Annotated in this window: 57 protein-coding genes, 2 pseudogenes and 1 riboswitch (2 of these 60 running past the window's edge); of the genes and pseudogenes, 32 read left to right on the top strand and 27 right to left on the bottom strand. The window is 43.9% G+C overall.

The genetic code is table 11. The features are described from left to right. Both NIES593_RS09670 and NIES593_RS09675 read right to left on the bottom strand, forming a co-directional pair. Window positions 1-133: the start of a DUF3318 domain-containing protein gene (locus NIES593_RS09670; RefSeq protein WP_073599385.1), read on the bottom strand. The gene continues 485 nt to the left of window position 1, outside the view; only the first 133 of its 618 coding nucleotides appear in the window; it begins with the start codon at window positions 131-133; its stop codon lies off the left edge, out of view. A 313-nt stretch (window positions 134-446) separates the two neighbouring features. Beyond that, on the bottom strand, window positions 447-656 hold the full coding sequence (locus NIES593_RS09675; protein ID WP_073599386.1) for a ssl0294 family protein: 210 nt from the start codon (window positions 654-656) through the stop codon (window positions 447-449). 121 nt (window positions 657-777) lie between these two features. Between NIES593_RS09675 and NIES593_RS09680 the strand changes: the two genes are divergently transcribed. The 3 genes from NIES593_RS09680 to fusA all read left to right on the top strand — a co-directional run bounded on the left by NIES593_RS09680 (window position 778) and on the right by fusA (window position 4,125). Continuing rightward, complete coding sequence (locus NIES593_RS09680; RefSeq protein ID WP_073599387.1) at window positions 778-1,299, top strand: DUF1499 domain-containing protein; 522 nt, start codon at window positions 778-780, stop codon at window positions 1,297-1,299. A 356-nt stretch (window positions 1,300-1,655) separates the two neighbouring features. Next, window positions 1,656-1,886, top strand: a complete 231-nt coding sequence (locus tag NIES593_RS09685; RefSeq protein WP_073599388.1) for a PEP-CTERM sorting domain-containing protein — start codon at window positions 1,656-1,658, stop codon at window positions 1,884-1,886. A 190-nt stretch (window positions 1,887-2,076) separates the two neighbouring features. After that, complete coding sequence (fusA, locus tag NIES593_RS09690; RefSeq protein ID WP_073599389.1) at window positions 2,077-4,125, top strand: elongation factor G; 2,049 nt, start codon at window positions 2,077-2,079, stop codon at window positions 4,123-4,125. A 34-nt stretch (window positions 4,126-4,159) separates the two neighbouring features. Here the strand turns inward: fusA and NIES593_RS09695 are convergent, their stop codons facing one another. Further along, the gene (locus NIES593_RS09695; protein ID WP_073599390.1) at window positions 4,160-5,365 is read right to left on the bottom strand and encodes a glycosyltransferase; all 1,206 of its coding nucleotides are present in this window, start codon (window positions 5,363-5,365) and stop codon (window positions 4,160-4,162) included. Between the two features lie 63 nt (window positions 5,366-5,428). Further along, window positions 5,429-6,553, bottom strand: coding sequence for a chorismate synthase (gene aroC, locus NIES593_RS09700; protein ID WP_073599391.1), 1,125 nt, complete (start codon window positions 6,551-6,553; stop codon window positions 5,429-5,431). 363 nt (window positions 6,554-6,916) lie between these two features. On the opposite strand from aroC, the gene NIES593_RS09705 reads away from it, so the two are divergent. From NIES593_RS09705 to nblR, 3 genes are all read left to right on the top strand, one after another. Then, window positions 6,917-7,900 carry an SDR family oxidoreductase gene (locus NIES593_RS09705; protein ID WP_073599392.1) on the top strand — a complete coding sequence of 328 codons (984 nt, stop codon included), beginning with the start codon at window positions 6,917-6,919 and terminating at the stop codon, window positions 7,898-7,900. Between the two features lie 27 nt (window positions 7,901-7,927). Then, window positions 7,928-8,845 carry an NAD(+) kinase gene (locus tag NIES593_RS09710; RefSeq protein WP_073599393.1) on the top strand — a complete coding sequence of 306 codons (918 nt, stop codon included), beginning with the start codon at window positions 7,928-7,930 and terminating at the stop codon, window positions 8,843-8,845. Window positions 8,846-9,044: 199 nt separating this feature from the next. Next, entirely contained in the window at window positions 9,045-9,740 is a 696-nt protein-coding gene (nblR, locus tag NIES593_RS09715; RefSeq protein ID WP_073599394.1) for a response regulator transcription factor NblR, read from the top strand. Between the two features lie 103 nt (window positions 9,741-9,843). Here nblR and NIES593_RS09720 read toward each other — a convergent pair whose 3' ends face one another. Beyond that, complete coding sequence (locus tag NIES593_RS09720; RefSeq protein ID WP_217651863.1) at window positions 9,844-10,113, bottom strand: YciI family protein; 270 nt, start codon at window positions 10,111-10,113, stop codon at window positions 9,844-9,846. Between the two features lie 312 nt (window positions 10,114-10,425). On the opposite strand from NIES593_RS09720, the gene NIES593_RS09725 reads away from it, so the two are divergent. The 3 genes from NIES593_RS09725 (at window position 10,426) to NIES593_RS09735 (ending at window position 13,959) form a co-directional block, all read left to right on the top strand. Beyond that, window positions 10,426-12,420: a M48 family metalloprotease gene (locus NIES593_RS09725; protein ID WP_073599395.1), complete on the top strand. Its 1,995-nt coding sequence runs from the start codon at window positions 10,426-10,428 to the stop codon at window positions 12,418-12,420. Window positions 12,421-12,864: 444 nt separating this feature from the next. Continuing rightward, window positions 12,865-13,161 carry a YkvA family protein gene (locus NIES593_RS09730; RefSeq protein WP_073599396.1) on the top strand — a complete coding sequence of 99 codons (297 nt, stop codon included), beginning with the start codon at window positions 12,865-12,867 and terminating at the stop codon, window positions 13,159-13,161. A gap of 102 nt (window positions 13,162-13,263) precedes the next feature. Next, window positions 13,264-13,959 (top strand): response regulator transcription factor, encoded by a 696-nt coding sequence (locus NIES593_RS09735; RefSeq protein WP_073599397.1) that lies wholly within the window; start codon window positions 13,264-13,266, stop codon window positions 13,957-13,959. A 70-nt stretch (window positions 13,960-14,029) separates the two neighbouring features. Here the strand turns inward: NIES593_RS09735 and NIES593_RS09740 are convergent, their stop codons facing one another. Beyond that, on the bottom strand, window positions 14,030-16,669 hold the full coding sequence (locus tag NIES593_RS09740) for a chloride channel protein (RefSeq protein WP_073599398.1): 2,640 nt from the start codon (window positions 16,667-16,669) through the stop codon (window positions 14,030-14,032). A 119-nt stretch (window positions 16,670-16,788) separates the two neighbouring features. After that, the gene (locus NIES593_RS09745) at window positions 16,789-17,439 is read right to left on the bottom strand and encodes a roadblock/LC7 domain-containing protein (protein WP_073599399.1); all 651 of its coding nucleotides are present in this window, start codon (window positions 17,437-17,439) and stop codon (window positions 16,789-16,791) included. 204 nt (window positions 17,440-17,643) lie between these two features. Between NIES593_RS09745 and NIES593_RS09750 the strand changes: the two genes are divergently transcribed. The 3 genes from NIES593_RS09750 (at window position 17,644) to NIES593_RS24055 (ending at window position 19,178) form a co-directional block, all read left to right on the top strand. Beyond that, the gene (locus NIES593_RS09750) at window positions 17,644-18,552 is read left to right on the top strand and encodes an alpha/beta fold hydrolase (protein WP_073599400.1); all 909 of its coding nucleotides are present in this window, start codon (window positions 17,644-17,646) and stop codon (window positions 18,550-18,552) included. Window positions 18,553-18,710: 158 nt separating this feature from the next. Further along, window positions 18,711-18,908 carry a glutamine synthetase inactivation factor IF7A gene (gene gifA / locus NIES593_RS09755; RefSeq protein ID WP_073599401.1) on the top strand — a complete coding sequence of 66 codons (198 nt, stop codon included), beginning with the start codon at window positions 18,711-18,713 and terminating at the stop codon, window positions 18,906-18,908. Window positions 18,909-19,040: 132 nt separating this feature from the next. Further along, window positions 19,041-19,178: a hypothetical protein gene (locus tag NIES593_RS24055; RefSeq protein WP_175561090.1), complete on the top strand. Its 138-nt coding sequence runs from the start codon at window positions 19,041-19,043 to the stop codon at window positions 19,176-19,178. 61 nt (window positions 19,179-19,239) lie between these two features. Here the strand turns inward: NIES593_RS24055 and NIES593_RS09760 are convergent, their stop codons facing one another. The 8 genes from NIES593_RS09760 to NIES593_RS09795 form a co-directional block, all read right to left on the bottom strand. Next, a complete protein-coding gene (locus NIES593_RS09760) occupies window positions 19,240-20,325 on the bottom strand; it encodes an AI-2E family transporter (protein ID WP_073599402.1) in 1,086 nt (361 codons plus the stop codon). Window positions 20,326-20,548: 223 nt separating this feature from the next. Next, on the bottom strand, window positions 20,549-21,211 hold the full coding sequence (locus NIES593_RS09765; RefSeq protein ID WP_073599403.1) for a Na(+)/H(+) antiporter subunit B: 663 nt from the start codon (window positions 21,209-21,211) through the stop codon (window positions 20,549-20,551). Then, window positions 21,211-21,831, bottom strand: a complete 621-nt coding sequence (locus NIES593_RS09770; RefSeq protein ID WP_073599404.1) for a DUF4040 domain-containing protein — start codon at window positions 21,829-21,831, stop codon at window positions 21,211-21,213. The genes NIES593_RS09765 and NIES593_RS09770 overlap by 1 nt, the downstream gene beginning before the upstream one ends. Beyond that, window positions 21,824-22,102 carry a monovalent cation/H(+) antiporter subunit G gene (locus NIES593_RS09775; RefSeq protein ID WP_073599405.1) on the bottom strand — a complete coding sequence of 93 codons (279 nt, stop codon included), beginning with the start codon at window positions 22,100-22,102 and terminating at the stop codon, window positions 21,824-21,826. The genes NIES593_RS09770 and NIES593_RS09775 overlap by 8 nt, the downstream gene beginning before the upstream one ends. After that, window positions 22,099-22,350: a hypothetical protein gene (locus NIES593_RS09780; protein WP_073599406.1), complete on the bottom strand. Its 252-nt coding sequence runs from the start codon at window positions 22,348-22,350 to the stop codon at window positions 22,099-22,101. Before NIES593_RS09780 ends, NIES593_RS09775 begins: the two co-directional genes overlap by 4 nt. Next, the gene (locus NIES593_RS09785) at window positions 22,347-22,736 is read right to left on the bottom strand and encodes a Na+/H+ antiporter subunit E (protein WP_073599407.1); all 390 of its coding nucleotides are present in this window, start codon (window positions 22,734-22,736) and stop codon (window positions 22,347-22,349) included. The genes NIES593_RS09780 and NIES593_RS09785 overlap by 4 nt, the downstream gene beginning before the upstream one ends. Window positions 22,737-22,816: 80 nt before the next feature. Next, window positions 22,817-24,256 carry a cation:proton antiporter gene (locus NIES593_RS09790; protein WP_073599408.1) on the bottom strand — a complete coding sequence of 480 codons (1,440 nt, stop codon included), beginning with the start codon at window positions 24,254-24,256 and terminating at the stop codon, window positions 22,817-22,819. Beyond that, window positions 24,253-24,588: a cation:proton antiporter subunit C gene (locus NIES593_RS09795; RefSeq protein WP_073599409.1), complete on the bottom strand. Its 336-nt coding sequence runs from the start codon at window positions 24,586-24,588 to the stop codon at window positions 24,253-24,255. Before NIES593_RS09795 ends, NIES593_RS09790 begins: the two co-directional genes overlap by 4 nt. A 767-nt stretch (window positions 24,589-25,355) precedes the next feature. On the opposite strand from NIES593_RS09795, the gene NIES593_RS09800 reads away from it, so the two are divergent. The 6 genes from NIES593_RS09800 to NIES593_RS09825 all read left to right on the top strand — a co-directional run bounded on the left by NIES593_RS09800 (window position 25,356) and on the right by NIES593_RS09825 (window position 32,372). Continuing rightward, window positions 25,356-26,534 (top strand): LeuA family protein, encoded by a 1,179-nt coding sequence (locus NIES593_RS09800; protein WP_073599410.1) that lies wholly within the window; start codon window positions 25,356-25,358, stop codon window positions 26,532-26,534. 106 nt (window positions 26,535-26,640) lie between these two features. Further along, window positions 26,641-27,921 (top strand): lipopolysaccharide biosynthesis protein, encoded by a 1,281-nt coding sequence (locus NIES593_RS09805; RefSeq protein WP_083602403.1) that lies wholly within the window; start codon window positions 26,641-26,643, stop codon window positions 27,919-27,921. Beyond that, window positions 27,915-28,985 (top strand): polysaccharide biosynthesis/export family protein, encoded by a 1,071-nt coding sequence (locus NIES593_RS09810; RefSeq protein ID WP_073599411.1) that lies wholly within the window; start codon window positions 27,915-27,917, stop codon window positions 28,983-28,985. The genes NIES593_RS09805 and NIES593_RS09810 overlap by 7 nt, the downstream gene beginning before the upstream one ends. Continuing rightward, window positions 28,985-30,412: a GumC family protein gene (locus NIES593_RS09815; protein ID WP_073599412.1), complete on the top strand. Its 1,428-nt coding sequence runs from the start codon at window positions 28,985-28,987 to the stop codon at window positions 30,410-30,412. The genes NIES593_RS09810 and NIES593_RS09815 overlap by 1 nt, the downstream gene beginning before the upstream one ends. Further along, complete coding sequence (locus tag NIES593_RS09820) at window positions 30,409-31,686, top strand: capsular biosynthesis protein (RefSeq protein WP_073599413.1); 1,278 nt, start codon at window positions 30,409-30,411, stop codon at window positions 31,684-31,686. The genes NIES593_RS09815 and NIES593_RS09820 overlap by 4 nt, the downstream gene beginning before the upstream one ends. A 107-nt stretch (window positions 31,687-31,793) precedes the next feature. After that, window positions 31,794-32,372: a putative sulfate exporter family transporter gene (locus NIES593_RS09825; protein ID WP_425432534.1), complete on the top strand. Its 579-nt coding sequence runs from the start codon at window positions 31,794-31,796 to the stop codon at window positions 32,370-32,372. Here the strand turns inward: NIES593_RS09825 and NIES593_RS09830 are convergent. From NIES593_RS09830 to vapC, 6 genes and pseudogenes are all read right to left on the bottom strand, one after another. Beyond that, entirely contained in the window at window positions 32,356-33,330 is a 975-nt protein-coding gene (locus tag NIES593_RS09830; protein WP_073599469.1) for a glycosyltransferase, read from the bottom strand. The two genes, NIES593_RS09825 and NIES593_RS09830, sit on opposite strands and share 17 nt — an antisense overlap. Window positions 33,331-33,338: 8 nt before the next feature. Then, window positions 33,339-34,226 (bottom strand): sulfotransferase family protein, encoded by an 888-nt coding sequence (locus NIES593_RS09835; protein ID WP_073599414.1) that lies wholly within the window; start codon window positions 34,224-34,226, stop codon window positions 33,339-33,341. Between the two features lie 100 nt (window positions 34,227-34,326). Continuing rightward, the gene (locus tag NIES593_RS09840) at window positions 34,327-34,740 is read right to left on the bottom strand and encodes a hypothetical protein (RefSeq protein WP_073599415.1); all 414 of its coding nucleotides are present in this window, start codon (window positions 34,738-34,740) and stop codon (window positions 34,327-34,329) included. A 394-nt stretch (window positions 34,741-35,134) separates the two neighbouring features. Next, window positions 35,135-36,721, bottom strand: a complete 1,587-nt coding sequence (locus tag NIES593_RS09845) for a glycoside hydrolase family 5 protein (RefSeq protein WP_073599416.1) — start codon at window positions 36,719-36,721, stop codon at window positions 35,135-35,137. Window positions 36,722-37,325: 604 nt separating this feature from the next. Beyond that, complete coding sequence (locus tag NIES593_RS09850; protein WP_083602405.1) at window positions 37,326-38,345, bottom strand: sugar transferase; 1,020 nt, start codon at window positions 38,343-38,345, stop codon at window positions 37,326-37,328. Window positions 38,346-38,535: 190 nt separating this feature from the next. Then, window positions 38,536-38,901 (bottom strand): annotated as a pseudogene (gene vapC, locus NIES593_RS25485) (type II toxin-antitoxin system VapC family toxin). Window positions 38,902-39,132: 231 nt separating this feature from the next. On the opposite strand from vapC, the gene NIES593_RS25160 reads away from it, so the two are divergent. Next, a complete protein-coding gene (locus NIES593_RS25160; RefSeq protein WP_281250718.1) occupies window positions 39,133-39,255 on the top strand; it encodes a hypothetical protein in 123 nt (40 codons plus the stop codon). Between the two features lie 3 nt (window positions 39,256-39,258). Here NIES593_RS25160 and NIES593_RS09860 read toward each other — a convergent pair whose 3' ends face one another. Together NIES593_RS09860 and NIES593_RS09865 are read right to left on the bottom strand one after the other, a co-directional pair. Continuing rightward, complete coding sequence (locus NIES593_RS09860) at window positions 39,259-42,318, bottom strand: DUF4114 domain-containing protein (RefSeq protein ID WP_073599417.1); 3,060 nt, start codon at window positions 42,316-42,318, stop codon at window positions 39,259-39,261. A gap of 57 nt (window positions 42,319-42,375) precedes the next feature. Next, window positions 42,376-42,951 (bottom strand): glycosyltransferase, encoded by a 576-nt coding sequence (locus tag NIES593_RS09865; protein ID WP_073599418.1) that lies wholly within the window; start codon window positions 42,949-42,951, stop codon window positions 42,376-42,378. A 462-nt stretch (window positions 42,952-43,413) separates the two neighbouring features. Between NIES593_RS09865 and NIES593_RS09870 the strand changes: the two genes are divergently transcribed. The 4 genes and pseudogenes from NIES593_RS09870 to NIES593_RS09885 all read left to right on the top strand — a co-directional run bounded on the left by NIES593_RS09870 (window position 43,414) and on the right by NIES593_RS09885 (window position 44,852). After that, window positions 43,414-43,626, top strand: coding sequence for a chlorophyll a/b-binding protein (locus NIES593_RS09870; protein WP_073599419.1), 213 nt, complete (start codon window positions 43,414-43,416; stop codon window positions 43,624-43,626). A 39-nt stretch (window positions 43,627-43,665) separates the two neighbouring features. Next, window positions 43,666-43,908 (top strand): hypothetical protein, encoded by a 243-nt coding sequence (locus NIES593_RS09875; RefSeq protein WP_015143032.1) that lies wholly within the window; start codon window positions 43,666-43,668, stop codon window positions 43,906-43,908. A gap of 162 nt (window positions 43,909-44,070) precedes the next feature. Then, a pseudogene (locus NIES593_RS25490) lies at window positions 44,071-44,199 on the top strand (aminotransferase class III-fold pyridoxal phosphate-dependent enzyme); the annotation flags it as partial. 71 nt (window positions 44,200-44,270) lie between these two features. Beyond that, window positions 44,271-44,852, top strand: coding sequence for a Uma2 family endonuclease (locus NIES593_RS09885; RefSeq protein ID WP_073599420.1), 582 nt, complete (start codon window positions 44,271-44,273; stop codon window positions 44,850-44,852). Window positions 44,853-45,490: 638 nt separating this feature from the next. Here NIES593_RS09885 and NIES593_RS09895 read toward each other — a convergent pair. Genes NIES593_RS09895 through NIES593_RS09910 form a run of 4 tightly spaced genes read right to left on the bottom strand, consistent with a single transcriptional unit; the run spans window position 45,491 to window position 48,258 of the window. After that, window positions 45,491-46,324: an energy-coupling factor ABC transporter ATP-binding protein gene (locus NIES593_RS09895; RefSeq protein WP_073599422.1), complete on the bottom strand. Its 834-nt coding sequence runs from the start codon at window positions 46,322-46,324 to the stop codon at window positions 45,491-45,493. 60 nt (window positions 46,325-46,384) lie between these two features. Then, a complete protein-coding gene (cbiQ, locus tag NIES593_RS09900; protein ID WP_073599423.1) occupies window positions 46,385-47,173 on the bottom strand; it encodes a cobalt ECF transporter T component CbiQ in 789 nt (262 codons plus the stop codon). 47 nt (window positions 47,174-47,220) lie between these two features. Continuing rightward, window positions 47,221-47,508 carry an energy-coupling factor ABC transporter substrate-binding protein gene (locus tag NIES593_RS09905; protein WP_073599424.1) on the bottom strand — a complete coding sequence of 96 codons (288 nt, stop codon included), beginning with the start codon at window positions 47,506-47,508 and terminating at the stop codon, window positions 47,221-47,223. A 6-nt stretch (window positions 47,509-47,514) separates the two neighbouring features. Then, complete coding sequence (locus NIES593_RS09910; protein ID WP_073599425.1) at window positions 47,515-48,258, bottom strand: energy-coupling factor ABC transporter permease; 744 nt, start codon at window positions 48,256-48,258, stop codon at window positions 47,515-47,517. A 94-nt stretch (window positions 48,259-48,352) separates the two neighbouring features. After that, window positions 48,353-48,561, bottom strand: a riboswitch (cobalamin riboswitch). A 298-nt stretch (window positions 48,562-48,859) separates the two neighbouring features. On the opposite strand from NIES593_RS09910, the gene NIES593_RS09920 reads away from it, so the two are divergent. From NIES593_RS09920 to NIES593_RS09960, 9 genes are all read left to right on the top strand, one after another. Next, window positions 48,860-49,084 carry a hypothetical protein gene (locus tag NIES593_RS09920; protein ID WP_073599426.1) on the top strand — a complete coding sequence of 75 codons (225 nt, stop codon included), beginning with the start codon at window positions 48,860-48,862 and terminating at the stop codon, window positions 49,082-49,084. Between the two features lie 2 nt (window positions 49,085-49,086). Next, entirely contained in the window at window positions 49,087-49,365 is a 279-nt protein-coding gene (locus NIES593_RS09925) for a type II toxin-antitoxin system RelE/ParE family toxin (RefSeq protein WP_217651865.1), read from the top strand. Between the two features lie 629 nt (window positions 49,366-49,994). Next, window positions 49,995-51,239 carry an ornithine--oxo-acid transaminase gene (gene rocD / locus NIES593_RS09930; RefSeq protein ID WP_073599428.1) on the top strand — a complete coding sequence of 415 codons (1,245 nt, stop codon included), beginning with the start codon at window positions 49,995-49,997 and terminating at the stop codon, window positions 51,237-51,239. Window positions 51,240-52,320: 1,081 nt separating this feature from the next. Continuing rightward, on the top strand, window positions 52,321-52,647 hold the full coding sequence (locus tag NIES593_RS09935; protein WP_073599429.1) for a peptidase: 327 nt from the start codon (window positions 52,321-52,323) through the stop codon (window positions 52,645-52,647). Window positions 52,648-52,854: 207 nt separating this feature from the next. Next, window positions 52,855-53,355 (top strand): DUF2231 domain-containing protein, encoded by a 501-nt coding sequence (locus NIES593_RS09940; protein ID WP_073599430.1) that lies wholly within the window; start codon window positions 52,855-52,857, stop codon window positions 53,353-53,355. Continuing rightward, window positions 53,355-53,930: a DUF2231 domain-containing protein gene (locus NIES593_RS09945; RefSeq protein WP_073599431.1), complete on the top strand. Its 576-nt coding sequence runs from the start codon at window positions 53,355-53,357 to the stop codon at window positions 53,928-53,930. The genes NIES593_RS09940 and NIES593_RS09945 overlap by 1 nt, the downstream gene beginning before the upstream one ends. A 9-nt stretch (window positions 53,931-53,939) precedes the next feature. Continuing rightward, complete coding sequence (locus tag NIES593_RS09950) at window positions 53,940-54,833, top strand: cytochrome c oxidase subunit II (protein WP_073599432.1); 894 nt, start codon at window positions 53,940-53,942, stop codon at window positions 54,831-54,833. Window positions 54,834-54,836: 3 nt separating this feature from the next. Continuing rightward, window positions 54,837-56,498: a cytochrome c oxidase subunit I gene (gene ctaD / locus NIES593_RS09955; protein WP_073599433.1), complete on the top strand. Its 1,662-nt coding sequence runs from the start codon at window positions 54,837-54,839 to the stop codon at window positions 56,496-56,498. Between the two features lie 131 nt (window positions 56,499-56,629). After that, window positions 56,630-56,916 carry the 5' portion of a cytochrome c oxidase subunit 3 gene (locus NIES593_RS09960; protein WP_342747341.1) on the top strand. The gene runs 241 nt beyond the window's last position, so 287 of the gene's 528 nt are visible here — the first part of the coding sequence; it begins with the start codon at window positions 56,630-56,632; the stop codon falls past the right edge of the window.

Below are 56,916 nucleotides of genomic sequence, written 5' to 3' on the forward strand. Positions count from 1 at the left end.
CTCGATTCCAAGGCATCGGAAACGGCGTGTCGATTACCTTTGACTGCTGGGGCTTGCTGACGATTTTGGTCAGCATGCGTCCCGATGCAGGCATCATATCCAGTAGGCGACCGATCTCGGATTCTAGACTCATTAGCTTGCGGTCTGTTGACCGTTGTTTCTCATCGATTATTGAGTATAATGGCTTTCCGAAGTAATATCTTTATGCCAGCAAGTCTCTAAAATCTGGCAGATTTGCAATCTATATTTCTTGGTGAGAAATGCGGAATCTTGGCGATCAACTTAGCTAAGATCGGTAATTTCCCTGAATTGCTCATACCAACGTAGGGGCAAGGCTGCTTTGCCCCTACTGCAACGTTTCCAGGAGTTACGCACTCGACCTAATTTTGTCATTAGGAGCGACGTAAAGGACTCGGCATGACAGGTGACGGCGTAAGTTTTAGTTTCTATTCAATCGAAATCGACTGAGGACCGCTACCGTTACCAGAGGACGTATCTGTCGAGGAAAAAGTAGTAATGCCTTGTTTCTCTAGCCAGCTTTTGAGGGGATCTTCAGAAAGTTTGAGCCGCAGGATTCCGGATGCGAATCCGCCGAGAAAAGCAATTGGCTGTTTGGTCAGTTCTTCGATCGCGGGTTTTAGTTCGTCCAAAAACATTGTAAATCTCCTTTTGATCTGTCGCTTTCTATACGGGCACAAGTTTGACTTCTAACCCCTATAGTTAAATGTTAAGTTATTTGAAGTTAAGCTGCGTTTACATCTTCTAGGAATTCACACTATGTCTGCTAGTGAGAGAAAAGTAAAATCAATTAATCGGAGTTTGTTGATAGTTGTCTTGCTACTGGCGATCGCGCTTATCTGGATAGGAGTCAGAATCGCTTTTCCAGACAGTCCGACCCTATTTGCCGGAACGCGCCCTGATAATCTAGGGGTTAGTTCGGGAAAACTAGCGCCCTGTCCTAGTACGCCTAACTGTGTCAGCTCTCAAAGTGCCGATATCGAGCATTATATCGAGCCGCTTACCTATCAATCTAGCGCGACAGACGCGATCGCTAAGTTAAAAAATCTTATCGAAACTCAACAGAGAGCAAAACTGATTGCAGAAACTGGAAATTATCTCTACGCTGAATTTATGACTCGTTGGATGGGATTTGTCGATGACGTGGAATTCTATGCCAATGAAGAAGCGAAAAAGATCGAGGTGCGATCGGCTTCTCGTTTGGGAGAATCGGATTTAGGAGTAAATCGCCAGCGAATCGAAAGTATTAGAAATCTATTTAATCAAAGTTCAGATGAATAGAATACAATAATCTGTAGCAGGGTTATTTCATTCTGATTGCAGTTAACCAAGAAATGAATTTCTTGGCTCAAAATTTAAGTCCGTATTATAGGACTTAAGGGATTAGACAGAGAATTGATTCTCTGGCTTTCTTTTGGGACAACCTGTTAGATAAAATTTGTAAAAATATTAATATTTTTTTCGAAAATATCAGACAATTGTTATCTATTTTGGTAATCGATCTCACGGTTTTATGTAATATTTAATATATTTTTTAAAAAAATAGATTTTAAATCTATCTAAATCTAAAACCATCTTCAAACATTTTTATGCGAGCGATCGTGCAAACTTAATAGGCAAAATTTAAAAATTCTATCGTGTTTAATTTGTCAGGAGTTTCTGGATTAGCCGAACAAGATATTAGTAAAGTATCCTTTCAATATGGTACTTCTCTAAACGAAACCCGCATTCCTGGTAATCCTTCGACCACTCCATCCCCAGTTAGAGAGGTGCCAGAACCTAGCGCAACAGCAGCTATTGGTTTGCTTGCTCTTAGTTCATTGGGACTTCTTAAGAAAAAATCTCACGAGAGCAAAACTTCTGTTTAATATCGTTGGCAGAAATCCCTAAAATCCATCGATTCACTGTAGAGGCACGACAAGGATCGGTCTATACTATTAAGCATTCGATCGGTTACCAACAGAATAAACTAAGAATTTTTAAAAAAACCCTTTAGCTTATCGTCGGTTTTGGCATCGTTAAAGATAGTCCTGTTGAAGCGACCAAATAATCTGTCTCATGATACCTCGCCAAAACGTCCGTAACATAGGAATTTCTGCCCACATCGATGCCGGAAAAACGACCATTTCCGAACGAATACTTTTCTATACCGGAAAAATCCACAAGATCCATGAGGTGAAAGAAGGGGATGGCGAGGGGGCAACCATGGACTATATGGATTTAGAGAGGGAAAAAGGAATTACGATAACCTCAGCCGCAATTACCTGTTTTTGGAAAGATACCCAAATCAACCTCATCGATACTCCCGGACACGTAGACTTTACCATTGAAGTCGAGCGATCGCTGCGGGTTCTCGATGGAGCAATTATGGTACTCGATGGGGTTGCCGGAGTGCAATCCCAATCGTATACGGTAGACAGGCAGATGAAGCGCTATCGCGTCCCCCGGATCGCCTTTATCAACAAACTCGATCGCATCGGTGCCAATTCTTTCCGCGTCGTCGAAGCCATGCAGGAGAAATTAGGCTTAAATACCATTGTCTTACAATATCCTATCGGTTCGGAAGATGACTTTGAAGGGGTTATCGATCTTATTGAGATGAGAGCAAATTACTATGAAGGCGAGAATGGGGAACATCGAGTCAGCAAACCGATTCCCGAACATCTCAAGGCAGAGGCACAAGCAGCTAGGGAAAAGTTACTCGATCGCATCTCTATTCTCTCAGAAGAAATGACGGGCAAGTTGCTTGCAGAAGAAGAAGTTCCCAAGCAATTAATTTGGGATACCATTCGCCAGGGAACTTTGAGTCTAGAATTTACCCCTGTTCTAATAGGTTCGGCAATTAAAAATAAAGGCATACAAGATTTACTCGACGCCATTGCCCTTTATTTACCGTCTCCCATGGAAAGAGATGCGATCGCAGCAACCGATGTCTCGACCAATGAGCAAGTAAAGGTTTATCCCGAAGCTGATGCGCCAGTAGTAGCCCTAGCGTTTAAGCTAATCGAAGATGAATTCGGTCAACTGACCTATATTCGCCTCTATTCGGGAACCTTAAAACAAGGCGATCGCCTGTACAACAGCCGCACGCGAAAGCAAGTTCGCGTTAGTCGCTTGGTCAGAATCGAGGTCGATAAGCGCCAGGAACTCGAATCGGCTACCGTGGGAGAGATTGTTGGTTTGATTGGAGTAGATTGCGCCTCTGGCGATACTTTATGTTCTCCCGGCACAAATCTGTCCTTAGAGGGAATTTTCGTCCCCGAACCCGTAATTACAATTGCCATTACCCCAAAAAGTCAGGAAGATGTCGATCGCCTTAGTAAAGCACTGCGTCGCTTTGCCAAAGAAGATCCCACCTTGCGCGTCAGCAGCGATCCAGAGTCCAATAAAACCCTGCTCTCCGGCATGGGAGAATTGCACCTAGAAATTTACCTCGAACGAATGAAACGGGAATATCGCGCTGAAGTCTATGTCGGTGCGCCTGCCGTTGCCTATCGAGAAACGATTACCAAAGCTGCTAAATTTGATTACACGCTCAAAAAACAAACCGGAGGGGCAGGACAATACGCCCACGTCATAGGTCGTTTAGAACCTTGCCAAGAACCATTTTTATTTGAAAATCGCGTTGTGGGAGGAGCAATCCCAACGCAGTTTATCCCCGCTTGCGAACAAGGATTTCGCGATGCCTTGAGAACGGGATGGTTAAAAGGCTATCCCATTGTCAACGTAAAAGTTATTTTGGAGGGAGGGTCTTTCCATCCCATCGATTCGTCGGAAATGGCATTTCGCTTTGCTGCTAGAGAAGGTTTCGAGCAAGGATTTGCCAAGGCGAAACCGACAATTTTAGAACCGATGATGCTGTTAGAAGTAGAGACTCCCAGCGAATTTGTCGGTAAGATACAGGGGAAATTATTAGCCCGACGCGCCATGCTATTGGGTTCGGAAACGCGAGACAATTATGCCGTCCTTCGTGCCGAGGTTCCCATGGCAGAGATGTTTGGTTACTCGACCGAATTGCGATCGCTCTCGCAAGGAATGGCGACTTTCTCGATGGAGTTTGCCGAGTATCGACCATTGCCCGAAAATCTCATCGACGAGATTCGATAAAAAGCGATCTCGTCTAAATAACATCTTCTGCCAGTCAAGAAACATTAGCTCGAAATAACTTGGCTAGATGATAAGATTCTGTAACGGCATCATGCTGTTTGGCTGCCCGTTCGGCTCCTGCTTTGCCCATCATCTCCAAGCTGTCTACCGGCATCTGTAAAGCACTACGCATGGCAACCACTAGCTCGTTAACCGCTCCGGCTGGAACTAGCCAGCCGGATACCCCAGGCTCTACTAACTCAGGAATTCCAGCGACGTAGGTACTAATAACCGGACGACCTAGTGCTAAGGCTTCCATAATTACCACTGGCAGACCTTCAGCAAAACTCGGCAAAACCATTGCCTTAGCAGCGAGAATTTGCCGTCGAACCTCGGCGTTACTTGCCCAACCAGTAATCTCGATGCAATCTTGAAGACTGAGGCGAGCGATCGCTGTTTCAATCTGACCTCGTAGCAAACCATCGCCTACGAAAACTATCTTAAATGCCAAACCTTCTGCTGCTAGCTGACTGGCTGCTTCCAACAAAAGTAATTGTCCTTTTTGCTCGCACAGACGACCCACGCAGACTAGACGAGGTTCTTGGGGAATCGGCGTATGGGGAAGATTTAGAAATACATTATCGACACCGCAGCGGACAACGTGGATTTTTGACCATTGCTCGTAGTCGCACCACCGATAAAGTTGACTTTTACCAAAAGAACTGATAGCTACAACAAAAGCAGCTCGTTTGATTTTTTCTGGCAAAGCAATGGCGGCTACTTTATCAAATTCTTCTGGACCGTGAACTGTAAAGCTGTAAGGAGGTCCTCCCAAAGCATGACACAGCATTGCTACGGCGGTGGAGTCGGTGCCAAAGTGAGCGTGAACATGGGAGATCTCTATTTCAGAAAACCAACCTATCAAGACACACGCTTCTGCTAAATATGCCAGATGCCTGAATATGCCTCTTTCCGACCCCCAACCGATACTCAGGGTTAACCTCAGTCCGTTGACAAAAGCAATGGGATTGGCGATGGCAACGCGCAATAAACTAACGATTAGACCTGCGATTCCGACTCCCAAAATCATTCGAGTTTTTTCTAACTCCGCGCGATCGCTCTCGTCAACAAGTTCCTCGCTGCAAGTGCGAGGCGCAAACCGAGCCACTTGTATTCCCTGTGTTTCCAGTGCGATAATTTCCCGCCGGATAAAACTGTGACTGACCTTGGGATACTGATTGATTAAATAGGCAATTTTCATTCAATCTTTACTGGCAGCGATCGCTGCTATTAACGAGAGTGAAAGAGAAATTACTCTCGTATTTTATGGCGCGATCGCGGCAAGATTTTGATTCAACGCCAGCGGCAATCCGCATTGCCCGTGATGGCACAATAGGCGATCGCACAGAACCAATGCCATCATTGCTTCTACCATAGGAACGGCTCTCGGCACGACGCAGGGATCGTGTCTTCCTTTGGCTGCTAGCGTGGTTTCTTCGCCCGTTTGAGTGACGGTCCGCTGTTCTTTACCAATCGTAGCCGTCGGTTTGAAGGCAACCCGAATAATAATATTCTCGCCGTTGCTGATGCCTCCCTGAACGCCGCCCGAACGGTTGGTCGCCGTGCGAATCTCGCCGTTTTCATCGATGTAATATTCATCGTTGTGTTCGCTGCCAGTCAGAAGCGTTCCTGCAAACCCCGAACCAATTTCAAAGCCTTTGCTGGCGGGTAAGGACATTACCCCTTTTGCTAATTCTGCTTCTAATTTATCAAATACCGGATCTCCCAATCCTTTAGGAACGTTACGGGCGACGCATTCAACCACGCCGCCGATAGAATCTTTATCTCTTCTGGTTTGGTCAATTAAGTCAATCATTCGTTCGGCGCATTCTGGGTTGGGACAGCGGACGATATTGCTTTCTACTTGTTCGAGGGTAACGGTATTGGGATCGACGATCGCCTCTATATCTTTGATGCGCTTGACATAGCCGACGATTTCGACTCCGGCGGCAAGTTTGAGGATTTTCTTGGCGATTGCGCCTGCTGCTACTCGACCGATCGTTTCTCTAGCTGACGAACGTCCTCCTCCTTGCCAGTTGCGGATCCCATATTTCGCATCATAGGTGGCATCGGCATGGGAAGGACGGTATTTAACCGCTATTTCGTTGTAGTCCTGTGAACGGGCATCTTGATTGCGAACGAGAATGGCAATGGGCGTTCCCAGAGTTTTGCCTTCAAACACGCCAGAGAGAATTTCGCAGCTATCGCTTTCCCGACGGGGCGTAACGATTTTACTTTGTCCCGGTCGTCGGCGGTCTAACTCCTGTTGAATCTCTGCCTCCGAAATTTCCAGTCGCGGGGGACAGCCATCGATGACAACGCCAATTCCGCCACCGTGAGATTCTCCAAAAGTCGTAACCCGAAATAAATGCCCAAAGGTATTGCCCATATTTACGCGCGATCGCAAACAGACAACTTATTCTAACTCAAACTAATGACCAGATTTTCTGACTCTATCATCTGTTTGACAATTAAATAGATAACCCTAAATATAACCATGGATTTCTTCATAATTCTAAGCTTCCGTTCCAAGAGCTTGTTAGATCTTGTTGAGCGATCGCAAGCATAAGATCGAACAAATAAATTTGCCGCGAACAGTCTTGATTTTCGCTTTTTTGGCTCGAATATAGCGATTGAGCGAAATTCCTTCGTCCAGACTCAGATAGTCATACGACTTGAGTTGCTTGCATAAGCACGGCTTCTGCTAATATCTTAGAGAAAGTTAAAAATTTGTAACGAAATTATTTAATAGATGAACTTATTGGTGGTCGGTGCCACGGGCACCTTGGGAAGACAAGTGGCTCGATGCGCCCTCGATCGGGGCTATCGAGTCCGCTGTTTGGTGAGAAATCAGACAAAAGCTGCATTTTTAAAAGAATGGGGAGCAGAATTAGTTAAAGGAAATCTTTGCGATGCCAAAACTTTGCCTCCTGCTCTAGAAGGCATTGAGGCTGTTATCGATGCCGCGACGACCAGAGCCACTGATTCTCTCAGTATCAAACAAGTCGATTGGGAAGGCAAGGTTAATTTAATCAAAGCCGTCAAAGCGGCGGGGGTCGAAAAATTTATTTTTTTCTCGATTCTCAATGCCGAGAAATATCCTAACGTTCCGCTAATGGATATTAAGCGCTGCACCGAGCTTTTCTTGGCTGAAACCGACCTAAATTACACAATTTTGCGTCCTTGTGGTTTTATGCAAGGACTCATCAGCCAATATGCCATTCCCATATTAGACAATCAATCGGTTTGGATTGCCGGAGAAAGCACGCCCATCGCCTACATGAATACGCAAGATATCGCCAAATTTGCGATTCGTGCCTTAGAAGTTCCCGAAACGGTGAGAAAATCCTTCCCGGTCGTCGGAAATCGCGCTTGGACTTCTGAAGAAATTATTAGTCTTTGCGAGAAATTATCGGGGCGAGAGGCGAAAATTTTCCGCGTTCCTCTGGGATTGCTTCGTTTCATGCGTCAGACAACTCGATTTTTTCAGTGGACGCAAAACGTCTCGGATCGCCTGGCTTTTGCAGAGGTTCTCGCTAGCGGCAACCCTCTCGATGCACCGATGGATGAAGTTTATCAGCTCTTTGGACTTGATCGGGAGCAAACCACTACTTTAGAATCCTACTTACAAGAATACTTTAGTCGAATTTTGACGAAGCTCAAAGAGCTTGGTTACGACAAAGACAAGAACAAAAAGAAAGAGAAGAAAACTCCCTTTAAAAAGCCTCAATTTTGAGTAAAATCTGACGCAGGATAACCAGACGTGCCAAAAGCAGGCATTATCTATAACGACGAAAAGCCGATCGCAACTAGAGTCGCAGCCGAATTGCGAGACAAGCTAAAGTCTCGCGGATGGGAAATAGTCATGGAAACGGGTAGAGGCGGTCTATTGGGATATTCCAAACCCAATCGCCCCGTTTGTCATACTCGGATCGAACAGTTAGTGCCGCCTCACTTTGACGAAGATCTGTCCTTTGCCATCGTTTTAGGAGGCGATGGGACTGTTTTGGCTGCCTTTCGCCAGTTAGCGCCCTGTGGCATCCCACTGCTGACTATCAATACCGGACATATGGGCTTTTTAACTGAAACCTATGTCAATCATTTGCCGCAAGCCGTAGAAAAGCTTCTCCAGCATGACTATGAAATCGAAGCGCGATCGATGCTTACAGTGCAGCTGTTTCGAGAGGATAATTTGCTCTGGGAAGCGCTATGCCTCAACGAAATGGTCGTACATCGAGAACCGCTAACCAGTATGTGCCATTTTGAAATTCAAATTGGCAGACACGCAGCCGTTGATATTGCGGCAGATGGGGTAATCGTTTCGACTCCTACGGGTTCGACTGCTTATTCTCTCAGCGCCGGAGGACCAGTCGTGACCCCAGATGTACCAGTGATGCAGTTAGCGCCTATCTGTCCCCATTCGCTAGCCTCGCGGGCGCTGGTATTTTCCGATACAGAAACCGTAAATATTTTTCCCGCAACTCCCAACCGAATGGTGATGGTTGTGGATGGGAATGCTGGTTGTTACGTCTTGCCAGAGGATCGCATACACATTGAAAAATCTCCCTATACAGCACGTTTTATTCGACTGCAACCGCCAGAGTTCTTCCGCATCTTGCGAGAAAAATTGGGTTGGGGATTGCCTCATATCGCCAAGCCAACTTCTGTGGAACTCCCTTAGTCAGTTACGATCGCTAAGGGCAGGTCGAATTGTAAACATGAGTATCTTGTTACATCCCCATAGACCAAACTCACCCGCACAGTTATTAGTGATTAGTAGTTAGTTATTAATTGATGCTGTTAACACAGCCGATCGATTTGATTAATTAGTGTTAAAACAGGAAAAAATCATTCTACTATTGAAACTTGATTTCTAGTCTATGCCTTCGATTGCGACCGTGCTTAATCCTAGTATTTTATTGGTAAAGACCGATGAAGCCTTTGCCCAACGGGCAAGTCAGGATCTTATAGAAGCGGGCTATACAACGGCGATCGCGCCGGATATCGATAAAGCTTTGTTGGAGATCGAAACGCTACAACCCGCCATGGTAGTTATCGATCGCGCCTTGGCTGGAGAATCGGGATTGAGGCTTTGTCGTCAACTGAGACAAAAAGGCGATCGCGTTCTGATTATTTTGTCGATCGACCAAGAAACGGTGGAGGAACGAGTGAAGTGTCTAGAAGCGGGCGCTGACGACTATTTACTCAAACCCTATCACTCCAAAGAGTTTTTGCAGATGGTTCGCTTCTATCTACACCCTCCAGAAGCATCAAAAGAACAACTGCGGTTTGGGGAATTAGTTTTAGATTTGACAACGCGCTGCTTAATTTTAGGTGAACAGGGCATCGATCTGACTATGAAAGAGTTTGAACTCCTCAAATATTTAATGTCTCATCCCAGAGAAGTCTTAAGTCGAGAGCAAATTTTGGAAAATGTTTGGGGTTATGATTTCCGAGGAGAATCAAACGTTATTGAGGTTTATATTCGCTATTTACGCCTCAAAATCGAAAATGAAGGACAAAAGCGACTGATCCACACGGTTCGGGGCGTAGGTTACGTTCTCCGAGAATCATAGCGAGAGATGGAAAGAAAACAAGCAACCTTTTTAAATTCAAAATTCAAAGTTCAAAATTCAAAATGGAGGAAGAAGAATAATTTTGAATTGTTGTAACGAATGACTAAAATGCTTGAATCCATTCTTTGACTTCATACTCTGTCCAAATGCCATTTTGCCAATAGGGATCGGATTCGATGGCTTGACGGACTGCGGCTTCATCTTCTGCTTCATAAATCCCGAAAACTTTTGTCGCGTCTTTGGTAGGACCGAGGGTAATTAAAATCCCTTTTTCTTTTTGTGCGGCGAGTCCGTCGAGATGATCTTGGCGATAGGGGGCGCGTTTTTCGAGTGCATTTTCGCAGTAGCTGCCCCACATGACAAATTTGGGCATAGTCGTTAACAGCGTTATTGGTTAGGCTCAGCTCCTGCATCTGTCCTATTGAGCGATCGCGCAGGATGACATACTGATGCAAGATAGCGAGCCTATCAAATTATAAAATTTTTATGCCTTGCTGCATCAAGGTATGAATTGTCATTCTGAGCGTAATGAAGTGAAGCAAAGAATCTTGGTAGATACTTCATTTCGCTGCCAATTTTTAGAATTTATATCATTGCGAATTTTTTTCTCAGTGTTAATTTCCCTGGAGGATATGGGTATTGATAAAACTATGACTCTATTTTCCTAACTTTTGAGGAGCCACTCATGTCACTCAAAGATGGATTGAAGGCACTGCAACAGCATCGCTACTCTGAGGCAATAGAATTGCTCGAAGCCTATTGTCAAACGGTTTCTAATCCCCACTCGCAAGAGTACGCCCAGGTACAAATGGCGCTAGCGAGAGCTTATCACGGCAATGGGGAAAAAGACAAAGCGATCGCACTGTGTCAAGAACTCGAACGGCACCTCGACTCCCAAATCAGCAATTGGGCAAAAGGGTTTCTGTCTACTCTCAACAAAGCAGAAGCGCCAAAACCTTTACAAAAAGCGGGTAGGGCAGCTCAAACTGGGGTAAGGTTGGTCATGAAAGGATTTGCAGATAATCTCGCCTTGGTCTCCATCGCTACCATCTGTTTGCTGTTTGGGATGGTATTAGTCCTCTGTCTAGTCATACTTTTCATTCTCAATAGCAACGATCCCCTTGGCGGACTCGCCGTGGCAATTATCATTACCTTAATCTTCAATGCGGCAGCCTTTTTTATCTCCCCTTGGATTATGGATCTCACCCAACAGTGGTTTTATCAAACTCATTGGGTGCCTTTAGCAGAAATCGAACGCCGAAGCCCAGAAGCCGCAGAAATCATCAAGCGCGTTTGTCGCGAGAAAAATATTAGTTTGCCCCGTTTGGGAATTATCGACGACCAAAATCCCACGGCTTTTACCTATGGTTCTTTTCCAGATAGCGCTCGTTTAGTGGTCAGTCAGGGGCTATTCACCTATCTCGACGACGACGAAGTGGCAACAGTATACGCCCACGAATTAGGGCATATCGTTCATTGGGATTTTGCCATCATGACGGTAGCTTCTACTCTAGTGCAAATTAGCTACCTAATTTACACCTTTGCCAGAAATTTTAGTCGGGGCAGCAACGATAACAAAATCAAAAATGCCATCCAAGTGGCAGCTATTACTGCCTATATCTTCTATCTCGTTGGCACCTATTTAATCTTGTATTTATCCCGAACTAGAGAGTACTACGCCGACCATTTTGCCGCCGAAACCACGGGAAATCCCAATGGACTATCGCGGGCATTAGTGAAAATTGCTTACGGGATTCTAGAACAAGGACAGCATACTCAAGAACCTAGTAAATTAATAGAAGGCACTCGCGCGATCGGAATCTACGATTCCAAAGCAGCCATCGCTACTGGGACTGCTTATCGGATTGCCTCAGACTCCCAACAAATCGGACGAGTCTTTCTCTGGGATATGTTTAATCCTTGGGGTTGGTGGATGGAAATGAATTCGACTCACCCGCTAACGGGCAAGCGCATCCGCGCCCTAACTACCTACGCCGAGCAAATGGGATTGGAGACTGAGTTCGATATGGCGGCGGTGGTACGCGAAGGCAAAAAGCTGAACAAGAATAAGTTGTATGGGAATTTAGTGCTAGATATCTTACTTTTTAACGCACAATGGGTTAGCGCGATCGCTGGTTTTATTGTGGGTTTGCTTGTCGCTTTAATCTCTAACAATGCAAGCGTTTTGCCAAGCTTTAGTTTCTTTGGGTTTGGCATCGGTACGCTAATCAATGCCTTTGCCATGTATCCCGATTTCGGGCGCGTTTCTCAGACCGATATTTTCACCTTGATGTGCGATCCCTATGCCAGTCCCCTGCGAGGTCGCCCCGTACAACTTCAAGGCAAGCTCATCGGTCGCGCGGATGCCGGATATCAGTTTGGTTCCGACCTCAGACTACAAGATAAAATGGGAACGATTTATACTCGCTACGCCTCTCGTTTTGGGTCGTTGGGCAATTTCCTCTTTGGTGTAACTCAGGTGCAGAAGTTAATCGGGTCGGAAGTTCAAGCTGTTGGTTGGTTCCGACGGGAAATTATTCCCCGTATCGATTTAGTTCAACTCAAGACCAATCGCACCACAGTAAGAAGTTATCCTCGCTTTTGGTTGCTGGTCATGGGGATTGGAGCGATCCTTTTTGGCTTCATCGTACCGATGTTGCTACAAGCCGATCTTTTTTAGTAGCACAACCGCACAAAATGCACTTTAATGACTCTCCCTGAAAAACTTCTTATACCATTTTTCATTCATTAATGACACAGATAGTCGATCGCCCTCACCCCCAACCCCTCTCCCTATTTGGGAGAGGGGTGAAGAATGTCGATCGTGAAAACCTGAAAATTGGTATTATTCTTGAATAAATTGTAAAACTAATTTAAATTCAGGAAAAAAGGATAACGCTTCGCGTTATCCCATTGCTAAAAGAGAGCGCTACAGATGCTCGCTCGAAAAGTCTTACACACAAACCTACTGACTTATTGATAATTGCGAATTGATATTATCCCTTTTTCCAAACCGCAGGTTTCCAAAAGTGGGACTTACCCTAATTTGTACATCGGCGATCCGCACCGGAAAAATGCGAATTAATTTGTCACAATAAAAAGTAATTGCTAAGGGAGTCCGTTGATGAAAATTCCTATTCAATCGATCTACAACTTCTATCGCAACGCCATCCGCAATCCCAAATACCGTTGGTGGATTATTCTGGGTACCCTCGTCTATTTACTCAGCCCATTCGATATTTCCCCGGATTTCTTTCCGATCGTAGGAGAGATTGACGACTTTATCCTTGTAACATTTTTGGTGACTGAAGTATCACAGTTAATCCTCGATCGCTTTAAATCTATAAAAACTAACCCTGTCGCTGCTCCTACAGAAACAAGCAATGAGACAATAGAAGTACAAGCGGTTTCAGCCGAGTAAATAATCGGCGATCGCATTATCGAAATTCAGAATTCTGTAAAGTGCAACCTGCGAACGCAACTATTCAGGATTCTGAATTTTTTGCCTGTAGGAGAGAAAAATATGTCCGAAAAAGCCAAATTACTTCTCGTTGATGACGAACCTGGGGTTCGCGAGTCCGTACAAGCTTATCTCGAAGACAGCGGAGAATTCAAAGTCCAATTAGCCAGTAACGCCAACGAAGCTTGGGAATCGATCCAACGCGAGACGCCAGATTTAGTCATCTCCGATATTATGATGCCGCAGGTAGATGGCTATCAATTTCTTAAAAAACTACGCGAAGATGACCGATTCAAAGCACTCCCAGTTGTCTTTTTAACTGCCAGAGGAATGACGAGCGATCGCATTCAGGGATACAAGGCGGGTTGCGATGCCTATGTATCCAAACCCTTCGATCCCGAAGAGTTAGAAGCAGTTGTTAGAAACGTTCTTAAGCGCCGCCAAGAGACGGTAGCAGCTAGCGGCGAAGCAGCGCAACTAGCAGAAATCGTCCAAGATATCAAAGCTATTAAAGAACAGCTAGGTCAATCCTCTCATCTAGTTCCCACGCCTTCTCCGATCAAAATTGAGCTAACGCCACGAGAACAAAGCGTTTTAGATTTGGTAGCAGAAGGGTTAATGAATAAAGAAATCGCAGGACGCTTGGATACTAGCGTCCGAAATGTCGAAAAATATGTCAGCCGCCTGTTTAGTAAGACCGGAACCAATAGCCGTACCGAATTAGTGCGTTTTGCCCTCAAACATGGACTAACGACCTAGATCATAGAATTTTCTGGGAATTAACTCAAACAGATAGAGCATCATCAAAATTTCCTGTCATTTTTCTGTCTCAGTAAGCGCTTCTGACTATAATCGTCGTACTTTCAACTTGATTAGCGATCGCTTCGGGAATATTGCCATGAATGGCGTGCTGCAATAATCCTTCGCGACTTGCTCCCAGCATGACGACACTGCATTGTTCCTCGCCTGCCAAGCGAATGACCGCATCGGAAACCGAACGAGAGCGCACGGCAATCGGCATCACCGGAAGCGATAGGTTATTTCTAAGATAGTCGGTAGAGTACTCTAATAAAGAACAATCGAGAGTGGATGTCGCTGGAGAATAAACCTGACACAGCCAGAGTTTGGGAGAATGGACGCGAGAATACAAGCTAGCGAGTCCCGGTAGCAACTCGATCGCCCGTTGCGCGTTAGGACCGCCAGCCATAGGAATCAGCCAAGTAGCCGACTGATTCAAATCGTTGGGGTAGGCATTGAGACCGCTGCCCAATTTGACTAAAATTAAATCGCAAGGCGCTTTATGAATTATCGTGTCTACGAGATCGCCAAAAATCGCGCCTGGGGTAGCCGTATTGCCTTTCCAGCCCATCAGAAGGAGATTAATTTGCTGCTTTGCGATCGCTTCTAAAATTGCTTCAGCCCGATCTTGTGCGAGTCGGATTTGCGTATGTACGGGAATATTCCACTGACGACCCAATCTTTCGACGCGATGGAGCAATTTGCGACTTTCTTGGGTATTGACATAAGCTTCGGACGGAAAAATATGCTTGGGCACTTTAATAATTTGCAGGCACTCTAGTTCGTATTGATGATAGCGAGCGATCGCGGCAGCGATCTTCATCAGCGCGGGTGCCGTTTGGGGATTGGCGATGGGGAGCAAGATTCGACCTTTCCCCACCGATGGAGAGCGAGTTTGATAGGCTACGTAGGAAGGAGAAGGTTTAAACGCTCGCTGCGTGCCTTGGCTGAGATGATTGACTTCGCTACGAATAATGTCGGTGCGAGTAATAATTCCGACGAGTTTACTGCCTTCAGTAACGGGCAGGCGAGATAATTGATAGCGGTTGAGCAAGTAGAGAACGTCGCTGAGGGAAGTATCCGGCTTGACCGTAATCGGTCGCGCCGTCATAATCTCTTTTAGTAGCGTTTGTGGCGATCGCTGGCTGAGACTGGCAAGATCGCTTTGAGTAATAATCCCGACCAATTTTCCCTCCTCGATCACCGGAAACCCGCGATGGTGAGAACGGGAGACTGCTAGCATCGTTTCGTCGAGGGTTAGATCGCTCGATAGGGTTTCTACCTGAGACTGCATGACATCGGCAGCCGTTAATTTGTTGAGAAAATCATTGCGCGGCGTTTCCTGCTGCTTGAGTTGAATGCCGCTGGTTTTCAGCAAATGTTCGTAAATCGAGCCGTGCGAAATGCTCTCTGCTACGATATAGGCGATCGCACAAGTCACCATTAGCGGCAACACGATATTGAAATCGGCGGTAATTTCAAAAACGATGACGATCGCGGTGACGGGAACCCTACCGACTGCCGTAAAAAATGCCCCCATCCCTGCCAGAGCATAAGTCGATTCGCTGTTAATTCCTGAAAGCCAGCCCGCGAGATCGCCGACTAAATACCCCAGGGCCGAACCCATCACCAATGCGGGCGCAAACAGTCCCCCTGGGGCGCCAGAACTATATGCCAGAATCGTTAGGAAAAAATGGGCAACAAAGGCGATCGCGATATTTTGCCAGGACAACCCACCATAGACCAAGAACTCCCGCAGTCCCGAATTATCCTGAAAAAACGGCGGTAAAAACGCAATAATCGCGCCGGAGAGCAAGCCGACTATGCCAATGCGCCAAGCTAGGGGCAAATTGGAGCGACGGTTGACCCAGAGGCTAAACATCATGCTTCGATTGAAAAGCGCCCCCAAAATTCCCGCTAGCGCTCCTAAAAATAGGTAAAAAGGAATTTCTGGCGCTGAGAAGCTGCCGGAGCGAGCATCAAGCAAACTGGCGGGGATGTTGAGATCGGCTGAATCTAAAAGCCGAGAAACGACCGCCCCCGTAAAAGAAGCGACGATCGCCGTTTCTAGAGTTAAGTCCGATACGTCCCGCATCAATTCTTCGACGACGAACAAAACCCCGGCAATTGGCGTATTGAATCCTGCCGCCAATCCCGCTGCCGCCCCCGCTGCGATCATCTGACGGCGATGTTCTGGCGAAGTGGGAATCCAACTGCTCAGTTGCGCCGCCAATGCTGCCCCAATATGGACTGTAGGCGCTCGACGACCGAGGGTCAAACCTGCCCCTAAAATTAGCGTCGTACCAATCGCTTTCACCCAGGCAACCCGCAGAGACAGCGGAATGGGATATCGCGCCAAAGCTGCCTTAACTTGAGGAATTCCGCCGCCCGCCGCTGCCGGAGAAAACCTCTGTAAGATCCAACCCGCTAACAGACTAAAGCTCAAACCAACCGCAGGCAGCACTAACCATGCCCCAAACTGATGCGCCGTTTGAATGCGCCATCCTCCCAGCCAGCCAATCCCTTTTTTTAGCCATAAAGCCGCTAATGCAGATAGGATTCCGATCAGGCAAGCTTCGACTAGCGCGTAACGAGTATCGACGGAACTGCGTCCGAAGTGTAAGGACTTGAACCAAATGCGAAGGCGCTGGGGAATGGTATTGAGTTCCATCGGGATAAGTTCTATGCGGCGATCGCTACTGTTCTAGGCTATCCTGTTTTGGTTAACTTTAGTAAACTATTGGGATTACCATATCTCGCTCTCACTTTCTTTTCCATAATTTTTCAGGGCTAAGTCTCTCTCAAATGGCGCTGAAAATCTAGTGCTTGTTTCTGTTGAGGAATATGTTTGGCTAAAGCTTTGATAAATTCAGAGGCTTCAATGTTAGGGTTCTCAGCCAGAACCCGCTTACACACAACACAAGCAATCGGACCGATATATTGTGCCAGTTCTTGTTGAGCGCGAGCTATAAAATCGCCATCGAGTTTGAATTTGGTCTTAGCTCGATCGCTGGCTGTAATCTGCCCATTTTCCCATAATAGCGTTATTTGAGAAGGTTCTTCAGCCGTCAATCTAGGGATGTCAGCGGTTTGAAGCTCGCTCTGAAGCGTTTTAACCGTGCGATGGATATCGCGATCGAGAAAACCCCAAGGAACTCTGGCGGTTTTGACAAGCAAGAAAACCTCTTCGCTACAGCGAAATAAAATAACATATCCTTCTTGCGCTCGGATAGAAACTTGTTCGATTTCTTGCCACGCATATTCCTCTCGAACTATCTGCGCCAAACGGAGCATTGTTCCAGCCAAAATTAACGCGCTATTATATTCCATCCCCATTGCTACGGTGATAGGTTGACCCTGAGACGAAACCAAAAAAGCCCCCTCAATCTCCAGCGATCGGCTTGCGAATTCTTGTAGAATTCTGTCAACTCGGTCGTTCATACTCGCACTTCCCCACCTCGGTTTTCCTTGGCAGTCTGGCAGGAACTATTACAAAATGTAAAAACTAGGGCAATAATCTCGTTTTCTTTTTCTGTAGGTTATGTCCTCTTCTTTTCTGCCATACAAAGTTTAAAGTTTAATTTTTAAATTCTACTTTCTCAATAATAGTAGGCTTTTTAGCAAGCTACCACATGCAAATTAGATATGAAACAACTAAAAAATCACAGTATTTCGGATGCATCTCCTAAAATCTGGACTTGGAAAGGTTTTCCCATTTGTTATCAAAGCGTGGGAGAAAAAGGAGTTGCGGTAGTCCTAATACATGGCTTTGGAGCTTCTTGGGCACATTGGCGCAAAAATCTGTCCGTTTTGGGAGAAAATTGTCGTTGCTACGCGATCGACTTGATTGGTTTTGGGGGATCGGCAAAACCGACTCCCGGCGTAGAGATCGATTACACGTTTGAAACTTGGGGACAGCAGGTCGCAGATTTTTGTCGCGAGGTCGTCGGTAGCCCTGTTTTTTTAGTTGGCAACTCTATCGGCTGTATCGTAGCGATGCAAGCGGCGGTAGATAATCCAGATCTCGTTTTGGGAGTTGCTTTGCTTAACTGTACTCTGCGATTGCTTCACGATCGCAAAAGAGGGCAATTAATCTGGTATGAAAACCTTGGCTCCTACATATTACAACAACTTTTAGGCAATAAGTTAATCGGCTATCTATTCTTTAAACAAATTGCTCGACCTGAAGTCGTTCGTAAAATTTTGCGACAAGCATACTGCCGTCAAGAAGCCGTCACCGACGAACTCATCGACATCATTATGCAACCAACAACAGATAAGGGAGCGGCAGACGTGTTTCTCGCGTTTACTCGCTATTCTTATGGTCCGCTACCAGAAGATTTGCTGCCCCTTCTTTCCTGCCCTGTCTTGATCCTCTGGGGAACTGAAGATCCTTGGGAACCGATAGAGTTAGGACGCAAGCTGGCTGATTTTCCCGCAGTGCAACAGTTTATTCCCCTTGAAGGCGTGGGTCATTGTCCTCAAGATGAAGCCCCGGAGATAGTTAACCCGATTTTGCAAAACTGGATTTTGTCGATGAGCCAGAAAGGTTAAAGCTACGATAAAAACGAAAGCGATCCCAAAAATTTTGTAAATTTATGTTTTTCATCGGCATTTTGTAAATTTTGATACAGAATTTTGTGTTATATATAATAGAAGAAAGCAGATTCAACCATTAATGACACTCAATAAGCAATTCGGAGGAAAGAGTGATGTCTGCCGAACAACAAGCTCGTGCTCTAATGATGCGCCACCATCATGCAGTCAAGCATCGACAGCAAGCTATGCTGGAGCGTGCTGCATCTGAAATTGGCGTAGATGTGGATAATGAATACTGGACTAGCATTCAAGGCAAGGCTCAACCTACTTTTAGGAAAAATTACGATCGCGGCCATGCTGCGCTAAGCTAAGAAAAGAATTCTAGAGCTAACAATTGCATTGCATTTAATCTAAGGATAAGAATACGAGAGAATTGGGCGTTATTTCCACGAATAACGCCCAAATTTTTTGTGTCGCTAACTTATACCATTTTTCATTCATTAATGACAGAGATGGTCGATTGCCCTCACCCCCCAACCCCCTCTCCCAATTTGGGAGAGGGGAGAAAGATGTCTGTCACGACTAATGAAAATTGGTATTACAACAAATTGCGACTCGCTGAAGTACAAGTTTTGATATAGGGACGCAAACCCTCCGCCCTCGTATGTATCACGTTAAGTTGCAAAACGCTGTATATACCACCTACTCCGAATGGGAAGAACGTAAGGTGTCAGTCGTACTCTTGATGACGCTGGCGACGGGCACGGCTATTAGCAACCCTAAAATTCCTCCCAGCTTGCCTCCAATAAATAGAGAAATGATAATCCAAACGGGATTGAGTCCCGTCATGCCGCCCATGAGACGGGGAGCCACGACGCTATCATTGATCTGACCGATAACGATCGCGGCGACTAAGACTTTAATTCCCAATTGAAGATTTTGTAGCGCGAGTAAGACACTAATAACAGCAATCGTCACGGTACTAGCATAGGGGATCAACGTAGTCATGCCGATGGCAAAGCCAAATAGAATTGCATAGGGCACATCGAGCAGGAGAAAAACGATCGTCTGCGTAATACTTAAAATCCCTGCTAAAATTGCTTGGGTGGCAAAGTAAGCCTCAAAAGTCTGCCGAATCGATTCTCTTAATCGCCCGTCCCAAGGCGACGGAAGCCAGCTAAAAATCCCCCTCCAGACGCTTTCTCCCGTCAAAACCAAGAAAACAGTCAGTCCCAAAATCAAGAGAATGTTAACAAGACTATTAATGGTACTGAGTAGAACGCTTAGCAGTTGACTGGTCAAAGTGCGTAGCGCGTTAGAAACCCTTGCTGCCGCTTGTGCAACAATATCGCCAAGGTCAATGGATAACTTTTGCGCGATCGCCCACTTTTGTATGGTTTGAACGTGTTGGCTTCCCGTCTCGATCCAGGCAGGCAAATTTTCGACTAAATCGCTCAGTTGCTGCACGATCGAGGGAATCAAAGTCAGCCCTAATAGTACCAGGATTAGCAACCCTAAAAGCAAAACCAGCGCGATCGCTAACTTTCGAGGAATGCCTTGTTTCTGGAGAAAGAGAATGGGAAAGTCGAGTAAAAAGGCGAGTAGCGATGCAGTAATCAGAATGCTCAACAACGGCTCCAGGTAATTAATCAGCAGCGAAATCAGCCAGCCGTTGAGAAAAATGAGGGGAAAAATTAATCCCAAACGCAGCCATGGCGGAATCTTGCCGAGCGGAGCGGGCACGGCTCGAAAGTCAGAAGTGGATTGGCGTTCGGGCAGCGTCTCCATTGCCAAGAGAGAATCTAAAGTTAGTACTATCTTAGCTTGTTGCTAATAGCTAAAAGCCAGTGCGAGTATTGAAAAGAATATCGTTTTATATTAGACCCGGTTAGACAAACACAAAAAATAGGAGTGCGACCATCTTGGTCGCAAGCCGTGCAGCTTTGATAGTATTAACTAGAGCGATCGCTAAAGCCATCAAATCCCCAACCGTCAAAAAATTCTGATTCTCCTACAACAATCCTCGATAACGAATAAACAGTAAAACAACAGCCCACGAACCCAAGGCGACTTTGATAGCCACTAAAATGTTGAGTAGAGGGATAATCCCCCCGCTAACCAGCGTGCCTAACTCTCCATCGGGGAATTCCAATCCGAGCAGAGTCACAGCTGCCAAGACGATGAAAATCAGAACTGAGACCTTTTCCCAGGTAGCAGCTTGCCACCGTTGATAGATCCCCTGCATCCACTCCGATGGCGAGGTAATCGCAATCAAACCGATCGCCGTTCCCCCTGCTACCCCAGCTGCAAAACCACCGCCGGGACTGAGATGTCCTCGAATTGCCAGTTCAATGCTTACTAGCGAGGTAATGGTTGCTCCCAAACGCGCTAAAACGATTGATGGTGGATCGGTAAATTGATAAACTTTCTCGGTCGGTTTTTCATTAGCCAGTAGAAAATAAGAACCCAAAATCGCGATCGTAAATACTATCACCTCAAAGATCGTGTCATACAGCCGATTCCTGAAAATGATCCCTGAAACCGCATTTGGCACTCCACTATCTCGGACAACCGCTTCGACAATTGAAATATCGAACCCTTCTGAGATGGGATTGGGCATAATCATCATTTTGACGTACAGCAATATCCCTGCTGCAATGTAAATCCATTTCATTAATGCTTCTCCTGTGCTTCTTTTGTTGCACCAATATAGGTTAGGATTGTCCGTGATGATGAAAGTTCGCTTTGCATGATTTCATAGAGACGACGAACCCCGATCGCGGTTTGATAGGGCTGTTGCTCGTCTTCTCCTACTGGGTGTTTCTGGTCATCCCGTTCCCATATTTCCGATTTAGTCAAGGTAGCATGGATTTTTTTTTCGATTAATCCCTGGTTTAAAGCTTGTCTATCTGGGTAAGTTACTAACTCCAAACGCAGATGATATTTGCTCATCGTTGTTCGTAAATTATCTATTAATTCTTCAAAATCGCATCCGGCTTTGCCGTCGTCTTGTAGAGATTCGCTCCCCTTGCTCGTTCCGTCCTTGAGTATCCCAATTCGCATGACTAATGACGAACGCACTGCGACCACATAAAGTGTAATTGCTAGCATCGTACCTACCAAGGCTTCGGTCAAAGCCACATCCGCAGCCCCTAAAACCGCATATACCAACGTTGCTAGTGCTCCCAGTATGCCTCGAATAACTAGGGCATGATAGGGATTGACCTGACATACCAACATACAAGCCGTTAACGGCAGTAGAGCAGTTATGACATAGATATAGCTATCAGTCATTGTCGCCTCCGCTACTGGAACAGTATGCCAACACATATCCCAGCACGGTATTCCAGATTGCCAAAGTGATGATTGCCAGGATTAACAGTGGCCACTCTCTGGGGATCTTCAGCAGCAAACCAATAACAATACTCATCGAACCCAAGGTATCAGCAACAGACAAACTGTGTAGTTTAAATAATACCGATCTGTTACCTACTAAAGGAAAAGTTCCCCAAAACCAGAAAATAACTCCGATACCGATACAGATGTAACCTAAAAGATCGATCATATTTCACTCATCCGTTTGATTAAATGTGCCAGCAGCATTAATCCCGCATTCCCCACACTGAGGATAATAACCGCAACCACTCCAATCATCCAATCATCCCGCAGGACGGATACCATGAGAATCACGATCGAGGTTTTGGTGGCAATACTGGCAAATGCCAACATCTTCTGCCAAATATCATCATCCTGGCAAGCTTCATAAATCGGGATCAGTAGAGCCAGAATCATAGCAATCAAGATTAGGTTCATCTGGGTTGCCTCCGCCGCACTCGGTGTACTTCGTACCAGCCTTGTTCGTGGTACTTCAAGACAATGGTTTTGGGAGTAAAGGTAATCAAAAATATATCCAGAAATATGAGTCCTGGCGTTCGTTGGGGTTTGACTCGCTCCATCGTGACATCTTCGTGGTTATGGGGACGGAAGATGATTTCCACAGCCTCAATATATGCCTTGGGAATTGCAACCACAATCCCCCACAATGCTCGCAGCCAATCTTTTAATGCTCCTGGGGCAGTATAGCTGCGGGGCAAGAGTAATGCGATACCAACGCCGATAATAATATTTGCCAAGCTCCCATCGGCGGTAAGCAAAAACCAGATTGCCAATCGTAATATTAAATCCAGATATCTAATCATATCAAGTTCGTCTAATCAGTTAAAAGTTGAGGTGCGATCGCAAGATTTTTTACTTCTTTTGTTTGATTTGAAACTCGATCTCATGCCCAAACCATCCAGAAGAGTAAGATTAACATTAGACTCATCAGTCCGATCTGATGGTCGAATTGCTCGATCGCGCGGGGTAATTTAATCGCCGTTCGTTTAAAAATCAAAATATATGCCAACCAGCCAATAGCAATCGTTACTAGCGGTTTGACGATATTGTTTACGGTATAAGCTTCGTAATATACAACGTTGGCTGCAATTAATCCGCCGAGTAAGATCGTCATTGCCCACCAAAAACCAGATTTTACCTCTTCTTTTTTCTCAATCCTTTCATGGGGCAGAAAAATAAATTTAGCAAAGGAGATGGCAGTTCCCAGTGCGGCAACGTTCATTCCAATAACCTGCCAAGGCAACAGACTCTTACTGGTTAACACCTTGGCTCCAAAACCGGACAAGAGGGGAAAGCCGGATATAGAAAAGCTGGCGATAACCAGGGCAATCCAGATTGGGGTAGCGATGGGCTGATGTTGCAGTTCCTTAAAATTACGGCTTGGCAAAACGCCAGCGATTAAGAACAGGGCGGATTTAACCAAACCGTGGGTTAAGGCATAAAACCCGCCTACGACTGGGGCAGCCAAAACAAAACCTAACTGGGAAACCGTGTGAAATGCCAACATCCGCTTGGTATCTTTTTCAAACACGGCATAAAATACGCCCAGTAGTGCTGTTCCAACCCCAAAAAACCTGACAATGGGATCGATTTCCTCTAACAGCAGCGCGCAACGCACTAGCGGAAAAACTCCTGCTTTGACCACTACTCCCGACAGCATCGCCGATACTGGAGTTTCTGATTCGGAGTGAGTCAACGGTAGCCACAATCCCGATACAAAGATGCCTCCTTTTACCAAGAGTCCGAGAAAAATAAGCGCGATCGCTTCTGGCGGAGAACCGCGCAACCCCGCAAAATTAAAGGAATGATGCGCCTGATAGACTAATGCCGCCCCCACCAGATAAAAAAGCATTGCCGTGTTACTAACAAATAGATAGCGTAATGCCACCCAGATCGATCGGTCAGTACGGGGATAGGCGATTAAGAGAAACGCCGCAATACTGATTACCTCTAAAGCTACGTATAAACCGATCAAATCTGCACAGATAAAAGTGGCATTAACGCTGCCATGCAGAATAATGGTCTGCATGTAAAAAAAAGCCGTTTTTCCGCTACGCCAACAGTAGAGTAGAACTGCTGCGGTTACTAGGGCATTGGTGAGGATAAAGAAACCGCTCAAGCGATCGGCTACTAAAGTAACGCCAAAATTATCTAGTAGCTTTAGGTTTAAGGGCGATTCCTCGAAAAATAGCTCTAAGGCATATCCTGCCGAAACGAATGCTACCCCTAGTGCTAGATAGCGATCGAGTCTGGGCAGCAGATAAAGCGTAAATCCGATAAAAAAGGGTAAGACGAGCCAGGCGATCGTAATGTTGTTAGTCATGGAGTATTGCTCTTCTCGATCTCGCTACTTTCCAAAGTGGGATTATTCCGTGCCAACTTCATAACGCCCACAAGCATTAGAGCCTGAATCGAAAAACCAATGACAATTGCTGTTAAAATAACAGCCTGGGGAACTGGATCGGAGTAAGCGACATTTTTGACGCTGGAAACAATTGGTGTAAATAAGCCATCTCTGGACGCAATCAATACGTAATAGGCAATCGCTCCTGTACTCATAACATCCATAGAGACGATCTTCATCACTAGATTTTTTTTAAGGATAATGCCGAAAAATCCGCACAATATTGTGGCGAAGATGAATGCTTCTAACATGGAATTTGATTGTTGGCTAAGCGTTGGTCGTAATTATATAAAAAAAACTATTACTTTTGTCAGTCGCTTAATTTCTACCATAAGAATACCATTAGAATACCATAAGAATAAGAATGCGCGTTATAAGGTTTTCAAGGCAAGAATTTTGATAAAAATTGATTTTTATCCATGCAAACCATATATAGAATTCAATCGAGCTTTCAGAAGCAAGTTATTGGGTTAATTTGGAATCTTCTTTTTGTTTAGAAATTTCTAGCAATTGTTTTTCGGCTTACAGTTCTCGTTGTTCGATCGCGACTCTATAAAGGAACGCGCGTGACTTAGTAAAATCTAGGCGAGACAATACAGCCCCCATTAAGAATAACAATTTTGCTTTTACAAATTATGCCTACAATTCTTGCCAAAGCTTCGTTATTTGGGATAATGAAAGAAACTCTTACATATGCTAAATACTGATAAAAAATAAAAACAGCAATCCAACAATTAAACCTAGAAATAAAAGGATATCGTGCAAACTTCCAAAGTTCATCAATTTACTCCTTAAGATAAGTCTTTAATCGTTTTGGAGATTAGTTAGCAGTTAGTTTTCTCCCCACACTCCCCTGTTTTTCCGCCCCTCCTCTCTCGATTCTTATCCAAGTACGATCGTAAAATTTTTACGGAAACAGCTCCTTTGAAAGTGATGTCTATTAAACAGTTAAATAAGATTAACTTTATAATTGGGCTTTTAAGAGGCTACTCAGTTGGATAACAGTTGAACTCATATCATGCAGACGATCGGGTTGATAATTTCTGATGAAACGCTTCGAGATGGCGAACAACAAGCAGGACTATTCTTTGAGAGTGAGACTAAGCGAACTTTAGCACATTCGATCGCCAGGACAGGAGTACATCAAATCGCTATCATGCCTGCCATTCATGAAACTGAAGAGTATTTGGTGAAAACATTGATAGCGGAAGGATTGGATAATAAGGTTGTCGCCTCGACGATGATGAACCGACGATTTATCGATCGCGCTAAAATTTGCGGCGTACACAAGATTATTCTCTTTCATGCCGTCTCCGATCGCCTGCTTTTTCTTAGAGATCCGGAAATCCGCCGCAATCCGGACTATAAAGGGAAAACTATAGATGATAATATTCCCAAAAGAATTATCGACAAAGTTCGTCACAGTGCGATCGATAAAATTCTCAAACATCTGCGCTACGCCACAAAAATTGGCTTAAAAGTATACTTTGCTGCCGAGGATGCCAGTCGCTCCGATTTTGATTTTCTAGTCGAGTGTATCTGCGCTTTTCAACCCTATATAGAGCAATTCTTGCTCTGCGATACAGTAGGAGTCCTGACGCCAGAAAAAACCTATGTATGGATACACGACCTATTAGAGTATACTAATCAGGCTCCCTTAGCCGTTCATTTCCACAACGATCTGGGTTTGGCACTCGAAAACACCATTCAGGCAGTGTTAGCAGGGGTTTCTGGCGTTTCTGGCACCTTTGGCGGCATTGGAGAACGAGCGGGAAATGTCGCTCTAGAACAGGTTTTAAACGGTCTGAGGATTCGATTTGGCTGGGAGGTAGAAGGAATCAATTATGACGCTCTTAATAAAGTAACAGACTATCTCGAGCGCTGGGGAATTCGCCCGCATCCGCCTTATTCTCAACAAGCGCAACGCCACGAAACAGGAATTCATGTTAAAAGTCTCCTAGAAGATTATCGCAGCTATTCTATTTTTCCCTACGGAAAGCCGGAGATTTGGTTTGGTAAGTGTAGCGGTGCTAGTAATTTTCAGTATCTTTTCGAGCAACATCTCAAAAAACCGCTCACAAAAAAACAATACGAACGACTGCGATCGCTTGTCAAAAATCTTTCCATTCAAGAACAACGTTCTTTCTCCACAGAGGAAGTTTTAGAGTTGTTAGAGCAAGGATTTTTGCAATTGTGAACTTTATATCAACTTCCTGAAAAAACAAAGAATTTCTTTTCGCGTCGATTCTACCGATTGAAATGGGAACACTCAATAGCGAGCAAACTTCACGAATAACAGTGACGTGAAAATTTCATTTCGAGCGATCGTAACCCAACTCAAAACCTTAGACAGTCCCTTTGCCCGTAATGTTGGTTGGTTAGGAGGTTCGGGCGCAGTTATCCGAGTTTCACGCTTGATAACCACAATTATTCTAGCTCGCTTTCTTTCCCCCCACGACTACGGTTTGGCGGCTGTCGTCCTCACGACGAATGAGTTTATCCGGGTGTTCGCGCGCAACGGAATTGGCATTCGACTGATTCAAGTAGAGGAAAAACAACTTGAAAACTTGGCTCAATCGGCGTATTGGCTGAATTGGGCAATCTTTATCGGGTTATTTGCCATTCAATGTCTGACGGCCTTTCCTATTGCTTGGTTTTACCGCGACAATAACTTGATTGTGCCTATTTGCGGGATGGCGTTCAATTTGCTTTTACTTCCCTTGGGAATGGTACAGGCGGCGCTGATTCAACGAGAAGGACGCTTTAAAGCGATCGCGCTGACAGATATGCTTCAGGTTTGTACCGATAATATTTTATCAGCAGTTTTTGCCATTGCTGGATTGGGAATGTGGGCGCTCGTTTTACCAAAGATGCTAGTTGCTCCTATCTGGGTTTACGGGATCTTAAAAAATCATTCCTGGCGACCCAAGGGACAATTTACAACTGCACGTTGGGGAGAATTAATGCGTTTTGGACGCAGTGTATTAGGCGCTGAATTGCTCAATACGCTGCGTGCTAACCTAGACTACCTTATCGTCGGACGCTTTCTCAGTATTGAAGCATTGGGACTTTATTATTTTGCTTTTAATGCAGGTTTTGGAGTTAGTTTTGGGATTATTTCCTCGATTAAATCAGCTTTGCTCCCGCATCTGTGCGATGCGCGATCGAATCTGGTTCAATTTCGCTGGCGCTATCAAAGTAGCTTGAAAACGATCGCGCTGGTTATTATTCCCTTAGTCCTGCTTCAGTCTTTTCTGGCTCCTTTTTATGTTCCTCTTATTTTCGGTCAAAAGTGGATGGTTGCCGTTCCTATTTTGATTTTAATTTGTCTGTCGGCAATTCCTCGTCCGTTTGCCGATTCTGCCTCCCAATTATTATTAGCTGTAGACAAGCCAGAAATCGATCTCGTCTGGAATCTTCTTTTTACTGGATTGTTTGCGATAGGGTTATTTATTGGCGTTCATTGGCAGAGTGTGGGAGTCGCGATGGCAGTTTTATTAACTCATTGCCTTTTCTTACCCTTGTTTGCCGTTTGGGCAACCCGTTATGTTTTTAAGCGTCAAAAATTGGATCAAAAATGCTGAAGATGAAAAACTGGTTTTTACGAATCGGGATCTTGATGGTTGCATTTTTGAAGTCGTCGCCAAGTTTAGCTCTACCAATATCTCCAGGCGACCGCTTGGAAATTTCTATTCCTAATGATAAATATTTTGTTGGCGTTTACGAAGTCAACCAAGATGGCAAGCTCGAAATTCCCTATCTGGGCGCTTTACCTGTCGTTGGATTAGAACCGTCCGATATTCAAGCCAAACTGTCTCAAAGCTTGAGCGATAAAGGTTTTTTTCTTCCCAACAAATTGCAATTGAGCGTTCAAATCCTCAAATGGGCACCCATACAAGTGACTGTGGCGGGAGAAACCTTTCAACCCGGACGAGTTTTGATTAACGAAACCGAAAACGAGGCAAATACGGCAGTTTCATCCGAATCTCGGCAAATTACAGGCAATTATCCCATTCGTCGCTATCTAACCAATGCGATTCGAGCGGCAGGAGGCGTATTACCGACTGCAGATGTCAGTCAAGTCCGTCTCATTCGGGGCGATCGCGAGACGATAATAGATTTATCGGGAGTTTTTACGGGAGAGCCAGTAGAGGACGTACCCCTGATAGCAGGCGATCGCATTGTGGTTCCTCGGGCGGATCGTTTTCAACCAGAATTGGTGCGTCCTTCTCAAATTACACCCCCAGGAATCAAGGTGTTTGTCTCCAATCTCACCATTCCTGCTGCCAATAACGCATCGGCAGCGGTTAGCAACCGCGAAGAAGGGATTAGCGTTCCTTATGGCTCTCGCTTTAGTCACGCTGTCGTAGCAACCAACTGTGCTGGAGGAACGGATATTAGTGAAGATAGAAAAGCTATTTTAGTAAGAGCCGATCGCATTACGGGAAAAACCATCGCCATCGAGCGCGACGTTGAAGATTTAATGCGAAATTCCGATAATAATGAAGAGAATCCCTTGCTCATGCCAAAGGATAGCGTCGCTTGTTATGATTCGTCGGCAACAAATACCAGAGATCTGTTTCGTACTATTGGCGATATCTTGAGTCCTTTAAATCCCATTTTGCTGTTTCGCAACCTTTTCAATTAATGGCAATTACTCCCAAGTCATTAACTGACGAGAAGTCTAAGCCAATCGGACGAAGTCTTTGGTGGCGCTTCTTGAAGTATGCGATCGTTGGCATCTTCGCCAATGCGGGACTGTGGGCGATCGCGATTATTTATTTAAAAAACACCCCTCCTACCTACACGAGCGAAGCTACCCTCAATGTGGCAGGAAATGGTCCTGGAGTGAGCGTCAATCTACCGGAAATCGGTCAAGCTTATACTTCCAGTGCTTCTGCTTTTGGCAGTTCTTCCTCAGATCCGAGAGAAAATTACAAAATTATTGCCAGTAGCGCCACCGTCATTAAAGCTGCTGCTCAGTCCCTCAAGATTCCCCAAGAAGCATTCGGCGAACCTCGCATCAAGCTCATCAACAATACCACGTTACTCAGCATCGCCATCAACGGGAAAGATCCAGAGAAAACCCAACAAAAACTGCAAGCACTTTATCGGGCACTGAATGAAAAGCTTAACTATCTGCGGCAAACCGAACGAACAGAACGCGATCGCTCTAACCAAAAAGCGCTGTCTGACGCGCAGAAAAAGCTTACCGAAGCCCAGCGTCGTTTATCCGAATACAAAGCCGAATCCGGGCTTAACTCTTCGTCTCAAATAAAAGAATTAATTAGTAACATCGAACTGTTACGAAAGCAGCGATCGGAAATCTATGCCCAACAGCAACAACTTGGCAGTCGTTTAAAACAATTATCCGTCAACTTACAACTCTCTCCCCAGGAAGCGGCTGATGCCCTAGTATTACAAACCGACCAACAATTTCAAAAAAGCTTCAGCGAATACACGACAGCAACGACAACCCTAAAAGCACTTCTGAGCGATCGCGGTCCTAACTATCCCGACGTAGTAGCAGCACGACAACAACAAGAAGCTGCCTTAGCCATGCTTCTAGAAAGAGGAAAAGCCCTTTTAGGTAAACCCGTAGAACAATTGACCCTAGAGCGGCTAAATTTGGATAATAGCAACGGTTCGGGAGGACAACGAGCGCAACTCTTTCAACAACTGGTCACTTTGGAATCAGATTATCAAGGCTTAACCGCCCAAGTAAGAACCCTGACGCAACAAGTTCAAAAGCTAGAAACTCGATTGCAGGGACTCTCTCAAAAAGAGGCCGTTCTTGATGCTCTTCTGCGACAATTACAAATTGCTGAAGCCGTTTTTGCCTCGACGCTGGCTAAAGTCGATTTAGGTAGAGGAGATCCCTTCGGCTCTTTTCCCCTCATCCAAATGGTTGAAGAACCCTCTTTACCCGAAGAACCCACTGCCCCCAAACCAAAGCTAGTACTAGCCGGAGCGGTTTTAGGCTCCCTTTTAGTCACGACATCGCTAACCCTAATCTGGTGGCGCGATCCCCTCGCAACAGCGACGAAAAAAATCCTCAAAGAAATTGTCGCATGAGCAAAACAGATTCCATAAATGAGGAAAAGATTCGTCCAGAAAACTTCCCAGAACGCCTGATTTGGTTGAGCATGGTCTGGACTTACGGCTTTTACCTCATCGGCGGACTGTATATTGTCGGTTCGGTTTTGGGCTGGATTTTAGGGTTTTACGTTCTCTTAAAGCTTTGGTTGCAAACGGAGGAAACGCCTCAGCGTCAAAAAATCGCGATTCCTCTACTGGCTTGGATTTGGATTATCGGGATGCTGATGATGGAAGTGGCTCTGATTATCGGTCATCTCGACTTTAACTTGCCTACCTCTTTGATAATTAAATCTTCCATTGGCTGGGCAAAAGGATGGGCGTTACTTGCTCTGTATCCCCTCGCAGGCTGTTTGTCAATTCGACCGCAGGTTATCTACAGAGGCGCTTGTATTATTGGCTTTCATACCCTTTTGCTTTTGCCTTTATTAATTGTCGCGCCGATTCTCCATCTGCCAGAAATTTTATATGTTTCTCCTCTCAAAGCGGTAGGAGGGCCGGGAACGACTTTTTTTGATGTGTCTTTATACGAAGTAGACTTTGACGGACAGATACGCCAGCGCTTGTTTACGCCTTGGGGTCCAGCTTTGGGATTTGTGGGCAATGTTTACTTTGCCTTAACGCTGCGAGAGCAAAATCGAAAATGGCGTTGGTTTGGCATCATAGGCTCTGTGGTGATGTGTTATATCTGCAAATCTCGCTTAGCGCAAGTTTGTATCGTTTTAACGCCTCTATTTACGTTTATTTTCTCTCGACTGAGCCGTCCGCTCGTTCTCATGTTGTTGGGAATTGCTACCACAATTAGCGGAATACTCTCCCCCCTACTGCTGAATGCTTTGGATAATTTCTGGACGAAATTTAAGGAAGCGAGAGCAGAATCGACGCGAGTTCGTCAAACCCTCAAAGAAATTGCTGGCTATCGATGGCAAACCGAAGCCCCTATTTGGGGACATGGGGTAGTAGAGCCAGGTCCTCATCTCGTAGAATATATGCCCATCGGTTCCCATCACACTTGGTATGGCTTGCTGTTTGTAAAAGGAATTGTTGGATTGTTAGCACTGGCTATTCCTATGGCACTCAGTTTTTTAGTTCTTTTGGTCAAAGCGCAGAAATCCGAAACGGCACAGACGGGATTGACGATCCTTTTTATTCTCTTCCTCTACACGTTTGGCGAAAATTTGGAGATTCTTGCCTATTTGTTTTGGCCGGGTTTGGTCATCATGGGCATGGCTTTTATGCCAATTCGCAATTAGTCAGCAGCTTCTCCGTGTAAGGCTTTTTCATCGAGCATCTGTAGCGTTCTTTAATCGTTGCTGGAAAAGGAGCGATTGAGAGCGAAGATGACGAAGCAGCTTTTGCGATCGCCATTATCTTGGCACTGGGAGCAGTCGGACTATTAGTCTATCCTGCGATCGGGCACTTCTGTGATTTGGAAGCGTCTCTATTCGGCTTTTGGACTGGTCTAGTCGTGGAAAACACGGCTACAACTGCTACGGTTAGCGCCCTCTATTCCGAAGGGGCTACTCAGATTGCTATGTTAGTGAAGACGGCTCGCAATGCGGCAATCGGTTTTGTCGTTCTTGGTTTTGCTCTCTTTTGGGCAAGGCGAGGACAGGCATCAAATATTGAGAACAAAGGCTCTTTTCTGTGGCAAAAGTTTCCCAAGTTCGTGCTGGCGTTCCTTCTCATTTCTCTTTTAGGAACATTTAGTGCCTTTAGTAAGGAGCAACTCGTCAGTCTGGGAAATCTATCGCGCTGGGCTTTTTTACTTGCTTTTGCTGGTGTAGGGGTAAACATTAATTTGCGTTCGCTCCGCCAATTGGGAGTAGGTCCTGTGATGACTGCCGTAATGGCGAAGCTGGTAGTTAGTTATGCGATGCTTACCCTAGTGGTGTTAATGAATTACTTGGGATTGGTTAACCTCATCTTACCCAAATAAAAAATTCTTGGGTGCGATCGCAAAATTCTTCCCAAGCATTAATAACTAAATTTCTACCTGTCTTTCCCCAAGCTTCTAAGTTTTGTTTTGGTAAGGATGCGATCGCATTCGCTAACTTTTCTACATCGTTGGCAGGTACTAATACCCCGCAATCTCGAACTTGCTCGCACAACCCATCAACCGCAGCAGCAATTACGGGTTTTCCGGCGGCTTTTGCTTCTAAACAAGTTAATCCCCAAGGTTCCCAGCGAGAAGGAATCGCGATCGCGTCGCAAGCGGCAAGAAAAGCAGGAACGTCGGTAATGGTTCCTAATAATTTGACATGGGGCAATTCTCTAGCTAATGCTTTAATTTGCTCTTCATCGGGTCCATATCCGCCTAAATGTAACTGAAATTGTTCTGGCGGAAGCAGTGCAAATGCTTTCAGTAATAGATCGAATCCTTTTTGTCTGGCAAATCGTCCATAGGCACCGATTATCAAAGGGCAACTGGGCATTTTTGAGGGAATTTTTAACATCTCATCCATTGCAGAAGCAGGCGAAATTACCCTCACTTTTTCTGGAGAGACTAATCGACGAGCTAACATCCACTGATGCTGTGCTTGAGAAACGCACAACACTCCATCGACTAAACTATATGCTAGCCGAAGCATTAGATGAAAGCGAAAAAGCGAAGGCACTTGTTCTCGTTCAAATCCTTCGCAATAGTGGTGATCGTAAATAAAAACTTTACTGTATTTTTTGATTAGAAAAAGATCTAAAAGATATTTCCAAGCACAGGGATAGTGAAAAATAATGATGTCTGGTTTGAGGTTTTTAAATTGAGGTTTTGCTTCTTCTAATCTTAATACCAAAAAGTCAAAACTTTCGCGCAATTTTGATTTGACTAGCTGTTTAACCAGTCGATTCGATCCACCTGCACGTTTATCGCCAATAAGATGTAAAATTTTAGGTTTCATCGGAATTTTTAATTTAGCCACCCCGAAAGGTCGCGTTCGATTAAATCTTGGCATTTAAGAATATCTTCGCGATAAAGATTGGTTAAAAATACCCTTGTTTCTGAAGAAATTTTAGGCGTTTTTAAATTCTGATGTTGAATTTTCTGACGAAGTTGAGAGGGGAATAATGGTTTGAGAAGAGATTTGATAGGATTGGGTTTTGTAAGCAATTTATGAACGAGTAAGTTTTTAGGCATTCCCGATTTATTGGGGCGAATACTTATATCAGGAACAAAATTTTTATCGACTTCAAGAAAGCAAAAAATATCTTGTATTAAAGTCAAAGGATTTTGACATAAATCTTCGTATAAATAGACTCGAATTTGCTCGCGATCGAAAATATCATAATAGCGTTTAAGTTGTATGGAGTAGTAACCGAGTTGAATATAATGCCAAAACCATTCCCAATTGTCTTCAATGCGTTTCTTTTCCTGTTGCAATGCTTGAGCAAAATCTCGACAAGGTTCGCGATCGTCACGAATAATATGGAGAAAATTAGCATAGGCGCGATCGACTGGATGACGAAGAATAGCAATTAAACGCACATGAGGAATATAAGAATAAATGCGTTCTGGTGCTTTAGCATGATACAAATAGAGAGGACAAGCTTCTCCGATCGCTTTTTCACCAGCGACGTTTTGAAACTCGGCTTGATAGCTTTCTAGATCGGTAATAGAAAACTGGTTGATAGCTTCATCGCCAGGTCCTTGAAAGTTGAGATGTTCGCCTTCAAAAGCAAAGAAATTAGTTTCTTTATCAGGGGTCATGTAAATTTGTGGGTGCTGTTGCAGATACGTATGCAAAGCAGTCGTCCCTGCTTTTGCCGCACCAATAATGAGAAAATTAGGTAGTGTCATTGCGATTTTAGATTTTAGACTATTTAGTCGCTCGGAGCGATCGCTCAGGTGTAATTATAGAGAGAATTCCCAAAAACTCTGCTTCAATAACAGGTTAGTACTAATTTTTGTTAACTAAATTTCCTTGCGAGTTAACTTTATAAGCTTTGCCGACATATCCAGTGTTGTTATAAAAAATTTGGTGAATGTGGCGATCGAGTGCATACTCGTTAGGAATTTGCTCGCGATAAAAGTCTTTGACTTTTTCTTCTATTCCCATCTCGTCGAGGCGGTCGTGGAGAAGATTTTTATTACCTTGGAAATAAGCTTTTCTAGCTGTCTCATCTTTTAAGAACTCTAGAATAATCGGGACTGGTACTCCTCTAATTGTCCAACGATTCATATTAATCTGCGATCGTCCGCTTATCAGAAGTAGACTTCCCACTATTAAAGGAATTGTCGTAGTTAGATAGAGCGCGATCGCCATTTTAGCTTTATTATTATTATTATTTGCATAACCACAATCTACATACATAAATTTTCTCCTTAAAATGATTTTGACTTGAGTTTGCCAAGCAATAAATTTCTTAGCACAAATATTTCAGTTTGTTTCAGCGGAATTTAGCATCTTAGAAAAAAATTATCCTCTGGCTACTAGAATGAAATAGCCTTGATGTTTACCAGTATCTAGTTTCTCTATCTACGATCGCGCCTACGAAAGCTTTTAATACGTCTAACTTGTGTTCAACTTTTGTTAGAGAAAAAACTCGCTTTTCGAGAAAGCGAGCATGTTCTTAAATTTTGATTTTTTGGTTATACCATTTTTCATTCATTAATGACAGAGATAGTCGATCGCCCTCACCCCCAACCCCTCTCCCAAACTGGGAGAGGGGAAAAAGATGTCGATCGCGAAAACCTGAAAATTGGTATTAGTTGCTGAAGAGATCGATCGCTACTGATGGCATGATTGCATGAATACTTTCACTGTTAAACATACTATCCTGTTGGAAATCGGATAGAGTTATGAGTTGAGCACTACCAATACTCAAGTCGAATGAGTCATCAACAGGGAAATAATGACCATAACCATTAGCGAGAATTTCATAGTCCTGACTGCCAGATAAGCCATCTGTACTATTACTACTAAGAAGTGAATCGTTGGCGTTACTTTGAACGAGAGTCTCACTGCTATTACCGACTAGAAGATCGTCACTACTGCTTGCCAATAGTTGATTTTGTTGTAAAGAAGCAGTTGGAAGACTTTCTAAATTCTCGATTCTCTGCAAATCATCTCGCACCAGTCTTCCTAAATCAGTGAGAATTTCCGTGTTGATTCCGTTAAAATACTCCGCGTGTCCTCCTGGACCAGTGGTAAGGTCGTTGAGGTCATTAGCTTTAGCTACCCAGACAATTCTGCCAATCTCCCGTTCTTGTACTGCTGCCATCATCCGGCGACTGGCATCTAAAGTACTGCGTCCTGCGTTTGTAGATCCATATTCCCCAACCATGATCGGAATGCCTCGATTTTGTACGGTATCGAAGTATTGACCGATATCTTTACCATTCCACTGGTCGTAAGCATGGATTGAGAAGAGGACATTGGTATTGCCATTCATAATTCGATTGGCAGCAGTGGGAATGGTCTGAGTCCGATAGTCTTGTCCCCAAGCTTCGCCATCCACAACGACGATATTATTAGCGCCTTCAGAACGAATAATATCGATCAATTCGCGGTGATAATTAACCCATTTGTCTGGGTTGGCAATGCCATTGCCCGGTTCGTTGTGCAAATTAAACCAAACGTAGGGATTGTTACCGAACTGCCGCGCCATGTCGCGCCAATAGTTTTTGAGAACTTCAAATTCCGTTCCATCGTAATATCTGCCAATGCGATCGTGTGCGTCAAATATAACAACTGCACCTCTACCGGTAAAAGCATCGACAATTTGACGGTTAGTAGCATAGCCATCTGCGCTGGGATGCGGCTGATTATAGCTACCTAATAAATAATTGGGAACTCTAATAGTATTAAAACCCCAAGTATTTAGATAGGAATTGACATTAGAGGTTCGCTCCCAGGCAAACATATTGGTGCCTTTTATAATAAATTCTTGTCCGTTGGGATCGTATATTTTAGTGCCAATAATTTGGAATCCTTGACCAGTAGATAGAGAGGTAGAATTGTTAGGAGTTAAAAGCGTTTGATTCAATTCAAAGAGTTGAACTTTTTGCTGGCTGAAGTTGGCATAATTAACAAGAGGATCGTTATAAAGAAACGACTCCCAATATTCAACAAGATCTTGTTCCCAATCTTCAGATAATTTAATCTCTTCTGGTGATGGTTCGATAGGAGTATCTTTTGGAGTCAGAGGAATTTCTTGATTACTATTGAAAAGTTTGCTATTTCTAGAAGTGGAAGCGCTGAGATCGAAAACTGGCTCTAAAACTAAGGGAATTGACCGCGCGATAGGTGTTTCGGAAAGTGGGTTTAAGGAATTTGATAAAACTGAAGTCATATTGTCAATCGGCTTGAAGTTAATAGATTACTCTAAGAGGAGATCCCAAAAGTCTATTTTGTTATTCTGAGTGCAGGAGGACGTAACGAATAATCTCTGTTTGGAGTTGGTCTACTCAGATGTTTCGCTTTGCTCAACATGGCATGCTATACCTTTTAAATAACCTGTAATAACCAAGATTTTTTGGTGCTTTCGAGAAATGAGTTATTGAATTGATATTTTTATGTTAAATTCAAAAACAAAAATAGATAAGCGAGAATACACGTATGTTTTATCTATAGTTTTTTTAAAATTTGTTAATATCAAATAATAGAAAGGCAAGATTTATAGGATGTCTGAGAAGTCAAAAGTGTCATGCAAGGGCGAAGCGATTAGCTAGTGCTTGCATCTTTATAAGCTAGATTCTTCGTTCCGCTTCACTCAGAATGACCAAGAATCCTTTTCAGACATCCTCTTAGAAGCTTGAGAATCTTGGTGAATATACAAAAACTTGACAGTACAAATTGTCAAGCTTTTAAAAATGCAAGCTTTCAAAAACTAAATAAATTTAGTTAGTTAGAAAAAAATTAAACTATTTATGTCAATAAGACATTATGCAATAAGCTTAACAAGCGCCACTTTCTTTACTAAAAATGACAATAATTGTCTTAAGGATAAGTTTAAAATCGTAGAGAAAACTCCAATTTCGTTGATATTTTAAATCTAAACGCACCACTTCTTCAAAGTCTACAATCTTAGAGCGACCATTGACTTGCCATTCTCCCGTCAACCCCGGTTTGACATTGAGGCGCTGTCCGTAAGAAATTTCATATTTGTAAACTTCTTCGATAGTTGGAGGTCGCGTTCCTACCAAACTCATTTCTCCTTTGAGAACGTTCCAAAATTGAGGAAATTCATCTAAACTTGTTTTTCTTAAAAAGCGACCGACTTTAGTAATGCGAGGGTCATTTTTATTTTTGAAGAAAAAACCGCTATTCGTCTGGTTTTCTACTTGCGCTTGTAAGCGATCGGCATTAACAACCATCGACCGAAACTTCCAAATCCGAAAAGGTTTTCCCATGTAACCGCAACGAATTTGACTGTAGAAAATTGGACCCGGATTGTCTAATTGAATCGCGATCGCAATGGGAATAAAAATAACTGCTGTAATCGCCAAACCAGCTAAAGCTCCTAATATATCAAATAAACGTTTGATACGAGAATTAACTGAAGGATGAATTGCCAAATTTTGGCTGTTTTCTTGTTGCCAAATTGCTTCAGTTTCTGACTCGCTTTCGAAGAGGCGATCGCATCCAGAACGAGATAAAAGCGTTTTAATTTGAGAAGAAAAACTCCAACTCACTATATCAACTCCAACAGTTGAAGCCACTCGAACAAGCTGTTTCAGACAAAGCAGTCCGCTACTATCAATCCAGGTTGTTTGAGCAAAATCTAGAATAATTTTTTTAGGAGTAGAATTAGCGTGAATAATACTTTGAAATTTTTTTTCTAATAAACTGGCTTCAGGTAGCGTGAAGCGTTCGGGGAGTTGAATTAAGCAAGCGCGATCGCCAATCGTGGCGCTGTCCGGAGGGCAATCGCAGTTAATAAGATAGCAATCGTTATTTAAAGCTGAATAAGTCATGTTTTTCCTAGCTGAAATTTCAACAGTTTCAAATTTTTTTTCTCTATACTGTCTAGTATTTCAGTTGCCGATCTAAAATCGCGCTTGCGAAAGAATGTAATTTGTCTAACTTGTGTCTAAGATTGTCAAATTTTCTCAAAAGCTCTAAAATGGTGCGATCGAGTCTTAGATGATTGCAAGCTCAAGAATATCAGTCATCGCTAGGTCGAAAGCAGAAGTGTTGGAGAGGTCGCACTTGTGCAATGGTTTCAAAGTCACGATCGTTGTGAATCAAAAATAGATCGTACTCCAAAGCAGCTTGAGCGATACAGCAATCAATCGGACTGCGAACCGAAAGTCCTTGGCGACGCAGATCGTAATAGATCCGCACAGCCGCTTGCTAGGAACGATCTCTGAGTTCGATGTAATCTTGTGTTTTAAGGTAGGTGGATAACAGAGTCTACTCTTTTTCATTTAGGCAATCTTGAAGCAATTCAAGCTGAGTAAAGCGAGTGAGTAAAACCTTGCGATCGTCTATATAAGATATATATCTTACTGAAATCCTGAATCTCGCAATACGGAAATCTCATCAGGAATCCCACCAATAAGATCTTCAGAGTCATAAAGTCGTTTGTCGTGTATTTTTCCTTCTCTTGAGTGAGTGAGAACTAACACTTGTTGATTGCTCTTTTCCCAATGCTGCTTCCAAAATTGGTTGCAGTCGGTGCATCCAACACAGATCTATTATCTTCTCTCGGATCTCGGAAACTAACTACTTAAGCAATTTAATATCATTTTTCATTCATTAATGACACAGATAGTCGATCGCCCTCACCCCCTACCCTTCTCCCAATTTGGGAGAGAGGAGAAGAATGTCGATCGCGAAAACCTGAAAATTGGTATAACGTACAAACAAAGACGACTGGTGTAAGTTTTAAAACACGGTATTGCTTGCCAAAATAGATGCGATCGCATTACTAACTGTTACCAAACGCACCCAGTCAGCATTAGTTCCGTTACTAGAGATGAAAACTTGCGTATCGGCACCTACTTGTTGAAATTGCAGGTAGCCATCTGCAATCGGATCGGAACCTAGATAGTTGAGAGAGGTAAATAGGCTGCTGAGGTCGAGGCGATCGCCCGCACTGAAATCGCGTATAGTATCGCCAGCATCCTGCAAAGAAGTGAAGTTGAAGATATCGTTACCCGCACCGCCGACCAGGATATCGCTTCCTTTCCCGCCAATGAGAATGTCGTTTCCTTCTCGACCTCCTAAGAAGTCATTGCCTGCGCTTCCCTGTAGCGTATCATTGTTGCGAGTTCCGTGTAGGTAAAGACCTGACTGTTCGCCAAATGCTTCTGGAGTAGTGTTATTTTTATCCCGCGCGTTGACGTAATCAAACAGTTTCTCTCCCATGACAGTAGCACGCCAGTCTTTGCCAGAAGCCATTACGCGATCTAGAGGATCGGCAGAAACTTCTACGCCTTTGAAGCGGAGGATGATATCGTTGTAATCGCGATCGCTCTTTCCATCTAAGCGTTGGTCTTCGAGAGAAACAATAGTCGATCCTGCCGCCATATCGATCTTGCCAATCTGGAAGCCGTAAGCAGGATTAGCATCGAGGATGGAGAAGAGAGGACGTTTGGCACCGTCGAGTTTGGGATTGTTGGCGACTTCTGCGATCGTACCATTAGGAACTTGCATGATGCCGAAACTATCGTTCGGATTCAGATTCAGCACCTTAATCCCTTGGAAATTCCCCTGGTTAAAGTTGCCTTCCCAATCGATTCCGCCAGTAAATTTAGCCCCTTCTAAGGAATCTTGTACGACGATGTAACCTTGCGCTGAGTTGCTTCGTACTCGTCGGGTTGCTTCGCGGATGAAAGCTTCGGATCCGGGTTCGTAGCTATCCATTCCTGCCAGGCTGAAAATACCGACTTCGCCTTTGTAAGCACCGCCGTCGTAGAGGAATTCAACTTCGACTCTACCCGTACTACCAGTAGTTAAAACGCCAGTTTCAAACTCGGTGCGGTTGGTGTAGTTAGTAAGATCCGTGCCGACTTTTGTCTTGCGCCAGTCTCGATTGGGATTGATGTGGTTGTCGATGAGAGGCAAATCGCTTTGTGCGCCTTTAACCTGAATAATGAGGTCGTTGTAATCCTTATCAGAAACAGAGCGATCCATCCGCACGTCCTCGAAGGCATAGGTTCCTCGGTTGCCAACTTTAACCATCTCTATGGGTTTGCTAGGGGCGTTGGCTTCGGGAATGGAGAAAATCGGCATATTGCTGTTTTGCCAGATCGAATTGGGGTTACTCGCGATCGCGGCGACGGAGTTATTCGGCACTAGCATGAAAGCAAAGTGACCTCTCGACTCCATTTGAAAAGTTTTCACTCCTTGATATGTACCACTGTTAAAAGCATTTTCCCACGGCACTTTGTCAGAGAATTTCGCCCCTTCTAGCGCGTCTTTGATAACCACATAACCTTGCGTAGAATTACTCAATGCTCTTCTTGCCGCTTCTTGGATGAAGGCTTGGGAACCGACTTGAAATTGTTCCATGCCATCAAGACTAAAGATCGCGAGTTCGCCTTGGTTGAACCAACCGCCGTCGTAGAGAAAATCGATGCGAACTTTACCATTTTCGCCAACATCAAAGACACCACCGCTAAAGTTAGGACGAGTAATATCCTGAAGCATCTCTTTACCGACGGGAGACTTACTCCAGTCCCGTCCGGGATTAATCTCTTGATTCATCAAAGGCGCGATACCCTTGGCACCTGTCACTTTAAAAATGATATCGTTATAGTCCCTATCCGCTTGGTTTCCCCAACTCAGACGCGCGTCTTCCATTGCAAAGGTGTCGCCCCTTCCTGTCACGTCCACCATCTGGCGATTGTTAGGAGAACCATTGGCGGCGGGAATGGAAAAGATGGGCAAGCGACCATTGCTCCACATGTTATTGATATTGTTGTAAAGATCCTGTACGGTACTGTTTTGCACCAACATCACTGCCAAATCCTCGCCAGGATTCATGGCAACGGTTGTCGCGCCCTTATAGGTTCCGCTGTTAAAATCATTTTCCCAGATGTACTTGGCACTGAACCTAGCTTTGTCAGTATTGTCTTGGATGACAACATGACCCAGGGTAGAATTGCTTAAAGCTCTCCGTGCCGCTTCCTGGGCAAAAGCTGGGGAGTCGAGTTTCAGGTTTTCCATCCCCTTGAGGCTGAAAATTGCCAATTCCCCTTGATAAGCTCCTCCGTCGAAGAGATAATCGATACTGACTTGTCCGCTGGCATCGACGCGAAAGACTCCCGTTTCGTAGGTAGGACGACTAGCATAGTCGATAATTTGCTTGCCCTCTGCTGTCTTGCGCCAGTCTAAAACCGCAGGCATAACCGTATCTACGCTGGCGGCTTCCCCCGTCGCGCCGATGAGTTGAAAGGTGATATCGTTGAAATCGCGATCCGAACCGTTGGGGATGGTTCTATCTTCAAAGACAAAGGTATTGCCCATTCCCTTCGCATCATTGAGTTGATAAAACTGAGTGGCGTTGTCTGGATTAGCGGTATTAATAGAAAACAATGGACGGCGATTGTCGGTGCGATCAGGATTGTTGTAGAGTTCCCGCACTGTCCCCTGGGGAACTAGCATGATAGCAAAGCGATCGCCTGCATCCATGGTAAAGCTTTTGATGCCTTTATAAGTGCCAGCATTGTAATCGTTTTCCCAAGCAAGTTTGGCACTGAATTTTGCCCCTTCTGTCTCGTCGGAGATAGCGACATAGCCTAACCTAGAATTGCTGAGGGCGCGACGCGCAGCTTCTTTAATAAAAGCTGTCGAACCGATTTCTAAATTCTCCATGCCTTTTAAGCTAAAGATAGCTAATTCTCCGCGATATTCCCCTCCATCAAAGAGAAAATCTAAAGAGACTATTCCCGCTTGCCCGACTGTAAAAATACCTGGATTAGATGTTAGTTGCTGTGACATGGTTATTTCTTTTTTAGTGAGATTTAAAAATAGTTTTTAGGCTTTGAGAAACTTAAATTAGTTAGAAAAAATAGGACGTTTGACAGTTAGTTTTTGCCAAAAGCTAAACAGATAATTCTGCCAGCCTAAAATTGGTTCTTCTGCCGCTGGATCGGAGCCAAATCTTTTGTCGAGAAGAGAAGAAGCATAGGCATAAGAATCAGCAGGGACCTTAGAAACTCGAACGGCTTGAGGGGAAAGAACAAAACGTGCTAAATCTCCAGGACAGTAGGCAATGGGAATGCCTTGTTCGGCTAAAACTTCTGCCAATTCGATTTGATGGTCATCAACGTGTTCGCCAAAGCGATCGCTGCGAGGAACTAAAATAAAAGGCACTGAATTTTTAGCCAGTACATCGATAGTTCCTTCTCCACAATGAGCGATAACTAAACGCGCCTTTTTGAGGAGATTTTGAAATTCATTAGTAGGCAGTAAGAAATAGCCTTTTACTTTGTCAGGAACGATAGTGCAAGAACCATATTGAACGATAACTTCTTCTTCTGCTGAAATAAAACCTTCTTTAAGGAGGAGGTCAACCCACTGCATGAGGCGATTAAAAGGAAACTTTTCCGTACCAACTGTGACTAAAATCATGACTATTTAACCTTCAACGAACTGGAATAAATTCTCTATATCGATCAGTATCTAGTTCGTCAATCTACGATCGCGCCTACGGAAGCTTTTAAGATGTCTAACTTTTGTCTAACTTTTGTCTGATTTAGAAAAAAAGCTTAAAAGGTTAAGTGATTTACAGCTAATTAAGTACCTTTGAAAGCTTATTTTGGGCAATCGATGTCGTGGGTTGACAAGGAGAATCAATATTCGCTAATACCTTGTGCGGGTTGATCTGAAAGGCGATTGCTGGACAGAAACTCAGCAAGCGATCGCCAAAATCAGATTCCCTAATTTATCTCTTTGCCTGACCTACGTTCTGAGGAGGGTAAACCCTCCTCTTGGGTCGGCAATTACTACTTCGCGATCTTTGTCAAGCTATTTACATATTTATTTATAAAAAGTTATATTTATTTACATAAAGACCGTAACAGGAAACAAACAATGACAGCACGCGGATACAGAATCGAAGAAGGCAACCGGCTCAACAACTTTGCCGTCGAACCCAAAATGTACGTTGATGAAACCGTTCGGGCTGGCTTTACCGAATATGCCGAAAAACTCAACGGTCGTCTGGCAATGATTGGATTCGTGTCGCTTTTAGTCCTCGAAATCATTACCGGACATGGCATCGTTGGATGGTTAACCAGTCTGTAGATTTTGGAAAATTAACTCAGAAAACTTGGAGAAAAAAAGATGAAAACTGATTTTGACGTTCTTGCCAACAAAGATTTATTTGCTCCCGTCGTCTTTCGCTCTAATTTCAATAATTTCGAGAAATTGGATGCTAATCAAGCTTGGTCGTTATTCTTCACGGCAGGTAATGAAGACAAATCTCTAGGATTTAATCGAGAATTCGGACGATTTTTCAACAATCTCCTAATTGCTATAGGAGTAGCCGGGATTATTTGGGGTCTGTTTTTTACTCAGGTTGCCTAGATTAATGCAAAGGGTGAATGAAGTCCTAGTCCTACTGACTAGGGCTTTTTTAGGTTTAATTTCCAGGAAATTTATTCTCTTTTTGTTTGTTGCGATCGCAATAGTGATGAGAATCAGATTTAAAATTAAACGCGATCGCTTGCAGCGTTATCAAGTATCTTCTTAGCCAAAGAAGGATTATTAGCCAAAGAGACGCGAGATAATGTGATTCGTTTTGCTCCACCTTTGGTAATTTCTACTAAAGAAATAGATTGGGCAATGGAGAGAATCTCTAAAATCCTGACAGCGTAAATATATGCTGTTGAACAGCAGAAAATGCCAATTTACAATAATAATCAAAGACATTAGTTACAAAGGGAAAAATGGAAACCATTACTATTCCTAGAGGATTTCGAGTAACTCCAGAACAATTCGAGCAACTAGCACAAGCCGAACAACTAGCACGAATGGAGTTAACTAAAGATGGAGAATTAATTATCATGAGTCCGACGGGTGGAACAGCAGGAAGAAAGAATAGCCGCTTAACCCAGCAACTCAGAAACTGGGCAGATCGAGACGGTACAGGAGAAGTATTTGATTCTTCTACAGTATTTGTTTTACCCAATGGTGCGAGAAGAAGTCCTGATGCTAGTTGGATTAAATTAGAAAGGTGGAATCAACTAACTCAAGCACAACAAGATGGCTTTCCTCCCCTTGCTCCTGATTTTGTGATTGAATTGATAAGTCCTAGTGATTTAAAAAATCAACGATATGAAGATTTACAGGCAAAGATGCAAGAATATTTAGATAATGGCGTTCAACTTGGTTGGTTAATCGAACCCGATACAAAAACAGTAGAAATATATCGCTCTGGGCAACAAGTAGAGATTTTAAATAATCCTCAAACTCTATCAGGAGAAGATGTCTTACCTGGATTTATTTTAGATTTAAGTGAAATTCTTTGATTGACGTTGGGCTTTAGATGGATTATCTTGAGGGCAGTGATTCAGAATTAGGTAACTAATTTTAATAAAACCTAGAATTCCTGAGTTACTCCTAGTTCTTTATCTTTTTTTGCCTATAAAGAGTGCTTTAGTTGCTCAGATACTTCTGTGTCAGATTAGAGCTATTCACATCGCTCCCCAAGCAGAAAAGAAACTCGATCTAGAGCTAGACAATGACACTGATGAAGCATTGAGAGAATTTCTTGTAGCATTTTGGTTTAATCCTGGTAATGCAGCGGCTTATGCATCTCTTGGGTTACTCGCCCCTTATCTGGGTTTATTCAATCACCCTATTATGGAAATTCGCCGAAAGGTTACTAGCAATAAATTTGAGTTTTCCAATCATGCTATGGATCAGTTCATAACGCATCAGATTCAAATCAATTTATTGAGACTCCTGTGTACAAATATAATGAGTAAATATAACCTAACAAAGCCCGTGCACACCGACCGTTGAGAGGACATCTGTTGAGAATTCGAGGACGAGCGATGGGATCGGATGGCTGCCATGGTACGTCAGGAAATAGCGAAGGGTGAAACTGTCCCACTTGATGAAGTTTTTCCGACGCAAAAATGAAATCAACTGTCACCAAAACGTTTCATAAATGTTGGAACAAGATATGTAAAATTTTGGTTTTAAGTTGCTCGATCATTGTAACTCGATCTACCTTATCGAGGAGAGATAATAATTCAAAAGCCAACGGGACTCCAAGCTGTAGCGTTTCCATGATATCTTGCTGAGTAAAGACATCTTGAGGCGTTCCTTCTAACACCAGTTTGCCTTGTTCCAACACAAACACCCAATCTGCCCAGCGATAAACCCATTCTAGATCGTGGGTTGCCATGAGGATAGTCGTTCCCGCTCCATGAATCTTGGTCAAGGTTTGGGCTAACTGGCGAGTATGTAGGGGATCGAGATAGGCAGTAGGTTCATCTAATAATAACAAGGTTGGTTGGAGAACCATCACTCCTGCAAGACAGACGCGCTTTTTTTGACCGAGACTCAATTGATGAATCGGTCTAGTAGCGAGAGAGTTAAGTCCAAATTGCGTTAGGATTTGTTTGACTCGCTCGGCAATTACTATTTCTGAAAGTCCGAGATTGCACAATCCGTAAGAAATATCTTCTTCAACAGTGGAGGCGATTAATTGTTGTTCTGGGTTTTGAAACACCAGTCCAACCTGTTGTCTTAACTGGATGAGAGATTGGCGATTGTAGTTTAATGGTTTGCCTTGCCAATAAATTTTGCCTTGCTGCGGTTTATATAACCCATTTGCTAATAAAAATAGTGTCGTTTTCCCACAACCATTTTGACCGATGACAGCACAGCGTTTGCCTTGGGGAATGCGTAGGGTTAGACTGGCGATCGCAGGTTGAGTCATGCCTGGATAGGTATAGTAAACATCTTCAAATTCCAATAGCCACTGGGACATATCGTTTTAAATTACTGATGTTAGCTTTTAAGGCTGGGCAAGGGTTAAAGGGTTAGTTATTCAAAATAGAAAATTACCAATTATCAAAATCAGACAACCAATACTCGCTTCAATTGCGTACCGTGGAGAAGGAACACAGCACTGGGACGACCAAACTCGAAACTCTCCATTAAATCCTCTTGCTGCTGTAGAAAGGATAAATTGTCGATAATGTTCCATGGTTTTTTGAAATAATTGCTTTGTCAGTAGACTAAGACTGTAAATCCATCGTCGGCGGGTAGGATACCCATTGCGCGATTGTTGGGCAATCCAGATTTCGCTAGCTGTCGATAACAGGATAAAGATAAATCGATACATCAATAGTAATAGCTCTGTTAACACAACAGGACAGCCAAGACGACGCAATACTTGTAATAATTCTGTCAACGGAGTCGTGAATAAGACAAAGTATAGACAAGAAACTGTGGCAATGGTGCGGGTGAAAATTAAAGCTGCTTGGACAAAACCCTGATGGCTGAGATAAAAATAATAAGAGCCAATGGTCGATCCAGATATAATATCCCCTTGAATTGATGCCCGCGCTGAGACAGCTACACCAGAGATTATTAATGCAGGGATGCTTGTTGCCCAAAACCAGATTGCTAAAGCCAGCATTTGTCCATAAACTTTAACGGGAATTCGAGCATAACCAACAATCCAAACACTCATCCATAAAGAGATCGCAATTTGTACGGGCGGACGGGCGACTAGGGCGATCGCTAGCACGACTAAAGCGAATCCTAATTTATGTTCTGGAGGTAAATACCGCAAGCGATTGTTATGGGACAGGCGATCGAGCCATAGGTGCATGAATAATTAAGTAATAGGTAATTGGTAATTGGTAAATTACTTGTTAATTACTTGTTTTGGTTTCGCCCTTTAGATAAACCAATGACATACCCGATGACTCCTGCCCCTATTGCTGCTTGGGAGGCAAACAAGAGGCTTTCAATTTCGCTGCTAGCCGGCTCAAATAGAGGCTGAAACCAAGGTTCGTAGGTAGGGCTAATTTCGGCGATCGCTGATTCGGCTTGACCGTCTGCACCTTCGTATTTCCCCCTTACAAAGATGAGGGGGATGATGGCTAGGGCAATAACGGCGATCGCGATATACCAATTCTGTCGCGCTAGGGGCGGTCTATTCATCTGGCTCTAATTTCTGATTAACTTTAAAGTGGCTAATTCTTCTCGGTTGTATTCCTGTAACCAGTTCCACACCAGTAGGGTCAGCAATCCTTCGGTAACTGCCAGTGGAACTTGCGTAACAGCAAAAATTCCTGCAAATTTGAGGAATGCTGCCCAAACTCCTCCCACTGCTGCTGGAAAAGCCAGTGCCAATTGAATCGAAGTGATTACATAAGTGAGCAAGTCGGCTAAGGCTGCTGCTAGAAAGATTGCCAGCTTTTGATTTCCAGTTTTGAAGAGGTTATAAATTCCATAAGCGACGAATGGTCCGACAATTGCCATAGAAAACATATTTGCGCCTAAGGTAGTTAAACCGCCGTGGGCTAGTAAGAGGGCTTGAAACAAAAGCACCAATCCTCCCAACACGGTCATCACTGAAGGACCAAAGAGAATCGTCCCCAGTCCAGTTCCTGTCGGGTGAGAGCAACTGCCCGTCACTGATGGTATTTTTAAGGCAGATAAAACAAAGGTAAATGCTCCTGCTAGGGCAAGTAAAAGCTTGAGTTCTGGATGTTCTTTGGTAATCCGTAAAAGCGATCGCAAACCGAACAGGAAAAACGGCAATGCTACAACCCACCAAAACACCGCCCACTGTACGGGCAGAAATCCTTCGGCAATGTGCATTGCTCGAGCGGGTGCAGCAGCACCAACAACTAAATAAGCACTCAACCCTGCCATACTGGCAAGGTGTAATACTTTACGTTTTTTCATCTACCGTACTCCTTGCAAAAACCCGCCAAGGCAAGACAGCACGGATAAATATCGTCGCCAATTAGATTGCATCTGTACCTCGCAGATAACTCAATGGAATCGATACAAGTTGGCGGGCATCCTGACTCATCGATTTCGACACGATAATTGCTGATTTTTGGCTCGAGCGATAGGTAATCGCCAATCTAAAATCTGCAATTCAAAATCGAATCACAGTTGCGGGACAGCGTTGGATTTGCACCAAACTTTCCCCGTTTCCTCTAGCGGCTGTTCCCCGCCAGAACCAACTCAATTTATTTTTAACTCTATCACTGTCGGAGAATTGCGAGCGATCGCCGTTACTTAAAGCAACATCTTACCAGTTTCAAGCTTGCTCGATAGCTTTTTAAGGCCACAGGTTACGCACATAGGTCATCTACCTCCATTTCCTTGATTTTGAGTTCATTGCCCCGCACGATTTCGAGATCGACGCTACCGCAGCGATCGTGCGCTGGAAGCAAAGAGCGAGCAGGAAATTTGGGTTTAAGTGCTATCTCATCACCGCTTTAGCAAATGCGATCGGATTAAAATTGTAAGATATATAAAAAATTTGATATCGTTTATGCCTCAATCTTCTACTTTCCAAACAATCATTGAGTCTGTAGAAGCTCTTTCAGAAGAGGAGCAAGATTTATTATTTGACTTAATCTATAAACGTCGCATTGCTAAACGTCGCCAAGAAATTGCTCAAAACGCCAAGTCAACAATGCAAGCTGTCAGAAATGGTAAAGCTCAAAGAGGTACGGCTAGTGAATTGATGGAGGCTATATTTGAGGATGAAGAATAAGGGTGCTAATTTTTGACAAAAGTTTTCGTCGCGCCCTTAAACGCTGTTGTAAAAATCGTCCTAAACTTCAAGCCAAAGTTTTAGAAACTCTAAGTCAGCTAGAGATCGATCCATTTTCCCCTATCCTCAAAGCCCACAAGCTTCAAGGCGAACTTCAAGGGCTTTGGTCTTGCTCTGTAGAATATGACTTTAGGATTGTCTTTTATTTTCAGAAACTGGAGGATGAGGAAGAAGAAGCAATTGTCTTAGTTGATGTAGATACGCACGACGAAGTCTACTAAGTACGAGGATAAGGACAAAAATTGGTTATGATTAGAAAGTTTTAACTTTATTCGGTAAACTCTACTTGTAAAAAGCGATCGCAATAGTGAGGAGAATCAGATTAAAATTAAACGCGATCGCTCGCAGCATTATCTAAATTCATGACAAAAGCCCCCCCGTGGGATTTGCCAATTAAACAAGAGATGATATTGTCTTAAAGAAGTATTAATAATGTTCAATCCGCGAGGAACGGATGAGCGGTTTATTAGTTTTGAGAAAATCTTGGCAATTTTTACTGCTGCTTTTTGTCGCAGCTAAATTCTACATTCAGACAGAATGGGTGACTGGTTTCACCTCGCATCAATAAATTTAAGCTGTTTCTGATAGGCAGCGAGTCTTTTCTCTACAAAGGGCGTTGCCGATCTAAAGTATGAAACCGATAGAAATAAGGTTCGTAGCTAAAAGCTATTGGCTGTTACCTTAAATTCCACTTTTTAGTTGGCTCTCAAAAAAATATAGTCGCAAGTTGCGGGTAAATTAGCTTACTCAAGTCTACACCTACACTAGCGATTAGTCAGGCTAAATTCTGAAACCACAGCCTAAACATCTCTTGTCTAATTTTTAAAGATCGAGGAAACAATTAAAAACTATGTCAATAACTAATATTCTTCTACAAGAGCAGGAAATTTACTCTCAAAAGACCCAATATTACATCGACTTAGAATCAAAGTATGGGGCAAACAATTATCATCCTTTAGACGTTGTTATTGCTAAAGGAAAAGGCGTTTGGGTATGGGATATAGAAGGTGATCAATACTTAGATTTTCTGAGTGCTTACTCGGCTTTAAATCAGGGTCATTGTCATCCCAAAATCTTGCAAGCAATGGTAGAACAAGCTAGCAAAGTTACTTTGACTTCTCGTGCTTTTCGTAACGACCAGTTGGGAGCATTCTATCAAAAACTAGCTCAAATTTCTGGATTGCCCAAAGTCTTGCCGATGAATAGCGGTGCCGAAGCAGTGGAAACTGCTCTCAAAGCCGTCAGAAAATGGGCTTATCAAATTAAGGGAATACCAGAGAATCAAGCAGAAATTATTGTCTGCGATAATAACTTTGCCGGACGGACAATCGGGATCGTTAGTTTTTCGACAGAAGCTCAGTATAAAGAGGGTTTTGGTCCTTTTACCCCTGGGTTTAAAGTCATTCCTTTTGGCGATGTCGAGGCTCTTGTAAAAGCAATTACACCTCATACAGCAGCTTTTTTAGTCGAACCAATTCAGGGAGAGGGAGGAATTATTGTTCCGCCTGCGGGATTTTTAAAGGCAGCCGAACAAATCTGTCGAGACAATCAAGTTTTACTAATTTTAGATGAAATTCAAACTGGGTTGGGAAGAACGGGGAAAATGTTTGCCCATCAATACGAAGATGTCAAACCAGATGGTATTACAGTAGGAAAAGCTTTATCGGGGGGATTTTATCCCATCTCTGCCTTTATTTCTACTCAAGAAGTAATGGAGATCTTTAATCCTGGAGATCATGGGAGTACTTTTGGCGGAAATCCTTTAGCTGCTGCGATTGGCAATGCTGCTTTGGATGTTATTGTCGAAGAAAATTTATCAGAAAGAGCAGCAATTATTGGTGAATATTTTCAGAAAAAATTGCGATCGCTAAATAGTCCTTATATCAAACAAGTACGGGGGAAAGGCTTGCTAATTGGGGTGGAGTTACATCCAGAAGCTGGCGGTGCGCGACGCTTTTGTAAAGCCTTAGCCAAAGAAGGATTACTTGCAAAAGAGACACGAGATAACGTGATCCGTTTTGCTCCACCTTTGGTAATTTCTACTGAAGAAATAGATTGGGCAATGGAGAGAATCTCTAAAATCCTGACAGCGTAAATATATGCTGTTAAACAGCAGAAAATGCCAATTTACAATAGGGCACCTCGATTAATTAAGTTTTCGGTAATCTGAGAGAGAGAGCAAAGGGGAAAAAGAGAGAAGTGGTATCAGAAATTGGCTCACCCCCGTTTTTGTTTGTGGCTAACTCGCTCTCTGGAGCTAGTCGAGCAGGGCTATTTCATTCTCGAAAGCCAGAGAATAAATTCTCTGTCTAATACCTTAAATCCGTTTAAACGGACTTAAATTTTGAGTCAACTCGCGCTACCAGATGCGCCTAACGGCAGCGCGGGGTCGCTCGTCAAATTCATTTCTTGGTCAACTGCAATCAGAATGAAATAACCCTGCCGAATTACTCTTTGCATGGGTGAAACGTCCAAATACGCCATTAATCCTGGGACAGACGATATTTCTTTCTTGAATTTGATGTTTGCTTCTATCGTTCTAAATTGGAATTTGAAGTCAAGCCGAAATCCCCGTAGTCAGTCAGCTAACAAGTCATTGGAGCAGACGGTACAAGGGTTATCGGTGGGTAGTCAAGGTTAGGTTATCTGCCGCCGCACAACTTCACCGTGAGTAATTTCTGAGTAATTTCTACTGAAGAAATAGACTGGGCAATGACAAAAATTTCCAAGCGTCACCAAAAAGATTCTACTATTTCTATTTCTAGCCAACGATTGCGATCGCTAACGCAGCTAAGCATCCCATAACTACCGCGAATCTTTGGAAAATTTCTGGCGTTTTTGCTCATTTAAGTTTGACAAATAGTCTTTTGACAAGATCTTTAGGTAGAGGTTATCAGTTTTCTTAGAAATCTCCCGAGCAAAAACTTAACTCATCCCGCTCTCGTTTTCAAAAACATGAATAATGAACTTAAAAATTAATTTTTTAACCAGAAAGATTCAATATTTTGGACATTTGCATTATCCGATTTAATTAAGCTTTCACTTTACCAATTGTTATGAACGATCGCGTATCTAGAAATGCCCAAAAAAACAGTGACTCAAAAGCAGCTATTTTGGATCTTGTTACTAATGACTTTAATCGTTTGTGTTTACATTAGTGCTACCGTCACCATTTAATGGACATTCGTCAATTTCGCCGACTCCACCGCACTGTTGCACCAATTGTTCTGTTACCTCTGACGATTACAGTATTCACTGGAGTAGCCTATCGATTGGGAAGAAGTTGGTTTGGACTTTCCAGAGATCGGGTTCACATCCTGATGTCGATTCACGAAGGGGAATATTTAGGAGCTACACTAGAGCCGATCTATGTTTTGCTTAACGGTTTGGGGCTATTGTGGATGCTAATTACTGGCTGCGTCATGGTCTGGCAAAATCTGAGTAGGGCAGACTGGTTCCGACAGTTAACCGCTTCAAAACAAGAAACCTCTGGCGATCGCTAGCTTCCATAACTAGATTAACAAATTTGTCAAATGTCAAAAATTTTGTCAAAATTTTGCCAATAAATTAAATAAATCTGAAAATCTGCTATCTCAATCTTTTTTTGCTGATTATCATACAGAAGCAAGCTTCCTCAATTTATATCTTGAGATCGAAAGAAAAACGACTATTCTGTTGAAACCCTTGGGTAATTTGTGTAGGAAAATACCATGTTTGAGAATCTTCTGCCACCTCTTAACGACCACAATTTACCCTATGCCGACACCATTCATCCCATTGTGGTTCATTTTGTTATTGCAATGGTGTTGTTTGCTTTTTTGTGCGATGTTCTTGGCTATTTCACCCGTAACGAAAAGCTGTACGAGGTGAGTTGGTGGAATATGTTTTTTGCGACAATTTCCATCTTTATTGCCATTATCTTTGGTCAAATTGAAGCGGGACTGGCACTAGCTTACGATGCCGTCGAACCAGTGCTAAATTTACATACCCTGATTGGTTGGTCCCTTTCGGGAATTCTTGCGGCGATTACGGGTTGGCGGTACGTAATTCGGTTGCGCGATCGGAAAACTATCCCAGTTGCCTATCTGGGGACGGGTTTTTTCTTAACCTGTCTGGTGTTATTCCAAGTATATCTCGGCGACGAACTGGTTTGGGTATATGGGCTGCATACAGTCCCAGTGGTAGAAGCTGTCAAGGAGGGAATTTTGTAATGAGCTTAGGTGCTAACGGACTGCCCTACCCTATTCCCATTCATCCGAATTTAGTACATCTAACTCTAGGACTGTTTATCATTGGCATTGCCTTCGACATTGTTGGAGTGCTGTTTCCCTTTGAAAAACCTATTTTCAAGTATCTAGCAATTTCTGCGACTCGTTCCAATTTCTTTGATGTGGGTTGGTACAATATGCTGGCTTCGGCGATCGCGACCTTTTTTACCGTAACCGCCGGGTTCTATGAAATCATGCTGGCAGATCCGCCGACGGAGATCGAGAGTGCTTGGGGTTTGGATGCCATGGAAACAATGCTCTGGCATGGTGTCGGAGGGGTTATCTTGTTAGCAGCGATCGCAGGCATGACTGTCTGGCGAGGCTTTCAACGTTATCTTTGGCGCAGCGATACTAGCCAACAAGTGCAGTGGAGCTATCTGTTAGTAGGATTGGTTATTATGTTTCTGATGTACCTTCATGGCACATTGGGAGCGCAATTAGCTGCTGAGTTTGGCGTTCATAATACGGCGGGTAATTTGTTGCGAATGGGACAAAACCCCAATACGCTACTCAAGTGAGGTTTTGTCGTGAAACTGAAAAGAATTTTGACGCTGATAGCGATCGCCCTTATTTTAACCGCCGTCAGTCTGTGGATTGGACGGCAGGCATACTACTGGCTTCCTCCTCAAGCGTCTGCCGAATCCCAATTGGTGGATAATTTATTTAGCTTTTTAGTAACCCTGGGCGCATTTATCTTTCTTGGCGTTACGGGAGTAGTCATTTATTCGGTTATCTTTTATCGGGCAGGGAGATACGATATCAGCGATGGACCGCCCATTGAAGGCAATGTCACCCTAGAAGTAGTTTGGACGGCGATTCCTTTGCTACTGGTATTTTGGATTGCTACCTACAGCTATCAAACCTATGAAAAGATGGCAATTAAAGGTCCGATGGAAATTGCCCACCTGCACATGCCGATGGAAATGGAACCCGCCTATGCTGCGCCAATGGATGAAACGGTCGAACCCATTGAAAATATTGATGTAACCGCGAAACAGTGGGCTTGGGTTTTCCACTATCCAGAGAAAGATATTACCAGCAGCGAACTACACTTACCCGTCAATCGTCGCGTTCGTTTGGCTTTGCGATCGCAAGATGTAATACACGGCTTTTACATTCCGGCGTTTCGAGTCAAGCAAGATATTATCCCCCAACGCACCATCGACTTGGAATTTACGCCCATTCGCCTCGGTAAATATCGACTGCGCGATTCTCAATATAGCGGTACTTATTTTGCAGCAATGCAGACAGATGTCGTGGTTGAATCCCTCGAAGATTACCAGAAGTGGCTGACACAAGCTGCTACCCTCGAACCTTCTCCTGCCCCCAATCAAGCTGCCGCAGAATATGCCCTCAGAGAGAAATCCGCTTGGGCAACCATTGTTCCTGTCGAAGCACCTCTAGTCAACTATCATCCTTAACCCATGACTCAGATTTTATCGGAAAGTTCACAACAGCGATCGCGCGTCCCCGAACTACCTCCCCATTGGCGACACTATTTCAGCTTTAGCACCGACCACAAAGTAATTGGGATACAGTACTTGGTTACATCTTTCGTGTTCTTCCTCATCGGTGGCATTTTCGCCATGATTATGCGAGGAGAACTGATTACCCCAGAAGCAGATTTGCTCGATCGCGCGGTATATAATGCTTTATTTACCATGCACGGAACGATCATGTTATTTGGCTGGACGTTTCCGGCACTGGTGGGATTGGGAAACTATCTAGTCCCGCTGATGATTGGGGCAAGGGATATGGCTTTTCCTCGCCTCAATGCAGCTGCATTCTGGATGGTTCCTGTCGTCGGCATTTTATTTATCTTAAGCTTTTTAGTCCCTGGTGGACCCTCCCAATCGGGATGGTGGGCGTATCCCCCCGTCAGTCTCCAAAATCCAAGCGGACAGTTACTTAACGGTCAATTTCTTTGGATTTTAGCGGTGGCAATTTCTGGGGTTTCCTCGATTATGGGCGCAGTTAATTTTGTCACTACCATTGCCAAAATGCGCGCCCCAGGAATGACCTGGTTTCGGATGCCTATCTTTGTTTGGACGGTATTGAGTGCCCAAATTATTCAACTGTTTGGACTACCTGCCCTTACCGCCGGGGCAGTCATGTTGCTGTGCGATCTCACTTTTGGAACGGCTTTCTTCGATCCCGCTAAAGGTGGCAACCCGATTCTGTTCCAGCACTTTTTCTGGTTCTATTCCCATCCCGCCGTTTATGTGATTATTCTGCCGATATTTGGCGTTTTTTCGGAAATATTTCCCGTCTACGCTCGCAAACCTCTATTTGGTTACAAAGTAGTCGCAGTTTCTTCTTTAATCATTACGGGGTTGAGTGGAATTGTCTGGGTGCATCACATGTTTGCCAGTGGTACGCCTGGATGGATGCGGATGATTTTCATGTTTTCGACTATGTTAATTTCCGTTCCCACAGGAATTAAGGTGTTTGCTTGGACTGCCACAATTTGGGGAGGAAAACTGCGCCTCGATACGCCGATGCTATTTGCCTTAGGAGGGATGATTAACTTTGTCTTTGCGGGCATTACCGGAATCATGCTGGCATCAGTTCCCATCGATATTCACGTCAACAATACCTATTTTGTCGTCGGACACTTTCACTACGTCATTTACGGTGCAGTTGTCTTTGGAATGTATGCAGCCATTTATCACTGGTTTCCTAAAATGACTGGGAAAATGTACTACGAAGGCTTGGGTAAACTCCACTTCTGGTTAACTTTTCTCGGTACTACTTTAAACTTTCTCCCCATGCACCCAGTCGGGTTGATGGGAATGCCCAGACGGGTAGCTTCCTACGATCCCGAATTTGCTTTCTGGAATGTGTTGGCTAGTATTGGGGCGTTTTTGTTAGGAATGTCCACCCTACCTTTCCTGTTGAATATAATTAGTTCTTGGATTTCTGGCAAACCCGCCCCAAATAATCCCTGGTGGGCAATTGGCTTGGAATGGTTAGTTGCTTCGCCGCCACCAGTGGAAAACTTTGAAGAGATTCCCGTAGTAGTAGCAGAACCTTATGGATATGGTAAATCGGAACCGCTAGTTGCGATCGCGCCAGAACATAACTGAATAATAAATAGAGTAAAATGCAAGAACAATCAGCTATCACCAGTACCAACAGCGCGATCGCATCAGAGGAATTCCCGCCATCGAGTCGCGCGATCGCAGCAGAACACGAACACGATGAAGCAGGCAATAGTATGTTTGGCTTCATTGTCTTTTTGCTTTCAGAAAGTATTATTTTCCTTAGTTTTTTCGCCGGATACATTCTTTACAAAACCACAACTCCTAACTGGCTTCCTGCTGGAGTGGAAGGCTTAGAAATTAAAGAACCTGCCATAAATACTGTCGTTTTAGTTTCTAGTAGTTTTGTCATCTACATCGCCGAACGATCTCTGCATCGTCGAAGTCTGTGGAGGTTTCGACTGTTTTGGCTACTAACGATGGCGATGGGTAGCTACTTCCTTTACGGACAGGCGGTAGAATG

It is taken from the genome of Hydrococcus rivularis NIES-593, from assembly GCF_001904635.1.
In the GTDB taxonomy this organism is placed as follows: Bacteria; Cyanobacteriota; Cyanobacteriia; order Cyanobacteriales; family Microcystaceae; genus Hydrococcus; species Hydrococcus rivularis.

Bases quoted from the DNA above. Each gene is read 5' to 3' on its own strand.
- NIES593_RS09680 (WP_073599387.1), top strand. From the start codon at position 778: ATGTCTGCTAGTGAGAGAAAAGTAAAATCAATTAATCGGAGTTTGTTG.
- NIES593_RS25160 (WP_281250718.1), top strand. From the start codon at position 39,133: ATGACACAGATAGTCGATCGCCCTCACCCCCTACCCTTCTCCCAATTT.
- NIES593_RS09860 (WP_073599417.1), bottom strand. From the start codon at position 42,318: ATGTCACAGCAACTAACATCTAATCCAGGTATTTTTACAGTCGGGCAA.
- NIES593_RS09720 (WP_217651863.1), bottom strand. From the start codon at position 10,113: ATGCCCAAATTTGTCATGTGGGGCAGCTACTGCGAAAATGCACTCGAA.
- NIES593_RS09830 (WP_073599469.1), bottom strand. From the start codon at position 33,330: ATGAAACCTAAAATTTTACATCTTATTGGCGATAAACGTGCAGGTGGA.
- NIES593_RS09885 (WP_073599420.1), top strand. From the start codon at position 44,271: ATGGAAACCATTACTATTCCTAGAGGATTTCGAGTAACTCCAGAACAA.
- NIES593_RS09765 (WP_073599403.1), bottom strand. From the start codon at position 21,211: ATGAAATGGATTTACATTGCAGCAGGGATATTGCTGTACGTCAAAATG.
- cbiQ (WP_073599423.1), bottom strand. From the start codon at position 47,173: ATGCACCTATGGCTCGATCGCCTGTCCCATAACAATCGCTTGCGGTAT.
- NIES593_RS09780 (WP_073599406.1), bottom strand. From the start codon at position 22,350: ATGAACCTAATCTTGATTGCTATGATTCTGGCTCTACTGATCCCGATT.
- NIES593_RS09945 (WP_073599431.1), top strand. From the start codon at position 53,355: ATGAGCTTAGGTGCTAACGGACTGCCCTACCCTATTCCCATTCATCCG.
- NIES593_RS09935 (WP_073599429.1), top strand. From the start codon at position 52,321: ATGGACATTCGTCAATTTCGCCGACTCCACCGCACTGTTGCACCAATT.
- NIES593_RS09875 (WP_015143032.1), top strand. From the start codon at position 43,666: ATGAAAACTGATTTTGACGTTCTTGCCAACAAAGATTTATTTGCTCCC.
- NIES593_RS09785 (WP_073599407.1), bottom strand. From the start codon at position 22,736: ATGATTAGATATCTGGATTTAATATTACGATTGGCAATCTGGTTTTTG.
- NIES593_RS09725 (WP_073599395.1), top strand. From the start codon at position 10,426: ATGTCACTCAAAGATGGATTGAAGGCACTGCAACAGCATCGCTACTCT.
- NIES593_RS09895 (WP_073599422.1), bottom strand. From the start codon at position 46,324: ATGTCCCAGTGGCTATTGGAATTTGAAGATGTTTACTATACCTATCCA.
- NIES593_RS09775 (WP_073599405.1), bottom strand. From the start codon at position 22,102: ATGATCGATCTTTTAGGTTACATCTGTATCGGTATCGGAGTTATTTTC.
- aroC (WP_073599391.1), bottom strand. From the start codon at position 6,553: ATGGGCAATACCTTTGGGCATTTATTTCGGGTTACGACTTTTGGAGAA.
- NIES593_RS09800 (WP_073599410.1), top strand. From the start codon at position 25,356: ATGCAGACGATCGGGTTGATAATTTCTGATGAAACGCTTCGAGATGGC.
- NIES593_RS09840 (WP_073599415.1), bottom strand. From the start codon at position 34,740: ATGTATGTAGATTGTGGTTATGCAAATAATAATAATAATAAAGCTAAA.
- NIES593_RS09820 (WP_073599413.1), top strand. From the start codon at position 30,409: ATGAGCAAAACAGATTCCATAAATGAGGAAAAGATTCGTCCAGAAAAC.
- NIES593_RS09735 (WP_073599397.1), top strand. From the start codon at position 13,264: ATGTCCGAAAAAGCCAAATTACTTCTCGTTGATGACGAACCTGGGGTT.
- NIES593_RS09740 (WP_073599398.1), bottom strand. From the start codon at position 16,669: ATGGAACTCAATACCATTCCCCAGCGCCTTCGCATTTGGTTCAAGTCC.
- NIES593_RS09815 (WP_073599412.1), top strand. From the start codon at position 28,985: ATGGCAATTACTCCCAAGTCATTAACTGACGAGAAGTCTAAGCCAATC.
- NIES593_RS09905 (WP_073599424.1), bottom strand. From the start codon at position 47,508: ATGAATAGACCGCCCCTAGCGCGACAGAATTGGTATATCGCGATCGCC.
- NIES593_RS09850 (WP_083602405.1), bottom strand. From the start codon at position 38,345: ATGACTTATTCAGCTTTAAATAACGATTGCTATCTTATTAACTGCGAT.
- NIES593_RS09910 (WP_073599425.1), bottom strand. From the start codon at position 48,258: ATGAAAAAACGTAAAGTATTACACCTTGCCAGTATGGCAGGGTTGAGT.
- NIES593_RS24055 (WP_175561090.1), top strand. From the start codon at position 19,041: ATGACAGAGATGGTCGATTGCCCTCACCCCCCAACCCCCTCTCCCAAT.
- NIES593_RS09745 (WP_073599399.1), bottom strand. From the start codon at position 17,439: ATGAACGACCGAGTTGACAGAATTCTACAAGAATTCGCAAGCCGATCG.
- fusA (WP_073599389.1), top strand. From the start codon at position 2,077: ATGATACCTCGCCAAAACGTCCGTAACATAGGAATTTCTGCCCACATC.
- NIES593_RS09750 (WP_073599400.1), top strand. From the start codon at position 17,644: ATGAAACAACTAAAAAATCACAGTATTTCGGATGCATCTCCTAAAATC.
- NIES593_RS09675 (WP_073599386.1), bottom strand. From the start codon at position 656: ATGTTTTTGGACGAACTAAAACCCGCGATCGAAGAACTGACCAAACAG.
- NIES593_RS09940 (WP_073599430.1), top strand. From the start codon at position 52,855: ATGTTTGAGAATCTTCTGCCACCTCTTAACGACCACAATTTACCCTAT.
- nblR (WP_073599394.1), top strand. From the start codon at position 9,045: ATGCCTTCGATTGCGACCGTGCTTAATCCTAGTATTTTATTGGTAAAG.
- NIES593_RS09810 (WP_073599411.1), top strand. From the start codon at position 27,915: ATGCTGAAGATGAAAAACTGGTTTTTACGAATCGGGATCTTGATGGTT.
- NIES593_RS09795 (WP_073599409.1), bottom strand. From the start codon at position 24,588: ATGTTAGAAGCATTCATCTTCGCCACAATATTGTGCGGATTTTTCGGC.
- NIES593_RS09835 (WP_073599414.1), bottom strand. From the start codon at position 34,226: ATGACACTACCTAATTTTCTCATTATTGGTGCGGCAAAAGCAGGGACG.
- NIES593_RS09845 (WP_073599416.1), bottom strand. From the start codon at position 36,721: ATGACTTCAGTTTTATCAAATTCCTTAAACCCACTTTCCGAAACACCT.
- NIES593_RS09865 (WP_073599418.1), bottom strand. From the start codon at position 42,951: ATGATTTTAGTCACAGTTGGTACGGAAAAGTTTCCTTTTAATCGCCTC.
- NIES593_RS09760 (WP_073599402.1), bottom strand. From the start codon at position 20,325: ATGGAGACGCTGCCCGAACGCCAATCCACTTCTGACTTTCGAGCCGTG.
- NIES593_RS09770 (WP_073599404.1), bottom strand. From the start codon at position 21,831: ATGACTGATAGCTATATCTATGTCATAACTGCTCTACTGCCGTTAACG.
- rocD (WP_073599428.1), top strand. From the start codon at position 49,995: ATGTCAATAACTAATATTCTTCTACAAGAGCAGGAAATTTACTCTCAA.
- NIES593_RS09730 (WP_073599396.1), top strand. From the start codon at position 12,865: ATGAAAATTCCTATTCAATCGATCTACAACTTCTATCGCAACGCCATC.
- NIES593_RS09920 (WP_073599426.1), top strand. From the start codon at position 48,860: ATGCCTCAATCTTCTACTTTCCAAACAATCATTGAGTCTGTAGAAGCT.
- ctaD (WP_073599433.1), top strand. From the start codon at position 54,837: ATGACTCAGATTTTATCGGAAAGTTCACAACAGCGATCGCGCGTCCCC.
- NIES593_RS09790 (WP_073599408.1), bottom strand. From the start codon at position 24,256: ATGACTAACAACATTACGATCGCCTGGCTCGTCTTACCCTTTTTTATC.
- NIES593_RS09705 (WP_073599392.1), top strand. From the start codon at position 6,917: ATGAACTTATTGGTGGTCGGTGCCACGGGCACCTTGGGAAGACAAGTG.
- NIES593_RS09870 (WP_073599419.1), top strand. From the start codon at position 43,414: ATGACAGCACGCGGATACAGAATCGAAGAAGGCAACCGGCTCAACAAC.
- gifA (WP_073599401.1), top strand. From the start codon at position 18,711: ATGTCTGCCGAACAACAAGCTCGTGCTCTAATGATGCGCCACCATCAT.
- NIES593_RS09695 (WP_073599390.1), bottom strand. From the start codon at position 5,365: ATGAAAATTGCCTATTTAATCAATCAGTATCCCAAGGTCAGTCACAGT.